Annotated in this window: 47 protein-coding genes and 3 pseudogenes; 21 read left to right on the top strand and 29 right to left on the bottom strand. The window is 61.8% G+C overall.

Going from position 1 to position 51,088, the window contains the following annotated elements; translation table 11 throughout:
* Nucleotides 1–207: 207 nt before the first annotated feature.
* A pseudogene (locus F758_RS53540) lies at nucleotides 208–896 on the top strand (hypothetical protein); the annotation flags it as partial.
* A 472-nt stretch (nucleotides 897–1,368) separates the two neighbouring features.
* On the opposite strand, the gene F758_RS0136265 reads toward F758_RS53540, so the two are convergent.
* From F758_RS0136265 to F758_RS0136285, 5 genes and pseudogenes are all read right to left on the bottom strand, one after another.
* A complete protein-coding gene (locus F758_RS0136265; protein WP_035724325.1) occupies nucleotides 1,369–2,601 on the bottom strand; it encodes a cytochrome P450 in 1,233 nt (410 codons plus the stop codon).
* Between the two features lie 824 nt (nucleotides 2,602–3,425).
* Nucleotides 3,426–3,787, bottom strand: a pseudogene (locus tag F758_RS48600) (ISAs1 family transposase); the annotation flags it as partial.
* Nucleotides 3,788–4,004: 217 nt separating this feature from the next.
* The gene (locus tag F758_RS0136275; RefSeq protein WP_024512445.1) at nucleotides 4,005–5,654 is read right to left on the bottom strand and encodes a phospholipase D-like domain-containing protein; all 1,650 of its coding nucleotides are present in this window, start codon (nucleotides 5,652–5,654) and stop codon (nucleotides 4,005–4,007) included.
* Between the two features lie 92 nt (nucleotides 5,655–5,746).
* Nucleotides 5,747–6,562, bottom strand: a complete 816-nt coding sequence (locus F758_RS0136280) for a hypothetical protein (protein WP_051387141.1) — start codon at nucleotides 6,560–6,562, stop codon at nucleotides 5,747–5,749.
* A 10-nt stretch (nucleotides 6,563–6,572) separates the two neighbouring features.
* Complete coding sequence (locus tag F758_RS0136285) at nucleotides 6,573–7,415, bottom strand: S1/P1 nuclease (RefSeq protein ID WP_024512447.1); 843 nt, start codon at nucleotides 7,413–7,415, stop codon at nucleotides 6,573–6,575.
* A gap of 155 nt (nucleotides 7,416–7,570) precedes the next feature.
* Between F758_RS0136285 and F758_RS0136290 the strand changes: the two genes are divergently transcribed.
* From F758_RS0136290 to F758_RS0136320, 5 genes are all read left to right on the top strand, one after another.
* Nucleotides 7,571–8,404, top strand: a complete 834-nt coding sequence (locus F758_RS0136290; RefSeq protein ID WP_198026646.1) for a S1/P1 nuclease — start codon at nucleotides 7,571–7,573, stop codon at nucleotides 8,402–8,404.
* Nucleotides 8,405–8,468: 64 nt separating this feature from the next.
* Complete coding sequence (locus tag F758_RS0136295) at nucleotides 8,469–8,879, top strand: hypothetical protein (RefSeq protein ID WP_024512449.1); 411 nt, start codon at nucleotides 8,469–8,471, stop codon at nucleotides 8,877–8,879.
* A gap of 246 nt (nucleotides 8,880–9,125) precedes the next feature.
* Nucleotides 9,126–9,302, top strand: a complete 177-nt coding sequence (locus F758_RS50250; RefSeq protein WP_198026647.1) for a hypothetical protein — start codon at nucleotides 9,126–9,128, stop codon at nucleotides 9,300–9,302.
* A 1,625-nt stretch (nucleotides 9,303–10,927) separates the two neighbouring features.
* Nucleotides 10,928–11,179 (top strand): helix-turn-helix domain-containing protein, encoded by a 252-nt coding sequence (locus tag F758_RS45375; protein WP_024512452.1) that lies wholly within the window; start codon nucleotides 10,928–10,930, stop codon nucleotides 11,177–11,179.
* A 238-nt stretch (nucleotides 11,180–11,417) separates the two neighbouring features.
* Entirely contained in the window at nucleotides 11,418–11,660 is a 243-nt protein-coding gene (locus tag F758_RS0136320) for a hypothetical protein (RefSeq protein ID WP_024512453.1), read from the top strand.
* Here the strand turns inward: F758_RS0136320 and F758_RS52335 are convergent.
* From F758_RS52335 to F758_RS0136330, 3 genes are read right to left on the bottom strand one after another with little or no spacing between them, the layout of a single operon-like run.
* Nucleotides 11,642–12,082 carry a restriction endonuclease gene (locus F758_RS52335; RefSeq protein WP_084305946.1) on the bottom strand — a complete coding sequence of 147 codons (441 nt, stop codon included), beginning with the start codon at nucleotides 12,080–12,082 and terminating at the stop codon, nucleotides 11,642–11,644. The genes F758_RS0136320 and F758_RS52335 overlap by 19 nt on opposite strands.
* Before the next feature lies 1 nt (nucleotide 12,083).
* On the bottom strand, nucleotides 12,084–13,307 hold the full coding sequence (locus tag F758_RS0136325; protein ID WP_024512454.1) for a type II toxin-antitoxin system HipA family toxin: 1,224 nt from the start codon (nucleotides 13,305–13,307) through the stop codon (nucleotides 12,084–12,086).
* Nucleotides 13,300–13,878, bottom strand: a complete 579-nt coding sequence (locus F758_RS0136330) for a helix-turn-helix domain-containing protein (protein WP_024512455.1) — start codon at nucleotides 13,876–13,878, stop codon at nucleotides 13,300–13,302. The genes F758_RS0136325 and F758_RS0136330 overlap by 8 nt, the downstream gene beginning before the upstream one ends.
* A 395-nt stretch (nucleotides 13,879–14,273) precedes the next feature.
* Here F758_RS0136330 and F758_RS52340 point away from each other — a divergent pair, with 395 nt between their 5' ends.
* The 3 genes from F758_RS52340 (at nucleotide 14,274) to F758_RS0136345 (ending at nucleotide 16,229) form a co-directional block, all read left to right on the top strand.
* On the top strand, nucleotides 14,274–14,492 hold the full coding sequence (locus F758_RS52340) for a DUF2130 domain-containing protein (protein WP_245286697.1): 219 nt from the start codon (nucleotides 14,274–14,276) through the stop codon (nucleotides 14,490–14,492).
* A 252-nt stretch (nucleotides 14,493–14,744) separates the two neighbouring features.
* Entirely contained in the window at nucleotides 14,745–15,089 is a 345-nt protein-coding gene (locus tag F758_RS0136340) for a hypothetical protein (protein ID WP_024512457.1), read from the top strand.
* 6 nt (nucleotides 15,090–15,095) lie between these two features.
* Nucleotides 15,096–16,229 carry a DUF4268 domain-containing protein gene (locus tag F758_RS0136345; protein ID WP_024512458.1) on the top strand — a complete coding sequence of 378 codons (1,134 nt, stop codon included), beginning with the start codon at nucleotides 15,096–15,098 and terminating at the stop codon, nucleotides 16,227–16,229.
* Nucleotides 16,230–16,637: 408 nt separating this feature from the next.
* On the opposite strand, the gene F758_RS0136350 is transcribed toward F758_RS0136345, so the two are convergent.
* On the bottom strand, nucleotides 16,638–17,771 hold the full coding sequence (locus tag F758_RS0136350) for a PIN domain-containing protein (protein WP_024512459.1): 1,134 nt from the start codon (nucleotides 17,769–17,771) through the stop codon (nucleotides 16,638–16,640).
* Nucleotides 17,772–17,809: 38 nt separating this feature from the next.
* The gene (locus F758_RS0136355) at nucleotides 17,810–18,403 is read right to left on the bottom strand and encodes a hypothetical protein (RefSeq protein WP_157450336.1); all 594 of its coding nucleotides are present in this window, start codon (nucleotides 18,401–18,403) and stop codon (nucleotides 17,810–17,812) included.
* Nucleotides 18,404–18,853: 450 nt separating this feature from the next.
* On the opposite strand from F758_RS0136355, the pseudogene F758_RS48615 reads away from it, so the two are divergent.
* Nucleotides 18,854–19,071, top strand: a pseudogene (locus tag F758_RS48615) (transposase); the annotation flags it as partial.
* A gap of 459 nt (nucleotides 19,072–19,530) precedes the next feature.
* Here F758_RS48615 and F758_RS0136365 read toward each other — a convergent pair.
* The 12 genes from F758_RS0136365 to F758_RS51185 form a co-directional block, all read right to left on the bottom strand.
* Complete coding sequence (locus F758_RS0136365) at nucleotides 19,531–20,211, bottom strand: response regulator transcription factor (RefSeq protein WP_035724321.1); 681 nt, start codon at nucleotides 20,209–20,211, stop codon at nucleotides 19,531–19,533.
* 366 nt (nucleotides 20,212–20,577) lie between these two features.
* Nucleotides 20,578–22,137: a Do family serine endopeptidase gene (locus tag F758_RS0136375; protein WP_024512462.1), complete on the bottom strand. Its 1,560-nt coding sequence runs from the start codon at nucleotides 22,135–22,137 to the stop codon at nucleotides 20,578–20,580.
* 207 nt (nucleotides 22,138–22,344) lie between these two features.
* Entirely contained in the window at nucleotides 22,345–23,688 is a 1,344-nt protein-coding gene (locus F758_RS0136380; RefSeq protein ID WP_024512463.1) for a methyl-accepting chemotaxis protein, read from the bottom strand.
* 186 nt (nucleotides 23,689–23,874) lie between these two features.
* Nucleotides 23,875–24,360 carry a cytochrome c-type biogenesis protein gene (locus tag F758_RS0136385; RefSeq protein ID WP_024512464.1) on the bottom strand — a complete coding sequence of 162 codons (486 nt, stop codon included), beginning with the start codon at nucleotides 24,358–24,360 and terminating at the stop codon, nucleotides 23,875–23,877.
* 5 nt (nucleotides 24,361–24,365) lie between these two features.
* Complete coding sequence (locus F758_RS0136390; RefSeq protein WP_024512465.1) at nucleotides 24,366–26,348, bottom strand: heme lyase CcmF/NrfE family subunit; 1,983 nt, start codon at nucleotides 26,346–26,348, stop codon at nucleotides 24,366–24,368.
* Entirely contained in the window at nucleotides 26,345–26,854 is a 510-nt protein-coding gene (ccmE, locus tag F758_RS0136395; protein ID WP_024512466.1) for a cytochrome c maturation protein CcmE, read from the bottom strand. The genes F758_RS0136390 and ccmE overlap by 4 nt, the downstream gene beginning before the upstream one ends.
* Nucleotides 26,855–26,996: 142 nt before the next feature.
* Nucleotides 26,997–28,097, bottom strand: coding sequence for a c-type cytochrome biogenesis protein CcmI (ccmI, locus tag F758_RS0136400; protein ID WP_024512467.1), 1,101 nt, complete (start codon nucleotides 28,095–28,097; stop codon nucleotides 26,997–26,999).
* A 136-nt stretch (nucleotides 28,098–28,233) separates the two neighbouring features.
* Nucleotides 28,234–28,503, bottom strand: a complete 270-nt coding sequence (locus F758_RS0136405) for a hypothetical protein (protein ID WP_024512468.1) — start codon at nucleotides 28,501–28,503, stop codon at nucleotides 28,234–28,236.
* Between the two features lie 92 nt (nucleotides 28,504–28,595).
* On the bottom strand, nucleotides 28,596–29,993 hold the full coding sequence (locus F758_RS0136410) for a hypothetical protein (RefSeq protein ID WP_024512469.1): 1,398 nt from the start codon (nucleotides 29,991–29,993) through the stop codon (nucleotides 28,596–28,598).
* A gap of 124 nt (nucleotides 29,994–30,117) precedes the next feature.
* Complete coding sequence (locus F758_RS0136415) at nucleotides 30,118–31,494, bottom strand: sensor histidine kinase (protein ID WP_024512470.1); 1,377 nt, start codon at nucleotides 31,492–31,494, stop codon at nucleotides 30,118–30,120.
* A gap of 92 nt (nucleotides 31,495–31,586) precedes the next feature.
* A complete protein-coding gene (locus F758_RS0136420; RefSeq protein ID WP_024512471.1) occupies nucleotides 31,587–32,258 on the bottom strand; it encodes a response regulator transcription factor in 672 nt (223 codons plus the stop codon).
* A 256-nt stretch (nucleotides 32,259–32,514) separates the two neighbouring features.
* A complete protein-coding gene (locus F758_RS51185) occupies nucleotides 32,515–32,670 on the bottom strand; it encodes a hypothetical protein (RefSeq protein WP_198026648.1) in 156 nt (51 codons plus the stop codon).
* A 268-nt stretch (nucleotides 32,671–32,938) separates the two neighbouring features.
* Here F758_RS51185 and ku point away from each other — a divergent pair, with 268 nt between their 5' ends.
* Complete coding sequence (gene ku / locus F758_RS0136430) at nucleotides 32,939–33,898, top strand: non-homologous end joining protein Ku (RefSeq protein ID WP_024512472.1); 960 nt, start codon at nucleotides 32,939–32,941, stop codon at nucleotides 33,896–33,898.
* A gap of 61 nt (nucleotides 33,899–33,959) precedes the next feature.
* Here ku and F758_RS0136435 read toward each other — a convergent pair whose 3' ends face one another.
* The gene (locus F758_RS0136435) at nucleotides 33,960–34,124 is read right to left on the bottom strand and encodes a Flp family type IVb pilin (RefSeq protein WP_024512473.1); all 165 of its coding nucleotides are present in this window, start codon (nucleotides 34,122–34,124) and stop codon (nucleotides 33,960–33,962) included.
* Nucleotides 34,125–34,517: 393 nt separating this feature from the next.
* On the opposite strand from F758_RS0136435, the gene F758_RS0136440 reads away from it, so the two are divergent.
* From F758_RS0136440 to F758_RS0136465, 4 genes are all read left to right on the top strand, one after another.
* The gene (locus tag F758_RS0136440) at nucleotides 34,518–36,152 is read left to right on the top strand and encodes a thiamine pyrophosphate-requiring protein (RefSeq protein WP_024512474.1); all 1,635 of its coding nucleotides are present in this window, start codon (nucleotides 34,518–34,520) and stop codon (nucleotides 36,150–36,152) included.
* 592 nt (nucleotides 36,153–36,744) lie between these two features.
* Nucleotides 36,745–37,905: a helix-turn-helix transcriptional regulator gene (locus F758_RS0136450; protein WP_035724332.1), complete on the top strand. Its 1,161-nt coding sequence runs from the start codon at nucleotides 36,745–36,747 to the stop codon at nucleotides 37,903–37,905.
* Nucleotides 37,906–38,714: 809 nt separating this feature from the next.
* Complete coding sequence (locus tag F758_RS0136460) at nucleotides 38,715–39,347, top strand: DUF1326 domain-containing protein (protein WP_024512477.1); 633 nt, start codon at nucleotides 38,715–38,717, stop codon at nucleotides 39,345–39,347.
* Between the two features lie 49 nt (nucleotides 39,348–39,396).
* Nucleotides 39,397–40,311, top strand: coding sequence for a DUF2182 domain-containing protein (locus F758_RS0136465; RefSeq protein ID WP_024512478.1), 915 nt, complete (start codon nucleotides 39,397–39,399; stop codon nucleotides 40,309–40,311).
* On the opposite strand, the gene F758_RS0136470 is transcribed toward F758_RS0136465, so the two are convergent.
* Both F758_RS0136470 and F758_RS0136475 read right to left on the bottom strand, forming a co-directional pair.
* Nucleotides 40,250–41,833, bottom strand: coding sequence for an MDR family MFS transporter (locus tag F758_RS0136470; RefSeq protein WP_024512479.1), 1,584 nt, complete (start codon nucleotides 41,831–41,833; stop codon nucleotides 40,250–40,252). The two genes, F758_RS0136465 and F758_RS0136470, sit on opposite strands and share 62 nt — an antisense overlap.
* A 182-nt stretch (nucleotides 41,834–42,015) precedes the next feature.
* Nucleotides 42,016–42,531 carry a YcgN family cysteine cluster protein gene (locus tag F758_RS0136475; RefSeq protein WP_024512480.1) on the bottom strand — a complete coding sequence of 172 codons (516 nt, stop codon included), beginning with the start codon at nucleotides 42,529–42,531 and terminating at the stop codon, nucleotides 42,016–42,018.
* A gap of 285 nt (nucleotides 42,532–42,816) precedes the next feature.
* Here F758_RS0136475 and F758_RS0136480 point away from each other — a divergent pair, with 285 nt between their 5' ends.
* Genes F758_RS0136480 through F758_RS0136490 form a run of 3 tightly spaced genes read left to right on the top strand, consistent with a single transcriptional unit; the run spans nucleotide 42,817 to nucleotide 46,268 of the window.
* Entirely contained in the window at nucleotides 42,817–45,102 is a 2,286-nt protein-coding gene (locus F758_RS0136480) for a transglycosylase domain-containing protein (protein WP_024512481.1), read from the top strand.
* A gap of 3 nt (nucleotides 45,103–45,105) precedes the next feature.
* Entirely contained in the window at nucleotides 45,106–45,684 is a 579-nt protein-coding gene (locus F758_RS0136485; RefSeq protein WP_024512482.1) for a DUF1214 domain-containing protein, read from the top strand.
* A complete protein-coding gene (locus F758_RS0136490) occupies nucleotides 45,681–46,268 on the top strand; it encodes a DUF1254 domain-containing protein (protein WP_024512483.1) in 588 nt (195 codons plus the stop codon). The genes F758_RS0136485 and F758_RS0136490 overlap by 4 nt, the downstream gene beginning before the upstream one ends.
* A gap of 191 nt (nucleotides 46,269–46,459) precedes the next feature.
* Here F758_RS0136490 and F758_RS0136495 read toward each other — a convergent pair whose 3' ends face one another.
* Nucleotides 46,460–47,287, bottom strand: coding sequence for an MBL fold metallo-hydrolase (locus F758_RS0136495; RefSeq protein WP_024512484.1), 828 nt, complete (start codon nucleotides 47,285–47,287; stop codon nucleotides 46,460–46,462).
* A 90-nt stretch (nucleotides 47,288–47,377) separates the two neighbouring features.
* Between F758_RS0136495 and F758_RS0136500 the strand changes: the two genes are divergently transcribed.
* Nucleotides 47,378–48,247: a LysR family transcriptional regulator gene (locus tag F758_RS0136500; RefSeq protein ID WP_024512485.1), complete on the top strand. Its 870-nt coding sequence runs from the start codon at nucleotides 47,378–47,380 to the stop codon at nucleotides 48,245–48,247.
* A 4-nt stretch (nucleotides 48,248–48,251) separates the two neighbouring features.
* On the opposite strand, the gene F758_RS0136505 is transcribed toward F758_RS0136500, so the two are convergent.
* Nucleotides 48,252–49,013, bottom strand: coding sequence for a hypothetical protein (locus tag F758_RS0136505; protein WP_024512486.1), 762 nt, complete (start codon nucleotides 49,011–49,013; stop codon nucleotides 48,252–48,254).
* A gap of 19 nt (nucleotides 49,014–49,032) precedes the next feature.
* Nucleotides 49,033–49,221: a hypothetical protein gene (locus F758_RS48620; protein ID WP_084305950.1), complete on the bottom strand. Its 189-nt coding sequence runs from the start codon at nucleotides 49,219–49,221 to the stop codon at nucleotides 49,033–49,035.
* A 254-nt stretch (nucleotides 49,222–49,475) separates the two neighbouring features.
* On the opposite strand from F758_RS48620, the gene F758_RS0136510 reads away from it, so the two are divergent.
* The gene (locus F758_RS0136510; protein ID WP_024512487.1) at nucleotides 49,476–50,417 is read left to right on the top strand and encodes a hypothetical protein; all 942 of its coding nucleotides are present in this window, start codon (nucleotides 49,476–49,478) and stop codon (nucleotides 50,415–50,417) included.
* Nucleotides 50,418–50,426: 9 nt separating this feature from the next.
* Here F758_RS0136510 and F758_RS0136515 read toward each other — a convergent pair whose 3' ends face one another.
* The gene (locus tag F758_RS0136515) at nucleotides 50,427–50,771 is read right to left on the bottom strand and encodes a DUF1491 family protein (RefSeq protein WP_024512488.1); all 345 of its coding nucleotides are present in this window, start codon (nucleotides 50,769–50,771) and stop codon (nucleotides 50,427–50,429) included.
* Nucleotides 50,772–50,892: 121 nt separating this feature from the next.
* Here F758_RS0136515 and F758_RS51465 point away from each other — a divergent pair.
* Nucleotides 50,893–51,088, top strand: a 196-nt coding sequence (locus F758_RS51465; protein WP_024512489.1) for a transposase, incomplete at its 3' end; no start/stop codon positions are given.

Raw genomic sequence — 51,088 nt, forward strand, 5'->3', positions numbered from 1 at the left:
TCCGCCGAAAGACGCCGCAGCAGTGCCGAGCCAACCATCCCGCGATGGCCGGCCACGAAAACCGTCTTGCCTTTCAGCTCAAAGGGCGTGTTCAACTCGCGGGCCTGCATCCTTTTCTCCAGTTGAGCCACGGCAGTGCCGCCCTTAGCACCAGCCTTGCGCGGTGTCTAACACCAAGTCGATTCAAATCGGGCGGTTTAAGCCGTGGAATTTGCTCCAGTTTTGATGCCGCGCGTCTGGGAGCAGATCGCCGCCGACGTGCGCGCCCGCATCATGGACACCTCGCCGCTCAAGCAGCGCCTCTATGACCTCGGCATGAAAGCCGGGCTTGCGGCAATCGAGCAAGGCAAGCGCTCCGCCTTCGCCGACATGCTGCTGTTCCGTGCGCTGCGCGACCGCCTCGGCTTCACGCGGCTGCGCTCGGCGGTAACGGGCGGCGCGCCGCGCTCGGGCCCGACACGTTCAAGTTCTTTCAGGCCATGGGCGTCCCCTTGCGTACGCTCTACGGCCAGACCGAGCTGCTGGGTGCCTACACGCTGCACCGAAGTGGCCAGGTCGATCTGGAGCGGCTGCGCCGCTATGGTGATTAGAGCGAATTCGTCGAACCGTCATCGCGTTCCGCCATGTTGTCCGAGCCTGATCTGTACGCAATCCCTGGCATTTGCCGCGATCGGGCTCTTGCTCACGATCCCGATACCACCGGCATCGGCATGGCTGAGGACATCGAAATCCGCATCGAGCAGCCGGACATGCACGGCGTCGGCGAGATCGTGGTGCGGCATCCCAACATGTTCTTAGGGTATTACAAGAATCCGCAAGCCTCCGTTGTCGACATGCGGGACGGCTGGCTGCATTCCGGCGATGCCGGCTATTTCAACGACAGCTCTTTACTCGTCAGCTTTTCCAAAGCCGCCTCTGAAATAGTCAACGAGACCTGAGTCGACCCTCGTTAGGGTGAGGAATGGAATATCAATCAAAGGAATCCCAAGTACTCGATCGAAGGTTACGATCTGCTGCGGCACCAAACATCAGATTCAGCTCTTGCTTTGACAGATCCCGAGATCTGGTCCTCCCCGGCACAACCACGGGCAATCTGAGAGCCCGCGCTATTCCGCAAAGCGAGCGCGGTTCAGCAGCGTTCGGGACACCATGCCTGGTGGGCCGCTTCCGCGCTCGCATAGCCCGCGTTGGACCGCCGAGCAGCGTCCCGTCGGACGCAAGGCCGCGGCCGGCATCGTAGGAATTGCAACAAAATACGCACCGGCGCTATGTCGGCAGGCCCCTCTCCCGCTTATCGGCAGCTCCGACAAGCTCACGTCCGCAAAGCGGCACCTTCGATCAACCGCTCACAAAAGGGTACCCGCGACATTAAGCTGCAATCAGCACCGGGAGAGCCGCAATGCCATGAACAAAGTTCGATTCGACCCGTTCCGGCTCGCCGACAACTCGGACGTCCAGACGCCGATTCAGCATCTCCTCCCAAAGAATCTTAAGCTGCAGCTCCGCAAGGCGCCTACCGACGCAGCGATGGATGCCGAATCCGAACGAGAGATGTTGCCGCACGTTCTTGCGATCGATGATGAAGCTCTTGGCCTGGTCGATAGCCTCATCGTCCCGGTTGCCAGAGATGTACCACATCACGACCTTATCGCCCCGCCTGATGTGCTTCCTGCCTATCATGATATCGGTTGTGGCGGTGCGGCGCATGTGCGCAATGGGCGTCTGGTACCGTATGATCTCGGACACCGCACTGGGCACGAGCCTAGGATCATCGCGCAGCTTTCGCAGCTCGGAGGGATTCTGGTTCATGAACAAGACACCTCCGCTAATCGAATTGCGCGTGGTGTCGTTCCCGCCAACGATCAACAGCATGAGGTTTCCTAGAAACTCACGCGGCTGCATATTTCGCGTAGCCGGTGAATGCGCCATCATTGAAATCAGGTCCACCCGCGGCTCGGCATTTACCCGCTCGTTCCAAAGCCGTGTGAAATAGTCCGAGCACTCGGAAAGCACTGCTCTTCGTTTTTCCCAATTGTCGATCACATGGCCTATTTTTGGAGTCAGCGCGGCCACGTCGGACCAGTACGTCAGCAGTCGCCGATCTTCAAAGGGAAAATCGAATAAGGTTGCCAACATTTGCGTGGTCAACTCGATCGACACCTTGTCGACCCAGTCAAACGTGTCGTTGCGCGGCAAGCTGTCCAGGATCTTGTTGACGCGCAGGCGGATCAAGCCCTCAAGGTGTCTCAGATTTTCGGGTGCCACTATCGGACTGATGGTGTTGCGCTGCTCCTCATGCTTAGCACCTCCCATTTTGATGAAGCTCGGAGTCCTATACTCCTCCGGCGTATCGACGATCGTGATGCCACGCTCTGACGAGAACGCCGTGTGATTCGCGTCCACTTTCATGATGTCGTGGTACTTTGTTATGGACCAATAAGGACCGTAAGGGCTATCTTTACAGTAGTGAACGGGATCTTCTCTTCGCAACCGCTCGAAGCAAGGCCAAATCGTATCATTCTGAAACCGCTTGGGCTCGCTGACATCTAGGTGGCTTAGCGCGAGATCACGATCACCCTCGCATACGCGCTCTCGTGCCATAATCGTCTCCTGCACCTTTAGGCTCCAAAGTTGCGGGCTCGCCCGAGCGCTGTTTTCGAACAAGGGATGCGCCGACCTTGATTCGCCTTAATTCAACGTCGGTCGAATTAAGTTTCTGGAGAGTTCTCACGATCTTTGAATTTCTTGTCGCTCCGCACTTCCGCTCGGCAGTAGTTGCGATTGGTCGGGTGAAGAATATTAGAAAGAAGATCGAAGGTCCCCTACCAGGATTTGGAGCAGGCGTGATGTCGAAGCGAGGGCCGTCCGACGGGTGTCGCAGTTTCAGCGGCCCGAATGCGGGCGGATCCCATGAAGTGTCCTCTTCGCCCCAGGCCGCCGCGGCGACGCGATCTGCACAACAAGGCTACTCCGGGTGACTGTACATCGTTCACAGTCCATAAGAAGGAGGAATTGCCGATAAGTGAAGCAAGTGATGATTACGAGAGAAGAACTCCATCAATTGGTGTGGTCCAAACCGATGACCAAAGTTGCCGAGCAATTCGGCGTCTCCGGCAGCTATCTGGCTCGCGTCTGCACCACGCTCAACGTCCCTCGACCCGAACGAGGCTTCTGGGCGAAATTGGCGGTGGGAAAAGCCCCACCTCCCAAGCCGCTTCCGGACGCGCGACCCGGCGATCAGCTATCCTGGGCGAAGGATGGGGAACTTCGACCTCCGTCGCCGAGAGCCCGGTTAACACCCCAACACACCCCCAAGGCGCAGATCCGTATTCCAAGAACGTATGTTCATCGGCTTATTCATCGCGCCAGAAAGCATGTCGAGAACGGCAGGCCAGTGGATGACCAAGCCTATCTCAAACCTTATAAGTAACGATGCAGCCTTCCAGACTGAGAAGGTCCAGCACCTCCAAGGCGCCCACCGTCTCGTTGCGGCCAGGCGCTTTCTGCTGAGCCAAAGCCATGCGGGTTTCCACTGCAAAGACGTTGACCAGATGCAGCGGCGTGGCTTTGCCGCCTCGCTCGTAGGCGCCACGCACCGCCTTGCCATCGACGGCCACACCCCGGTGAGCTTGAGCGCATTGGCCTTGGCAAAGGCCGACATAAAACGACGGAAAACCTTCTCGAAGGCTTGCGGCTTGAGCAGACGGAATACCGGGCTGAATGTATCGTGGCTCGGGATTCCATGCTCCAGGCGAAGGAAGAGCCGCAACAGCGCCTCCTTCGACCGTGACCCGAACCGAACAGAGTCGCCCAAGCGCCGGCACACTGCCACCCGCGTATGACCAGGGACTTATCATCCTTGTCGCCATTTTCGGTAAAGCCACTGCCGGGGAAGCTTTCGCCGGGCTTCTCCGCGTGACGGATGATCATCAGGGTCAGTGCACTCTTCACCCGATCGCCATGCTCTGCCGCTGCGCTGCGCGCGAGCCCAGTACCGGATGCGTCTACGTTCCGGCCATGGCCTGGCGGGCCTTCGTTTCAGGGGCGCCCGGCGTGAAGTACTTCTTGCTCCAAGCGGAGTTGGGGGTCAGTTTGAAGGTCTTCGGTTCCTTGTCCGACTTGATGCGCGCGCGGTAGTGCTCATAGAGACGCAGGAACTCGGCCATGTACATGCCCGCGATCCTGGGGCATTGCGTTATCTGGAGAAGGTTTTCGTCGTTGCTGTGCAAGGAATTGCCGCTGAAATTGGCGGAGCCCGTAAAGACGACCGGGTTCTCTCCTTCGGCGTCGATGACCACGAACTTGTGGTGCACGCGCACCATGATCTTCGGACTCTCGCCCGGCCACAACACGCGCTCTGGCGCGAAGTCGGTAGGCGCGGCGCCGGCATTGAAAGCCCCGAAGCCCACGATCTCGTCGCTTTTTTCCGCCCTGTCGAGGATCGCGATCTTCGCCGCAACGTCGCCCCGCGACGGATCTCCTTTCGGCTGACCGGAGGGCACCCTGTTGACGAGCGCCAGCATCATTAGCCCGGCGTCCGACGCGGCGAACACCGCATCCAACAGATCCATGTCGGTCGGATCGAAGGCGCAAAGCAGGACCGAGTGCTTGGCAGCCTTGACCGCCTCGACGATGGTGTCGATCGAGACCCGGGTCGCCTTGCCTTCCGGCGGAAAGAAGACCCGGATCGTCGCATCGCCCACTTTCATCTCATCCGACCAGCCTTCTTCATCCTTTTGCGTCGCCGACAAGCCCGGATCGCTGTCCAGCAATCGCTTGCGGTCGAGGTACAGTTTCGCCAGTTGCGGCGACTCGAAGGCATGCAGCACGTTGGCCTGCGCCGACAAGCCTTCGCTCGTGAAATTGGCCGAGCCCGTGAGGACCGCTTCCGCGTGATCCGCCGCCCCCACCCTCACCAGGAACTTGTCGTGCATGATGCTGGCGTGCGTGCGAGGGGCGAAGAGGTTCGCGGGGCGGCCGGCATCCTCCAGCTTCTTTATGGCGGCGTCGGAGGTGTGGTCCTTGCCCGTGTGATTGTACGCCAAGGAAACGGCACCGCCGTAATTTAGAAACGAGGGGATGATCCAGATATCGTCGGTCAAGTGATAGATCGCACCCTCGATGTCCTTGCCCGCAGCGCGGTCGAGAAATTGGGGTACCGCTTGCTCCATACCGTTAGCAAGCCAGGCTCTCGCAGCCTTCTGCTGGGCCGGCGTGCTGATGTTCGGGAACTGCTTCGAGAATGCCTGCGAACTAACGACGGCGCGGTTGAAGTGGGACGTGATGCCTTGCTCTTCGACGTTGGGAACGGTGACGACGATCTCCGCGGCTTGGGCGTCCGACAGTTTCAACGACGACGACTGGCCCGTCACCGGGATGACCCGGTAAGTGAACGAGTGGCCGCGGTCCTTGGTGTCGATACGCGCGTCCCACCAATAGAACTTCTGGATCGGCGCCTCATTGCTTGGGAAGTCGCTTTGGTCAGGCTCGGGTCCGTTGAAACCGATGCGGTTTGGCAACCAGCTGGATTCAGCACCGTCAAACCCCGGCGTTCGCTGGATCGCAAAACCGAGGAAGTCTTCGTGATCGTCGCCGGCGGGCCAGTCATAGGCCAGTAGAACCAGCGTAGGTGACGTATAGGACTTCACCACCACCTTTCCGTCTCCGCCGGCGTTCCTGGACTTCGTCTCGGTGGATTGACCGTGAACCGCCGATTGCCGGTGAGAATGCGTCGCTGTCTTCGTGGTCATTTCGGTTTCCCCTCTTCGTTGTCGCTCTTGCATTTGCCGACGTCGCCGGTGGCGATGGACGTTTCCAGCAGACCGGGCGCGGCCGGCTTGCCGTCGAACCAAACTCCCATCTGTCGAGCGATACCGGCCACTGCATCCGCGAGGCGACGCTTCTCGTTGATCGTCCGCACGATGTCCCACTCGTCGTGCGACCCGAGGCTATAGGCGACCGAAGCACGCAAGCCGTAGTAGTCCCTGAAGGACCGTTTATCCACGTTGAGGCCCAGGCCAGGATCGGTTTTGGCGAGATCGTCATAGGCCACGTCGAGCTTGCCGAGATCGTTCTGGCCGTCGAGACCGAAATGGATGGCAAAGTCGGACCGTCCGGTGAAGTAGACGAAGTCGAATGCGCCGAGCCCGTCTTCTCCTTCGAGTACCTGCGACCACATGAGCATGTAATCGGGGCCACCGGCGCCGCCAGGGAGAGAGAACTCCTTGGCTCCCGGGTTCAGGACCCAAACGTCGCGGACGCCGTACTGGCGCTCGATCCGTTCCTTGATCTCGGCCGCGACCTTCAAGTTCTCGTTTAGATAAGCACCCCCTACCGTCGATAGCGGAATACTGAGATAACCTATCGCCTTGCCGGCCCGCTTCTGCACGTCGATCGCCTTCCGGATATCGGTCAGCTTGCGAGCGACGGCGTCGATCAGACTTTGCTGGACACAGTAGCAAAATCCGTTCTTCGAGCATGACGTCACCCTCGCCAGCGCGGCCGAGGATTGGCCGGCCAGCCCGAGGAGGAGAAGAGCCAGAGATGCCGACAGTCGGTTCATCGGCGAGGCCTCACTGACAGGATGGAGTGGGAGCGAGTGCTTCTTGGAGCAAGCGGGCCAATCTGATTCCCGCAAGCGCAAGCTGCCGGTCGACGACGGGCTGCGCCTTCGTGAAATATCTGGCGCCTATGGCGCCGTCATCTGGTATGTCGTAGGCTACCTCGTGTGCCAATCGATGGGAGTCCGCCGCCCAGTCGGCAGGTGACCCGCCGGAAAGACCCGTCAGGTCCCGTCCAGGAAACCAGGTAGTCTCAAGCCGCACGACGTATGCGCCCCAGTCGTAGACCGTACGCATGATCAACCCGGTGTCCCATACCGCGTGCAGATTGGTCGATTGCCCGAAGAACATCACCGGGATCAGATTGCCACCCTGGTCGTCCTTACCGGTGTAGGCATCCCAGCGATCGGTCGCATGCAGCGGTTGATGCACGTCGCCGACGAAATGGACGAGAAACTTCAAGGCCTCCAGACGGTCCGCCGCTGGCTTCGAGCAGTCGGCCAGGACGGTTCTGAAGCGTGCGATCGCATCGACCACGCATGCGCCGTTCCTGCAATCGGCGTCCGGATCGTAGGTCGAACGATCGTCGGGAATGTTTACGAAATGCCACGCGGCGGTATCGGGATGGCTCGCGCGATAGTCGTCGGCCCAACTCGCGATCGAGGAAAGCGATGCCGCCGGATGATCGACCGATGGTGTTTCGGCGGCGAGAAGGACCTGGATCTTAGCGAGCGACGCCGCATCCAACCGCCGTTGGGCGATCTCGGCCACGATCGAATGGCCCTCTTCTCCCCAGGCGAGAGCTTGCGCCGGCAAGGTCAGGGCGATCAGACAGGCCAATCCAATCGTCTTCACGGGATGCCCCCGATAGATCAAGCCACTCTACTGTAGCGCGGCAACTATCCACAACACAACTGACAAGTTTTCGTGCCAAATGTGAACCAGTTCATATCGCCGACGTACTGCGGCACTCAATGTCGTTCGACGTCGAAGAGCCTGGGGCAAAGCCGATGCGAATAGCACTAGCTGCGATCGGACCGTCGCTCGCAATCGCCGATCCGCGACTTGCGCTCGCCTGGAGCGATGATGGCCATAAGACCATCGCGCTTGTCGCGGAGCAGTGTCTCATGCCTTCGGCAAAGCGCCGGATCATGGCCATGCTCGCTTCGGACACCGGCAATACTCTGACCAAACACGATTTCGCAAGCGAAGCGACGTGGGCCGACAAGTATCGGGACGAGGACGATCGGCGGCTTCATTACGAACAGACGCAAAACTGGCATTTCGTGGACATCGAACTCGACAGTCCCGACATCGCGACGGCATGTTTCGGACGCGAGCCGCTTCAAGTCGGCACGCCGGCCTCGAACGGCCCGGCCAAAGCCTGCGTCGTAGACAAGATTCAGCAGTTCGAAACGGAAATTTCGGCCAACGGCACGGACCCCGGCGAAAGCCTTATGGCGCTGAAATTCATCCTGCATTTCGTGGGTGACATGCATCAACCTCTGCACTCTTCCGACAACCACGACCGCGGCGGCAACGACGTCAAGATAGAGGTGGATGGCTTCCCTCACTCATCTAAAGATGTTCTCCACGGATTTTGGGACACGCAATTTGTCGATGCGCTCGGCTCGCCGCCCGACTCGATCGCTTCGAGCCTTCTGGCGGAAATAACACCGTCGCTCGCGAAGGAATGGACGCAGGGCACCCTCGACGACTGGGCCATGGAGGCATTCAACCTGTCGCGTTCGGATGCCTACGGGAGTCCACCGCTTTCGAAGTCCGCACTTCAACATCTTCGCTCGGAATACGTCGGGCCGGCGTCCGCCTCGCCTTTCTTTTGAATAAGGATCTGGGCCAGGAAGAAACGGATTGGGATGCGTGCCTTCCGGCGGCAGGCAAACGGCAATGAAGGAGCAACCTTTGATAGTGATCAATATGCCCGGTGGGGGAGTTCAAGATATCGACGAATCCGATCTGTTTTGGTTGAGAAAGGCATTTGACAGTGAGTGGAAGGGCGCGACGATGCTGCAGCTCGCAGCCGACCGCATTTATTCAAACGAGCCGATTGACGACCTGTCGAAGAAGTTCGAGCAGGCCAACGTGCCGTTAGCCGAGTTTTCGGCGCCGGAATCCGCCAAGACAAAGCTACTCGTCAGCGCCCAACGTGTTCGACAGGTAATTGACAGCGATCCGGTTATCTATAACGAGAAAGCCGAGTCGGTTCTCATATTTCCTACCAAACTGCGTCTTGCCGTACGCGAGACACCGGACGAGGCGCGGAAGAGGTTGAAAGATGCAGGGACGCACGTCGCCTGATGGCCGGTGCTGGCGACTGAAGACGGAGCACATCACCGCAGGCCCGATGATCGCGGTCGGGGAGACCGACGACCAAATTGCGAATTTCTTGATGATGAGTCGTAATCAAGTCCATGGGCCGAGAGATAGAACGCTAGACCTATGTTCGCGCCCTGAGGTGACGAGCGGCCCGCGCCGCGGCAAGCTACTATCGAGGGTTGCGCCGGATGAGCCGGCGCCGAGCCTCAAGCATGGGGAGCGGGCCTGATGGAGGATAGCATTTTCGTGGGGCTGGAGGTCCATAAGGCGACGACTTCGGTGCCGGTGGCTGAAGGGCTGCTCGGCGGGGAGATTCGTAACTTGGGGATTATCGCCAATCGTGCCGATCAGGTTGCGAAGCGCGACGGCAACGCTCGATACGCTCCTGTCTGGACCCGGCGGTGAAGGCCTCTCGGATTCTCCTCGAGGTTCTCCGCGTAACGGTCGCACGTCACCTGATCGATGCCAGCTACTGCCCGCCTCTTCAACGCGAGGAATGCCGCACGCAAGCAGCCGACGTAGACGTGGCGCAGGAGCGCCGTCAGTTTCTCCTTCCCTGTTCCTGTTGACGGCTTCTCGTATGCGGGCCTGCGCCCGGGACACGGTTTTCCGGCTCTGCGTCCGGACCGTGCTTTGCGGGACCGCATTCCCCTTGGTCCCACCCCTTTTCTCCATCGGCTCCGCTGCAGCATAGGCCGCGTTGTTCGCCGACTTCCTCGGTACTCTGGATGAATCCAACTGCTCCACGTCGTGCATCACGGACTTCGGCCTTCGTGCGGCCCAAGCGGCAACCCAGGCAATGCGGAGACCTCCCGGTTCCCGCGCAGAAGACGTGCGCACATGCCAGGGTCTCAGACGCCGCGAAGCCGATCGGGCACTCGCGATCGCGTGCCCAACCATATTGCCTTCTGCCGGAACGAGGGCATCGGCACTCCGGATGACTGGAATTTCGCCGCTCAATTGCTAGCCTATGCGTTTCCCTGTCAACGCTTCACGCGCCGCCTCGCAGCGACCCGTGAATGCAAGGGGCCGATGTGGATCGCTACTGCTTCACCGTGAAGGGCTTGCACCTTCTGTCTCCTGCCGGTCTCCCGGCGCACCGCTCCAATCCACCATGAGCCAATTTGATCAAGCTCCAGCCAACGCAACGCAATGAGATCAAGCTTCAAGTGTATCCGTTGCCACCTACCAAACGTGACGCCCCGTCGGAATTCTGGTGCCACAGTCGACAGATGCACTTGATAGTCTTGTTAGCCCAGTGAGCTGTCGTCAACGAAATATGATCATTGTCTCCTTCTTCGATTTTGCTGGCAGATAATGGCCCTGCAGGTATTTTAGCTATCCCAAGACGCTCCAAGCCTTCTCTGCTTTCAGTAGAGACACCATTGGCGCTGTGATTGAATAAGTGGATAGAAAAATTGGATTTCGACTTGAGGAGCGTTCGCCCCAGCATTTAAGCGGTGTCCCTAAGCAAGGCCTTGAGCCACATAACCACACGAGGCAAGACAAAGGGAGGCAAGCACAAATGTGTTGGTGGTCTTTCCTTTGTTCGGCTTTCGCATCCGATCGTACGAGGCGCAATTGACGACCGCAGCCGAGAGCAGATTCCATGAGGCCGATGCATTCGCCCTTGTCGGCCAGGCTTCCTGCTGCAAACCCGCGAGTTAGAGCCGTTCTAGCCGTAGCGACCGCCTGGCCATACGGGAGGAGCGATGAAAGGCGCCAAGTGGAACCCGTTCTACTCCGTTGAGGAGGAGACCAATCGTCCCACGATACTTGCTTTCGCCGCCCTCGATACTTCGCTCTTCCACGAACAACAGAGCTGGCTTGATCAAGCGCAGAGGCAGCTGGTTTCTGAGTTCAGCAGCGTGTCAGCTACGTCGAAACCAAATTCAGCGAAGCTGGCGTCAGATCGCGCGAGGCGGTGAGTTGCACAATGTCGCTCCGCACGAGGCCAAAGGACCTCGCGCAAGAGTGTTGGGAGCAGGCCAACGCTAGTACTAGTTCCCATGTCTTAGGAACGAAAAGGTATGAACGAATTCGCTCAGAAGGTAACGGTGCCGCTTGCCGACAGATTTGCGCTGTCGCCCGAAGAGGCTAGCGCGCTCACGGGGATCGGCATGACCTCAATCCGGCAAGCGATCAATGCTGGGAAGCTCATTGCCCACAAGCATGGGACGCGGACCATCATCTTGCCCGACGACCTTCGCGCATGGCTCAAGACGTTGCCGCGAGCCGGGAAGAGCGTCGCCAGCGGAACCAAAGAGGCCGCACGTATGTGACCAAGCACGGCGCGCTCGCGCTCGGCCACAGGACGCCGCGCGCCTTGAACGAGGAATTCTCCCTCGATTGTAAAGTCCCACAACCTGAGAAGCCCGGTGTAGTTCGGATCTTCGGGCTGATGACAGGCAAACTCCTCAAAAAGCGCATGCTTGAATTCCGGGTCGCCCACCGGAACGAAGCCGTGGAACCGCGTCTTCCGAGGCTGAAACAGCTTGCCGTTATGGAAGGTTTTCTGAAGTGCGGCACTATATTGCCCGCCGCAGTCTCAAGGCAATTGGCGAGCTCACCTGCAATAGTAAGCTCGTCGAAATAATCTCCGGCGCGCAATTTGGCGATGAGTTCGATTGCGTCGTCGCCATCGCGCCAGGAACCCAGCCCGTCCACCGGCGCGCGCGCAAGCGCAAGGGCGAGATCGGAAAATCTCTGATCACCGCTGGATTGATGCCAGGCGATCAGCAGCTCTATGCGCTGCGTGTTTGAAAGGCCCGTCGGTTGTAACGAATTCCTGTACTTGCCAGGCGTCTTGACCCATACCGGGAGGTGAAGAAAATCGGCCGCAATCTTGGCAAAGCACCTTGCCACAACTGAAAGGCTATCGGCCGGAAGCCTGATGGTTCTGCAATGCGACCAGACTGCTCTTGCAAACTCGGTTTCGGTGGCACGAGACGATCGATCGACGACCGCTCTCGTTTAATTTCCGATTTGAGCGCAGCGTGAGCGGAGCCCGCATAATGCTTGGCCTGCAAGATGATCCTGGCCCCGCCTTTGGCGTGGCGGCCATCCATACCGCCGTCCGGACCAGCCGCGAAGCCTTCGAAGCGAACGCCGAGTTCGCGCCCGACGAGCTCGCGCACAAGGTCTTCGAAATCGGCCGGCGAGAGGTTTCCAAACCCGTAAGGCATTCTAGCGCTCTTTGTAGATCGGGATGGAGGCCGCATGCGCGTCCACGATTTCGATGACCTTTTTCTCCAACGGGAGTTTTGTCTTCTGTTCGGACCAGACCTGCTTGAACCGCTGGACCGTTTCGGTCGCGGTATCGAGCACCAGCTTTTCGGAAATCTTGGCCTTCGCCGCAAGGTGCTTCAGCTCATCCCTGGAGAACTCGGCCATCTTCTTGGTGCGGGAATAGTTAAGCGCCATCTTGTCATCCGCGATGTACGGAGTGGTCGAAAGCAGATCGTAAGCGGGTGAGAGGATCGGTGTGCGCCGGTCCGGATAGATCAGGGACCAGTTTTTAAGGTGCATGTCGGTATTGCCGATCAGCGTGCTGAACACCAGCCTGCGAATGAATTCGCCGACATCGGCGTCGCCGGTCTCGATGCCGAGTACGTTCGCGATGCCTTTGTAATTGACATGTTCGTATTTCTCGTCGGGAGCGACGCCGAATACTTGCGCAAAATCTTCCATATGGACGGGGCCGTCGGGTGTCCGGTCGAACCGCTTTATGGCGAGCGCCTGGCCTCTGATTTCTCCGATACCGTCCGGCAATCCTTTGATCGCATCGACGTCGATCAATTGAAGGTCCGGCACGTCCATGCCCATCGCCTTTGCGATGGTCATCATCGAGTATTCGTTTTCGGGCACGCCTGGATATTGGGGGGACGGCAATTTGACGATCCACGAGCCGCCTACGCCCTCTGCGGGTATGGTGAGGCCTCCCCTTTTGGAATCGTTCTTGAGCGCCGAGAACTTCAACTGGACGCCCGCCAGCGAAAACCGCAGCATATTTTGTCGCTCATCCGGCGTCAGGTCCTCTTCGACCTGAGGCGGCAAAGCTTCGCCTTCCGCCGGATGGACCGAAAGGGCGCCGGGGAGATCCTGCCCGAGCATCCACAACAGGAAGAACTCGCGTTTTTCTTTGACGCCCGCGCGCTCAGCGAGGTAGCGGCGCAAAGGTCCTTCCGGCAAAAGGTTGGAAAAGAACGGCGGGAGAACCTGCCGGTACGGTTTAAACGCCGTCAGTAGATTGCCGAATTGATCTTTGAAGGAGAGGCTGAGCGTTGGACGGTCGGGATCATCAATGTAGCTTTGATTGAAAGCAAAAAGCGTCCGGTCCCCCTGCACGAGCGTCAGGGTGGCAATGGGCTTGCCATACAGGTGAACGTCGAGGACCGATACGTCAGGCATCGGTGTCCTCTTCATCAAGGGCGTAAGCCGGACGCGGCGCTTCCACGGGATGCGCGATACGGTTGCGCACCGTGCGCAGCATTCCGGCTACGTTTCCAAGCTCGGCGCGCGGGTTCGGACTCTCTTTAAGCTGACTTAGCAGCTTTATGGCCTCGGTGACGGTCGCGAGATCGTCCTTGCGAAGGCGCACCTGCTTCAGTAAACGCAAATACTCCTCAATGCGGTCGAGAGCGACGGAACGGCCCTCCAGCTTCTTCTGTCTGGCGATGAAACGCTCGCCCTTGGTGAACAGAGCGGACTGCCCATCTTCGGGAGACAAGCCGTCAGCACTCGAGCGCAGGACGCCCTGCACGGCGGGAAGAAGCTTTTTGGGCACAAGCACGACCTCTAAGTCGAGTGCCCGCGCCATTTCGATAAAGCTGGACAGGCCCGGTTCGAGACGGCCGGTTTCGATCTGGGAAATGTGGGCCTGGGTCAGTCCTGAGCGGGCGGCCAAAGCGCGCTGGCTCAGGGCCGCTTTGACGCGCTGGCCTTGTACTTCGCGGACAAGTTCCTCACTCTGGTAAGACATGATACAATATCCTGATCAAGTTCGACCTCTGATAAGGATACATATCAAAACCGGAACCATAAATCAAGCCTGTTCGATAATTATCCTTATCAAAAGACGATAATGATAAGGATTCTATGTCAACTTTGGCCTTTAACGTCTCACGACATGAGCAGACAGGAAAGAGCAGCGTTGAGAGGCCGACATCGCTCCACTGCCCTACCCAAAGGTGTGGAGACCTTCGACCTGATCGATGGCGTCTACGTCGCGCACCCGCGCTGTGCGATTCCGGTCGCCCCCCGACTCTTCGTCAAGGTCTTGTGGAGGTCGCCAGCGCGCGCACGACGCAGGCCTGACAGCAGTCCAAGGCTGAACAGGTCTATTGTTATCTTACCGGTTCAAGATTCAAACAGCGGATTGAAGCCATCGTCGAGCGCTTCAAAGACATGCGAGACGACATCGATAAAGAGCGCAAATTCATGCTGAAAGCCTGGGCCAAACGCGAAGCCCAAGTCAGCTCGATGATCGAGTCCACTGTTGGCGTGGTAGGCGACCTGCACGGCATTATGGGGCAAGCATTGCCGGAGATTTCGGCAATCGAAGAGCCGCCGATGCTCGAAGGGAAAGCCGCTTAAACTCTCCTGCGCGCTAGACACGGCCTCGGCCAACAGGGTCGTGACGATAGCGGCATCGCTGGACGGCTCAGTTGATAACACAGACAGCAGGGGCCAACGCAAGCACTGGATCAAGATCAAAAAAGTGCCGTCATCCTCGCGACGAGCTGGGATTTTTGAGATGGCTTGCGACGAAGTGACCGTTTACATGTCGGTTGTATCCGTGACAGATCAACTTTGGAGAAGCATTCCCGGCATTACCCGACGAGAGCAATGATCGATAACAGCGACCGCATCAGCCCGCGCTTCAAGAGCAAGCTACCAAGAATAATGAACGAGATTTGCAACGGTCTCCTTGTGATCGAACCGGCCATCAAGGAAATGGCCGTCCCTTTGAGGGACTTGCTCGATTTCTTGGACTTCGAAATCCAGAAGGTTGAAGTGCAGATTTCTCATGCGCCGCTCAATCGAGCTGACGCTCGCAAGTTGCCTCAGTTGAACGCTTGGCTCTCGGAGCTGACATCCTTACGCAAGGACTTCGATGTCGCGTTAGTGGTTTCTCCAATTCAGTTCGTGCGAGAGATGGTCAAACGTGTAGACCAAACGTTCGGAGTTTAGGTTCTTATGTTCAAAATCAACAAGGAAGAAAATTCGATTGAGCCTCTCAGGTCGCAGACCTTCGCTGACCTTGGGTTCAGAGAACGGCAGCATCTGCAGGAGTGGATTGCAAAGACTCCGGCCTGCCTCGGCGAAGAACTGCTAATCATACAAAAGGAGTTCGCCGGTTTCGCCGACACGCAGGAGCGCCTCGACTTGTTGGCCTTGGATAAACAAGGCTCGTTAGTCCTGATAGAAAATAAGCTTGACGACACCGGACGCGACGTTACGTGGCAGGCCCTGAAATACGCCTCGTACTGCTCTAGCCTGTCTAAGGATAACATACGCAGCATCTTTCAAGAGTATCTCGATAAAAGCGGTTCTGGCGGAGACGCTAAGGGGGCCCTTGTCGAGTTTCTCGACGCTGAGGACTACGACGAGATTGTCCTCAATAAGGGCTCCACCCAGCGGATCATGCTCATTGCGGCAAATTTTCGCAAAGAGGTCACATCGACCATTCTCTGGCTGCTGAACTTCAAGCTGCGTATTCAGTGCTTCCGGGTGAGGCCATGGTGCGCTGGGGATAGCATCTTTCTGGACGTCGACCAGATAATTCCGACGAAGGATGTTGAGGAATTCATGATCGGACTTGCTTCTAAGTCCTTGGATGAGGTTGAAGCAGCAGCCGAAGAGAAGAAACGCTATAAAGTTAGACGACAATTCTGGACCGAACTGCTTCGAGCAGCAGGTCCAAAGATACCGCGCTTCGCGAATATCTCGCCGAATCACTTTCACTACGTATCGGCGGGCTCAGGGCTCCGCGGAGTGCCGTACAACTTTGTTGCAAGTAAATCATTCGGACGAGTCGAGCTCTATATCGACCGGGGTGACAAGGACGAGAATAAATCGATCTTCGACGAGCTATTCTCGCAAAGAACAACAATCGAAAATACCTTTGGAGCAGCCCTTACTTGGGAGCGACTGGAGGATAAGCGCGCGTCTCGGATTAAGTCAGAAGTGGACGGCGATTGTTTTGATGAGTCTGAACGACCAGCGATGATCTCGACCATGGTAGATGCGATGACGCGGTTGGAGGGCAGCCTTAAGGAGCCTCTCGCTCAGATACAGCGGAGGCTCAAGGCCAGGTCACAAGAAGAGTAGTGCCCGCGTATTTTCGAATGAGCGGCAAGCTGCCGCGAATGGACGAAAGCCGATCTAGGAACAAGGACATTCACCAGCACGAATGCCAGTATTGAAGATATCAAAGCTCACCAAGCGCTCTGTCCAGAGCCCTCCCCAGAAAGCGTTGCACCCGGGGACAGGACTCGGCCACGGACGATAGCTACTGATGTACCGCGCGGTATGACGAAAAGAAAATGCGCGCGGCGGGGATGGATTTGCCCCTGATGTGAACTGTCAGCTTTCGGTGAAAAGCTGATCGTAACGAGAGGAGCGATTTGCCGGGCTCATCTAGATCGCTAGCCTGTAGGAGCTTTTGTTTTCAAAAGTTTACCTGGCGGCTTAGACTCTATTCGGCGGACGCGCACGCTTACATTGGCGTTCGGCGAGTTACCGGATCTTGAAGTTCAAGTGACCCGCGAAAAGCTCAATGGTTTCTACGCACCCGATAGTGATTCTGGCCTGAAAGCCACGGGGGTCGGATTCAAAGCGCACCAAAAACGGCCGCAGCTCCCAGGTCCGATTGTGGACGACCGACGGTATGTTCCATCGCACCGTACGTGAAGTCGCATCAATTATCGGCTGAAGTGGCGAGGGCCTCTCCGGCACATGGGCGAGTAGCTCGCCCGGGTCAAAGTGTGTCACAGCCAGATCGATTGGGTGACGGGGCGGTTTGGGCCTCTTTGCCCCGCTCTTCAGTGGAACAACTCCCTCGGGGAAGCTTATGTCCATGGAAACATTCGTCGCTTCAGCACTGCCCGTGTTGCGCAACACTAGTTGGCAAAGGAACTGACGCTGCTCACGTGAACGCCACAGTTGAAATTCTGCGAGATAGGCTTGGTACTCCTTGTCATACTCACTAATCGCCTCCTCCGAGTGACCGAAGTACCATGCAGTTCGGACCTTGGGCGCTGGTTCTTCCTGGATGTCCGGCAGCTCGACAACCAGGAAGTTTGTATGGTCTTCAAAACTCAGTTGCAGATGAGGCAGGCGACTTTGAAGGCGTTGAAGCTCTTTCCGTGTCCTCTCCAGCTCGATTTCCGTTTCGTCCGGCTCGTCTGCAAGCCTATCCTCATCTCGCGGCTTGATGGCTGGAATCGACCGACTGCGCAGCTTCATCCTGAGCCCGGTGTCGTTGGTGAATAGCGTAACGTCTACGTTCATCTGCTCTCGGAATTGCAGAGTCGTCGCAATGAGAATGTCGTCGGGCACGGCATCCGACAGCCGATGGGCAGCGAAATTGATCCTCGGTGATTCATCATAAAAATGTAGACGGACGCGCTCTGAGACGTAAATCGGCTCCGCCTTTTCAAGGTAGCCATTGAGCCATTGGATAATTTCATTCGCTCGCCGTCTTAGCCGCGCTGATCTGTTCGCCAGCTTTTGTTGCTCCAGCTCGTGAATTAGAGGAGGAGTTATGACGAGAATAACCTCCTCACCTGCAAAGTAAGCCCCCCATTCCAGCCTATCGGGCCGCCGGTAATGCAGAAGTGTATTGGTATCGAGAACGACGTACTTTGTCATGGCCGGCTGTACAATCTTGGGGCGCGCTTTCGCCAGCTCTATGCCGGGTCGACTACGTCCCAAATCGTTCCGAATCCGAAACCAATGACAAGACCTATTGGGTAGAACCAAACCCCTTGCAGGTCAGGCGCACCATAGCGCAACAGCGCTAGCACACCTGCGCCCGTTAGTACCGCAACTGAAGAGGTCATTGCTGATCGCGTCCACTCTTCTGCTTCCTGTGCAAAGAACGCGACCAGCATTCCAATGATGAAGCCAAGCAGCGCAGCGCCAACAGGCGCACCGGCGTCCTTGTTCACGGATGCGACGGCTAGGCCGCACAGCCCGATCAACACTAGGCCCAGCCCGAACCAAAGCGGACGCTTTCCCGTTGTTTTCTTCGTCATGCTGCCCCCATGATGCGAACCACCCGCATCAGTCCTGAACCGTAGAACGCTTTCCAGTTTGCTTTTTGCTGCGGCCCGCTCACCGCCGTAGCGGCGCAAAGTGTTTGATACCGCGAGAAGCGCGGTGCTGGCAGCCATTGGATCGATTTTCCACAGGCTGACAAGCCGAACCGCGAACGGTTCATTCAGCGCAAATGCGCGCATCCGGGCTGCAAGATCGCGGAACGTGTCTTCTGCCTCGCCCAATCTGGCTAGCTCTTCGTCGTCTAAGTCCACAGGCTCAAGAGTACCATTGTCCTTCGCGTTCTGCGCTGCTCTGACGTTGTCGTAATGTACACTCTTGTGGATCGCTTCAGTACGCAGGTCAACGAAGCGCCTGAACGGCTGACCGACAAACGACCGTTACGATCCAGCCGCCCCCTAGGGCAAAGGTGCCAATCGCACTCCAAACGTCACTCATCACCTCCTGTCAGACACATGACGGGAGCCGCGGGCGACACGACCACTACGGATTGGCGCTCTCGGCGCAACCGGGCGAGTCGCAGAGGCGGCCAGCTACTAACTCGGGCTCTCGGCTCATCGTGTGTATCGGCCTGCCCGCACTTCGTGCTCCCAGTCCTCTGTCCCGATCGTCGCACCATACGCCACGATGTAGAACACCGCAGCGGAACGTTGGCACCGAGAAATCCCATACCGGTTACCAATCCGATCGAACGCCTCAACGGCGAGATCAAGCGGCGCACTGAGGTGGTCGGCCTCTTCCCCAATGAGGATGCCATCGTTCGCCTCATCGGCGCGATCCTGCTCGAGCAGACGACGAGTGGGCGGTCCAGCGCGGCCGCTACATGACACTGGAAACCATCGCCCCGTTGGGCGATGATCCCGCCGTCAGCTTCCCGGCAATCGCCAGCTGACCAGTCCGGCTCTCGCCGGCGAACGCGGTGTCCCACCGCCAATTACACCATGCTCAGGGACACGATCTGATCAAGCGCAGAGGCAGCTGGCTTCTGAGTTCAGCAGCGTGTCAGCTACGTCGAAACCAGATTCAGCGAAGCTGGCCGTCAGATCGCGCGAGGCGGTGAGCTGCACAATGTCGCTTCGCACGAGGCGAAAGGATCTCGCGCAGACCAACGCTAGTACTAGGCTGGGAGGCTGATTGCCCACAAACATGGGACGCGGACCATCATCTTGCCCGACGACCTTCGCGCATGGCTCAAGACGTTGCCGCGAGCCGGGAAGAGAGTCGCGAGCGGAACCAAAGAGGCCGCACCAGCGTGAGGGCGGATTTTATCCTTCAGCGCCCCACAAAATCGGTAATATTTCGGTAAGCCAAAAGGGATACAGAAACACTAAATCGCTTATTTTATAGGACTTCAACGCAGTCCGTCACGGATCATGTATCCCGCGCCGCGAATGGTGTGGAGCAGCGGCCGGTCGAACCCCTTGTCGATCTTGGAACGCAGCCGCGAAATGTGCACGTCGATCACGTTGGTCTGCGGATCGAAATGATAGTCCCAGACATTTTCCAAGAGCATGGTACGCGTCACCACCTGCCCGGCATGCTTCATCAGATATTCCAACAACCGGAATTCGCGCGGCTGCAGCGTCAATTCGTCCTTGCCGCGGGAGACCCGGTGCGACAGGCGGTCGAGCTCGAGATCGCCGACGCGGTAGGTGGTCTCCTCGGCCGGGCCGACGTTGCGGCGCGACAACACTTCCACTCGCGCCAGGAGCTCGGCGAATGAATAGGGTTTTGGCAGGTAATCGTCGCCGCCGGCGCGCAAGCCCTTGATGCGGTCGTCTACCTGTCCGAGTGCGGAGAGAATCAGGACGGGCGTCCGATTGCCCTTTTCTCGCAAGGCGCCGATCAGCGAGAGGCCGTCGCGCTTGGGCAGCATGCGGTCGACCACCAGGACGTCGTAGTCGCCGTTCTCGGCCATGACCAAGCCCTCCTCGCCGTCGCCTGCGAGATCGGCGATATGACCGACCTCGCGGAACGCTTTGACGAGGTAGTCCGCGGACTCGCGATCGTCTTCGATGATCAACAGGCGCATATGCTTGTCGGACGTACTCAAGTGGATCGACTTTCCTTCAAAATGGCGCGAGCGACAGTTTGATGCAAGGCGCGCTCGCGCCACGAGGTTGATCGAAAAAGTGGGCGGTGAAGCTGGGGGACTTCACCGCCCTGAGACCCTTCCGACGGAGGGGGGCGTTTTCCACCGGAAGGAGGAAGCGGGAGCGGGCTTGCGCCCGCTCCCTGGAAAGAGCCGTCGGCGGGGGCGACAGATGCCGGCGACACCCTCCAACTCGTAAACTCAATCGGGCATGGTCCGGATCATGCCTCCTTGCTTGAGCATGACCTCTCCGGAGAACCGGCTTCCGCTTTGCGCGAATGCGGCCCTCCGGATCGCGATCATGCTCTACCCTTTGGCCAGGGGCACTGCGACAAAGCGCGACTGGCCGCCGGTCTTCACCCGCATCAGAACGCTATTCTTGTTGTCGTTGCGTGCCGCGTTGATCGCCTCGCGCACATCGCCGGCGTTGGCGACCGTCTTGCCCGCGACCTCGAGAATGACATCGCCTTCCTTGAAGCCGCGATCGGCCGCCGCGCTCTTCGGGTCGACGTCGGTGACGACGACACCTTCCTTGCCGGCGCCGGCGACGCTGCCAGCGGGCGCGACCGTCAGACCGAGCTTCGGCACGTCGGTGCCGCGCGGGGAGGTGTTGCCGTTGTCGCTTTCTTCGGCCTTGGCTTCCACCTGGTTAGGAAGCTGACCGAGCGTCAGGTTGACGACCTTGTCCTCACCCTTGTGCAGCACATCGAGCTTGACCGCCGTCCCCGGGGCCAAGCCACCAATCGTGCGCGCAAGCTCGCGGGCATCCTTGACCGTCTCGCCATTGACCTTGGTGATGACGTCACCCGACTCGATGCCGGCCTTGGAGGCCGGGCCGTCCTTCTGGGGTTCGGCCACCAGCGCGCCTTCCGCCTTCTTCAGGCCGAGGCTGTCGGCGATGTCCTGCGTCACCGGCTGAATCTGGACCCCGATCCAGCCGCGGCTGACGGATCCCTTGTCCTTGAGCTGGGCGACCACGCTCTTGACGGTGGCAGACGGGATCGAGAAAGCGATACCGACGCTGCCGCCCGAGGGCGAGTAGATCGCGGTGTTGACGCCGACCACGTCGCCCGCGGTGTTGAAGGCCGGACCGCCCGAATTGCCCTTGTTCACGGGCGCATCGATCTGGATGAAATCATCATAGGGACCGTTGCCGATGTCGCGGCCCATGGCCGAGACGATGCCGGCGGTCACGGTGCCGCCGAGGCCGAAGGGATTGCCGACCGCGAGCACCCAGTCGCCGATGCGCGGCTTGCCGTCGGCAAGCTTGGCGAACGGGAAGTTCGAACCACCCTCCACCTTGATCAGGGCGAGATCGGTGCGTGCGTCGGTTCCGATCACCTTGGCCTTATAAATCTTGCCATCGTCGGCGGTGACCTCGACCTTGCTGGCGCCGTCCACGACGTGGTTGTTGGTGACGGCGTAGCCGTCGGCCGAAATGAAGAAGCCAGAGCCCTGGCCGGTGATCACCCGGTGGCCGCCGCGCGGAAAATCAGGCCCGCCGAAGCGGCGGAAGAACCGCTCCATCGGCGAACCCGGCTGGAACGGAAGATCATCGTCGCCATCATCCTTGGCGACCTTCTCATTGATGTTGACCTTGACCGAAATCACCGAGGGCTTCACGCGCTCGACAATGTCGGCGAAACCGATCGGCTGCTGGACCTTGCTGACCTCGTTATTGACCTGTGCGTGCGCCGGCGTCGAAAACACATTCGCCGGCCCGCCCGAGGGTCCGAAGCCGTAAACGGCCACGCCCAGGCCAGCCACGACCGACGCCATCAGCGCAAATTTGCGCGCAGACAACAGCGAGCGGCGACCCGGCCGGAAGGATGGGAACGACGAGAGATCGGTCGGACGATCGGTCATAAAGCTTTCTCCAGGAACCTGAGCTGAAAATCTTCGGTGCAGATGTAGACACCGCTCGGAGACGAAGATGGGGACGGACGCCTTACAGCGCGCTGGCGGCGGAGTTAAACTTTTGTAATAAAGGCCGTTGCCGAATGCGGCAGTTTATCGCAGGAGGACTTAAGTCCCTGCGGCGGCAAGAAATTACCTCGCCCGCCCCTGCGGCCGTCAGCTCGCCTTGACGCTTAAGATGAAGTCGTCGACTTCGCGTTTCAAGGTCTCGGCCTGTTGCGACAGATCGGCGGCCGCGTCGCGGGCTTCGCTTGCCATCCGTCCGGTTTCGGCCGAGGTCAGCGTGATCTGGCCGATGTGGTTGGAGACCTCCAGCGTGCCGTGGGCGGCGACCTGGACGCTCCTGGAGATATCCTCGGTCGAGTTCCGCTGCTGGGCGGTATCGACCTCGATGCCCGACATGATCGCGCTGATCTCCGATAGCGTATTCGAGATGTCGTCGATCGCGCTACGCGTCTCGGCGGTGATGCCCTGAATACTGGTGACCTGGGCGGAAATCTCCTCGGTCGCCTTGCTGGTCTGGTGCGCGAGATTCTTGACCTCGGAGGCGACCACCGCAAATCCCTTGCCGGCCTCCCCTGCCCGCGCCGCCTCGATGGTGGCGTTGAGCGCGAGCAGATTGGTCTGCGAAGCGATGGCCTGAACGAGCTGCACCACGGTGCCGATCTTCTCGGCCGCTCCGGAAAGCGTGTGAATGGTATCGCGGCTCTTCTCGGCCTGCGAGGCGGCGCCTTCGGCGCGCTGGGTGGCGTCGCTGACGCGCCGGCTGATGGTGCCGATGGACGTGGTCATCTGCTCGGTCGAGCCTGCCACCGTCTGCACGCTGGCGCTCGCCTGGCTTGCGGCCGTCGCGACCGCATTGGCCTTGCTGCTGGTTTCGTTGGCGACCCGGGAGAGCGTCTCCGCATTGCTCTTGAGGTGGACGGCGGAGGACGCAACGCTCGAGACGACGCTTGCCACCAGGCTGTTGAAGTTTTCGATCCTGCCGTCGAGATATTGGCTGCGCTCGCCCTGGCGCCTCGCTTCCAATAATTTCTGCTCGGTCAGACGCTGTCGCTCGATGCCGTTGGTCTTGAAGACCTCGAGCGCACCCGCCAACAGGCCGACTTCATTGGAGCCGCCCAATCCGGGAATCGGCGTGTCGTATTTCTGGTCGGCCACCTCCCGCATCGCATGCACGATGGCCGCGAGCGGCCGCATGATGCCGTTGCGAATGATGAAATAGGTCGTCAGACACACCGCGCCCGCCACGATCGAGATGGCGACGCAGGCCGTCAGGAAATAGGAAAACGCCGCCTGCGCCTGCTGGTAGATCTGCAGCGCGTGGTCGCGGCCCGGCCCGCTCAGCGCGTTGAATTCCGAAGAAAGCGAGGTGATCTCGTTGTTCAGATAGAGGACGGCAATGAAGCCGGAGCCGCCACCGATCGCGAGCAGGAACAGAAGGGAAGCAACGACCGCGCCGACCAGGAAGCGGATCGTCAACTTGCTATCGGAAGACATGAGGCAGCTCGGCAGGCATTCCAAAAACTGCCGCGAAACCTTTCAGACAGAAGTCAAAATTGCATGAAGGCCACGCCGCGGCGGATCATCCGGTTCAAGCCGCAGGCCTCCGTATGATTACGTAGGTGCCGACATCGAGCCGCGGGCGTGCTTGTTGCGAAGGAAAGCCACTCGCACCGGCTGACTTCACGACTTCTCGGCCGGCGCCTCGCCCGACATCAGCGCCGCAAGTCTCGCCTCTTCTTCCGCCGTCAGCGAAGCATTGGGCTGCGGCGCGGCCTTGGGCCGCCGTCTCGCGTTCATCCATAGTGCGAGACCGCCACCGAGAAACACCAGTGGCGGCACCAGCCAGAGCAGCAGGGTCTGCGGCTCGAAGCGCGGTTTCAAAAGGACGAACTCGCCATAGCGCGCCACCAGAAAATCGATCACCTGCGAATCGCTGTCCCCGGCCGCGATGCGCTCGCGGACCAGCAAACGGAGGTCGCGCGCGAGCGGCGCCTCCGAATCATCGATCGACTGGTTCTGGCAGACCATGCAGCGCAACTCGCGCGATAAGTTGCGCGCGCGCGCCTCCTTGGCCGGATCGGACATGACCTCGTCCGGCAACACCGCGTGCGCCGCCGACAAGCCGATCGCGGCGAACATGCAGAGGATGGCAAGGAGACGTCGCATCCAGTTCACTCCGCGGGCTGCAGGCCGCGCAGCGCCTTGGCCGGTTTGGGCACGCCAACGCGCAGCCGCCGGTCGGACAGCGACAACAGGCCGCCCAAGGCCATCAGCACGGGGCCGAACCAGATCAGAAGCACCAGCGGCTTGTGATAGATGCGTACGACGATGCCGCCGTCGGGCGTGGTGTCCCCGAGCGAGATGTAGAGCTGGCTGAGACCGCGCGAGAGCAGCGCGGCTTCCGTCGTCGACATGCCCCGCGTGGTGAAGTTCCGCTTCGATGGCGCCATCAGGCTGAGCGGCCTGCCGTTCGCGGCCACGCTGAACACGGCCGCCAGCTCGTGGTAGTTCGGCCCCTGCCGCTGCGTCAGGCCGTCGAGCGTGAACTGGTAGCCGGCCAGCGGGATGCTGTCGTGCGGCTTCATCGTGCCGATATATTCGCTGTTCCAGGTGGTCTCGCAGACGATGCCCATCAGGGCGATGCCGATGCCGGCATGGGCAAAGGCCGTGCCCCAGGCCGAGCGCGGCAATCCGCGGGCGCGTCGCACCGCGTTGGCAAGCGGCACGCGAAACAGGCCAATGCGTTCGGCGATATCGCTCGCCGCGCCGGCAATCACGAACACCGCAAGTCCGATCGCAAGCGGCGCCAGCGCACTGCCGCCGCGCGCCCAGGCCCAGGCGAACGCGACGCCCAAGACCGCGACGATGCCGGCGGCCATCAGCCGCTGCATGGCGCCAAACAGATCACCCCGCTTCCAGGCGAGCATTGGCCCGAAGGGCACCGCGATCATCAAGGGCACGAACAACGGCGCGAAGGTCAGGTTGAAAAACGGCGCGCCGACCGAAATCTTGTCGCCGGTCAGAACTTCCAGCGCTAACGGATAGAGCGTGCCGACAAAGACCGTGGCGCAGGCCGTGGTGAGAAACAGGTTGTTGAGGACCAGCGCGCCCTCGCGCGAGATCGGCGCAAACAGGCCGCCCTGCTTCAGCGAAGATGCCCGCCCCGCGAACAGCGTCAGGCTGCCGCCGATGAAGATGCAGAGGATCAGCAGGATGAACACGCCGCGGGTCGGATCGGTGGCAAACGCATGCACCGAGGTGAGCACGCCAGAGCGCACCAGGAAGGTGCCGAGCAGCGACAGCGAGAAGGTGAGGATCGACAGCAGGATCGTCCAGACCTTCAGCGCATTGCGCTTTTCCATCACCAGCGCCGAGTGCAAAAGCGCCGTGCCGGCGAGCCAGGGCATCAGGGAGGCGTTCTCGACCGGGTCCCAGAACCACCAGCCGCCCCAACCTAGCTCGTAGTAGGCCCAGTACGAGCCCATGGCGATGCCGAGCGTCAGGAATATCCAGGCGACCAGCGTCCAAGGCCGCACCCAGCGTGCCCAGGCCGCATCGATGCGACCTTCCAGCAGCGCGGCGATCGCGAACGAAAACGAGATCGAGAAACCGACATAGCCGAGATAGAGCATCGGCGGATGCAGCGCGAGCCCAATGTCCTGCAACACCGGATTGAGATCGCGTCCCTCCATCGGCGGATTGGGGATGCGCAGGAAGGGGTTCGAAGTGGTCAGAATGAACAGATAGAAAGCGCCGGCGATCCAGGCCTGCACGGCCAGCACGTGCGCGCGCAGCGAGAGCGGCAGGTTGTTGCCGAAAGCCGCGACCAGGCCGCCGAACAGCGCCAGAATCGAGACCCACAGCAGCATCGAGCCCTCGTGACTGCCCCACACGCCCGTGATCTTGTAGAGCAGTGGCTTTGCCGAATGCGAATTCTCATACACGTTGAGAACGGAGAAATCCGAGGTGACGTGTAACGTCACCAGCGCCGCGAACGCCAGGCCCGCGAACAGGAGCTGCGCCAGCGCGGTGGAGCGCGCGACGTTCATCAGCGCGGGATCGCGCCAGCGGGCGCCGAGCAGCGGCACGGTGGACTGGATGAGTGCAAGCCCGAGCGCCAGGACCAGCGCGTAATGTCCAGCTTCCGCGATCATCGCGTGGCCCCCTGTCCGGTTTGCACGTTCGCTTCGGAGGCCACCGCGCCCGCGGACTTGCCATAATCGCTATAGTCGTCCTTCCAATGGCCCTGCTTTTTCAGTGCATCCGCGACTTCCTTGGGCATGTATCGCTCGTCGTGCTTGGCAAGCACGGTATCGGCGCGGAAGACCCCGGAGCGATCAAGCGAGCCTTCGGCGACGACGCCCTGCCCCTCGCGGAACAGATCGGGGAGGATTCCCTTATATGTGACCGGCAACTTGTCCTTGCCGTCGGCCACCTCGAAGCGGACCGACAGATTATCACCGCGCATCAGCGAGCCCGGCTGCACCAATCCGCCGAGCCGGAACCGCCGGCCGGGAGCGATATGCTGTTCGGCGACCATGCTTGGCGTCGAGAAGAACACGATGGAGTCGCGCAGCGCATTGAGCACCAGCGCCGCGGCGATGCCGAGCACCGCGAGCGAACATCCGATAATGGTCAAACGCCGTTGCTTGCGCGTCATGCCTGATTTCTTTCACTCAGCGTGATGTTGCCCGAAGCCGGTTGCACATTTTTTCCTTCGGCATCACAGGTCTTTGTTGGCGCATGATGTGTTGGCGCATGATGTTGTCCGAAAACCGTTGCACATTTTTCGGCATCATGCGCTAGCCCTCGAGCCCGAGGTTCTTCAGGCCTTCGTTGAGCTGCCGCAATCTTTCGGCATCCTTGCCAACGGCTTGACGGGCATCCGTGAGCGCGCTTTTCGCCTTCTCGCGATCGCCCATCACCACATAGGCACGCACCAGCCGCAGCCAACCGTCGACGTCCTCGCCATTCTGCTTCAGCCGCGTTGCCAGCCGCTCGACCATGCCGCGGATCATCGTCTCGCGATCGGCTTCGCTCATGTTTTGCCCGGCAGCAGCCGCCTGGTCCGAGAGTGCGGGCGCAACCGGCTGGCCGACGCGCGCCAGCGCCTGCTGCACCAATGGACGCCAGGGGGCGTCGGCGGACGCCTTGTCCAGCATTGCGCGCCAGATCGAGGCGGCATCCGCCTTGCGGCCGTCCTGCTCCGCGGCAAGGCCAAGGAAATAATTCGCCTTCGGCTCGTCGGCATTCAGCGCATGCGCGCGCTCGAACTCGGCTTTTGCCTGGTCGGTGACCACGCCGCTGGCGGCGGCGGTCATTGCCTCGCCGAGATCGGCCCTGCGGTCCGCGCTCTCGCCATTATAGGTGATGGAGTTTCGGAACGCGCGGACCGCATCCTCATAGCGTCCGGTCCGCAACAGCACCGGCGCGAGAACGCTCCAGCCGCGGCCGTCAGTGGGGCTTTTCTCCAGGTGCCGCTCGACTTGCGCGACCAGACCATCAAGCGACTGAGCATCGGGCGCGTGGCTGCGCGCGGCCAACGGAAAATCGGGCAGTCGGGGCGAGCCCAGCGGCAGATAGACCGCGAACGCGACGGCCGGGAGCCCGACCAGGGCCAGCACGGCCGCCGCCCGGCGCAGCTTGTGGCTTGACTGCAGGGGCGCGTGGTCGGCCTGATCGGCGGCCGCCAGCAGGCGCCGTCCTATTTCCGTGCGCGCGGCATCGGCCTCGGCGGCAACGATGAGGCCTGCGGCGAGGTCCCGATCGATCTCGGCAAGCTGGTCCTTGTAAACGAAGGTCTCGCTGCCCTGGACCTGCGCGCGGCTGCGCAGGCCGAGCGGCAACAGCACGGCGAAGATCGCCGCGGCTGTCATGAGCGCGAACACAAACCACAGGGTCATCGAAGCGGGTTCCGGCAGGCGCAGCTCTTCGTGCACCATTGTGCCGCTTTACACCACGCCTCCAGAGGCCCGCAATTGACAATTATCAATTCGGCGTCACCGCGACTGAAGCCAAAAATCCAGCGGCGCTAGACGGTTAGCCAATATGAAACTCGGCGCTCCGGGCCGCGTCCTGACCGTGGGCGTTCAATGCCTTCAGATAATAGGTTCCCGGCCTGATCGTACCAGGCAGCTTGATCCTGAGCGCACCCGCCGGGACCGGCGACGATATCGTGGTCACCGGATAGGCCAACGCCGCCCCGCTTGCCTGCTCGACCAGCACCACTTTCGCTTTGATCATCAGGTTCCGGTAGGTCGCCGAGATCACGCCGTTCTCAAGGGCGACGAAATTGATGACTGGATGCATCTGCAAATTCGGCACTTCGCTTCGCGCGTGGACCGTACGTGTCCTTCCTCGCGCCGTCAACCTGAAATTGTAAATCTCGTTTAATACGACCTTTAGCTCGCCCGCGACGATTTCCGTTCCCCGGTCAGCGCACTTTCCGCCGCCCGGCTCATCAGCGCCGCATAGTCTTGGCCGAACAGGACCTCGCAGAATCTGATCGCCGCCGAAAACTGCATCTGCCGGTAGGCGCGCGCCCTGGCGTCGCCGCCGCGCAGGGATTGCACCAGGGCTCCAGTGGCCTGCTCGACATATTGCTGCAGGTCGGAATAGGTCCGCAACGTGACCTCGTTGATCGCAAGCTCGCTGGCATAGGTGCGGCAGACCGCGACGAAATCAATCAGGGCCGCGACCTCTTCGACCTCGGTGGCGTCGATCCGCGCACCGGCCACGATGTCCTTGTCCGCGCGCTGGCGCAGGATGCGCCGGACGCGGCCCGGCACGCTGTCAATTTCCGATTGCAGTGCGTTGGAAATATCGGTCCGGATCGAAGTGAGCTGTTTGCCCCAATTCGAATCGCTGCGCAGGTCCAGTTCCGTACGCAAGCCCCGCACCCCGTCATGCAGCGTTTTGAGATTCTCCCCCACATTGGCGAAATGGCCGCGCCGGATATCCGCGCGCAAGCCGGCCGCCAGGCAGGACAGATCATGCAGCGCGATGGTGACGGCCACGCCGTAGGGGGTCGCGGCGACCCTGATTTCATCGTCGGAGGCGGCCATCTTGATCGCGAGCCGGATGATCTGCCAGGGCGCGCTCAGGCGCAGCATCACCAGCGACAGCGCGAACGGCAACAGCAGCGGTGTCTGCAGCGAGGGGACATTGAGGGCTGAGGTCACCGCCGCGATTTGGGACTCTCCGAAGGCACGCAAATAGCCGGGCAGCCGTCCGTTGAGCGTATCCAGCGCATCACGGGCCTGCAGCGCCGCAGCCATCGGCAGCAGGTCTTCGATGACATTGGGCGGCCCGACCCGGCTCAACGCGCGTTGCTTGTCCCCGCCGGCCGCGGGTCCCGTGATCTTGAAGATGGCATCCGCGGCGGCAAGCTGAAGCTTGCGGACGGCGGTTTCCATGTGGGGCGAGCTTCGCCCGTCCCCGGTGCGGGCCAGCGCCGCCTCGAGTTCGCGGGCCTGCTCGGGCGCGCCCTCGCGGTGCAACCATTGCCACACCGGCGCAAGCGAGGTGCGGCGAATCTGGCCGGGGCGTACCGGCGCGCTGCCATCGGTCAGAAACGGCTCCAGGCAGCGGAACAGCAGCCGCGCCGGATCGTCGGTGCGGGGCTGCGTATCGTCGCCCTCGCGCACGATCTTGCGCAATTCTCCGAGCACAAAGCTGGCGACGACGGTATCCTCGCCGCGCTCCAGCGCACGCTCGAATTCGCGCATCAGCAGCGCCTGCGACCGCGGCGGAAGCTGCGCGAGATAATCCCTCAACCGTTCGTGTGATGTCTGGCTCATACGGGCGGGTCAGCACGTTCTGTCGCGCGGACGGTACGCGCGTCCGCCGCCCACCATAAGGGTCGCGGTGTTAAGAAGTCCTTTAGGATGAGAATTTGCACGGTGACGAAATCGTCAGAAGTGCTCACAGGCCGGGCAGCAACAGTTCAGCCCGCAAGCCGCCAATTGGCGCGGCGCCGAGGGATAGGCTGCCGCCATAAAGGGCGGCAAGATCCGTCACGATCGACAGCCCCAGTCCGGACCCCGGCTTGGACTCGTCAAGCCGCTGCCCGCGGCGGGAGACCTGGGCGCGCTCCGCGGCCGACAGGCCGCGCCCGTCGTCGTCGACGATGATCCGCAGCATGGGACCTGCGCCGGGCGCGGCCGGCCGCTCGACGATCACCTCGATGAAGACGCGTGAGGATGCCCATTTGCAGGCATTGTCGACGAGGTTGCCGGCCATCTCCTCGAGATCCTGCCGCTCGCCGCGAAACCTGGCTTGCGGATCGGCTTTGACCTCGATCGCAATGTCGCGGTCTCGATGGATCTTCTCCATCGTCCGCCGCAGCGCCTCGATCGTGGGCGCAACCTCGGTGACCGTCCCGACGATGGTGACGCGCGCGGCAATCCGGGCGCGCTCCAGGTGATGGGCGACCTGGTTGCGCATCACCTCGGCCTGCTCCAGGACCTTGCTCGCGAACGGGTCCGAGCCATGCGAGGACGCTTCGTTGACGATCACCGACAGCGGCGTCTTGATCGCGTGCGCGAGATTGCCGACATGGGTGCGGGCGCGTTCGACGATGCCGCGATTGGCGTCGATCAGCGCGTTGGTCTCGCGTGCGAGCGGCGCTATTTCCACCGGAAAATCGCCCTCCAGCCGCTCGGCGCGCCCGGAACGGATAGCGGCAATCGCCTCCGAGATGCGCTTGAGCGGCGCAAGCCCGAAGCGGACCTGGAAGATCGTGGTGAGCAGCAGCACGATGCCAAGCGCCGCGAAGGTGCCGCCGAGATAGTAATCGAAGCTGCGGGTCTCATCGAAAATCTCGCTGGCATCCCCTGCCACCGCAACCAGAAACTTGCCGTCGGCACCGAGATCGACCGGCCGTTCCACGATACGCAGCGTCTGGCCTTCCGGGCCGTCGACATAGCCGATGCGGATTCCGGCCGGTGTCAACTCGATGCCCTGGTCTTCGAGCTTGGGCAGTTTCTTGTCCCAGAGCGAGCGGGAGGCGCGCACCTCGGGCTTTTCGGAATCGGTGCGGGTGATCTGCCAATACCAGCCCGACAGCGGCAATTCGAACAGCGGCTCGCCCAAGGACTGGAACTGATGGTCCGGCGGCTCGTCCGGGGTTGCGACTTCCGCGATCAGCGTACGCAGATAAAGATTGAGCCGGCGGTCGAAGGCGCGCTCGGTGGCGTCTCTGTAGACGGAAGAGAGAATGAATCCGGTGATGATCAGGATCACCACCACCCAGGCGGTCGCGGAAAGAAACAGCCTGGTCGCGAGCGAACTGCGGCGCATGAGTCACAATAGCGAAAAGCGTGCCCGCAGGCCATGGCGGCGGTTGGGGATATCCGGCAGCATAGGACTGCCGCCGGACCTGCGCCACCCCGTCAGGCTCCGTTCGGCGGCGGCGCCAGCAGATAACCCAGCCCGCGGACGGTCTGGATGATGTCGACGTCCAGCTTCTTGCGGATGCGGCCCACGAACACCTCGATGGTGTTGGAGTCGCGATCAAAGTCCTGATCATAGAGATGCTCGACCAGCTCGGTGCGCGACACCACGCGCCCCGCATGGTGCATCAGATATTGCAGCAGGCGGTATTCATGCGAGGTCATCTTCACCGGATTGCCTGACACCGTGACCTTGCCGGTGCGGGTGTCGAGCGTGACCGGGCCGCAGGTGAGTTCGCTCTGCGCATGGCCGGTGGCGCGACGCAGCAGCGCGCGGATCCGTGCCAGCACCTCCTCGAGGTGAAAGGGCTTTGCCACATAGTCGTCAGCGCCCGCGTCGAAACCCTGCACCTTGTCACTCCAGCGGTCGCGGGCGGTCAGGATCAGGACCGGCATCGCGCGTCCGTTGCGGCGCCACGCCTCCAGCACCGAGATGCCATCCATCTTCGGCAAGCCGATGTCGAGCACCACCGCATCGTAGGGTTCGCTATCACCGAGGAAATGTCCCTCCTCGCCATCGAACGCGCGATCGACCACGTAGCCGGCGTCACTCAACGCGGTGGTGAGTTGACGGTTGAGATCCGGATCGTCCTCCACAACGAGCAGGCGCACGCTTGCCTCCAAAGGTGAACTGCACGGTTATGACATCAAGATGAACCTTGATGGCGTGAACCGTCCATGAACAGGCCAAGCCTGGCAACCTTACTTTTTCGTCATGAAAAGGGCGCGTCGGTGAGTTGTTTGACGCGCCCGGCCGCATGCCCTGCCTTCAACGCGGTAGTTAAACCGCGCAAGCGCGCATGGGAAGCCCCTGGTATGGCGGTACGCGTGTCGCGCCGCGACGCCTGCTCGGCCGGAGCACGATCGACTAGGTGCGGAAGAAGACGAACCAGACTACCGCAAGGATCAGAATCGCGAGCCCCAGCGACACCGCAAGCAAGGCGGCAACCGACGGGCCAGGCTCGCCCTGACGTGCCTCCGTCGGCGTTTCGACGATCTGACGTTGGTCTCGTGTCCTTGCCATCGCGCCCTCGATTCCGCGTTTGGGCTTCGCCCAAAGGCAGGATCAGCAATCCTTGCCGCCTGCCATGGGCAACGCCAGATGGCTGACGATGTTCCGCTTCTGCGGCGCGGCGATACGACGCCTGATGGCCCGTGGGCGATATTCCCAAAGCCCGCTGCAACGCACCCCGGGTTAACGTCGTTAGGAGATTGTTGGGTTCATTTGCTTGTTTCCCCGCCCCCCGGTGTTATCCTCACAGGTTGTCGTCCTGTGCGTTTTGGAGTGTGCCATGGCCCCCCGCGCCAACTGGAAGGGTTTTTTGCGGCTTTCTCTGGTGACCTGCCCGGTTGCGCTGTATCCGGCGACGTCGGACGCGGAGAAGGTCTCTTTCAACCAGATCAACAAGAAGACCGGCCACCGCATCAAATACACCAAGGTCGATGCCGATACGGGCGAGGAAGTCGCCAACGAGGACATCGTCAAGGGCTACAAGGTCGACACCGACACCTATATCGAGGTGACCAAGGAAGAGCTCGAGGATATCGCACTGGAATCGACGCACACCATCGAGATCGATGAGTTCGTGCCGAGGGCCGAGATCGACAGCCGCTATTTGATCCGCCCCTACTACCTCGTGCCCGACGGCAAGGTCGGCCATGATGCATTCGCGGTGATCCGCGAAACCGTGCGCAGCATGAACAAGGTAGCGATCGGCCGCGTGGTCCTGACCAACCGCGAGCACATCATCGCGCTGGAGCCGCTCGGCAAGGGCCTGATGGGCACGCTGTTGCGCTATCCTTACGAGGTGCGCGACGAGAAGGAATATTTCGACGACATCCAGGACGTCAAAGTCACCAAGGACATGCTGGATCTCGCCAAGCATATCGTCGAGAAGAAGTCCGCCGCGTTCGAGCCGGAGAATTTCGAGGACCATTACGAGGCGGCGCTGGTCGATCTCATCAACAAGAAACGCGCCGGCGTACGCATCCCGGCCAAGGCCGCGCCGAAGACCGGCGGCAACGTCATCAACCTGATGGACGCGCTCAAACGGAGCCTGGCGAGCACGGGCGAGAGCGCGCCTGCGGCCAAGCCGAAGGGCGGCAAGCGGGCGAAAAAACGCGTCGAAGGCCAGCGCGAAATGCTGCTGCCGATCAGCGGCAAGAAGCCCAAAGAAGAAGCGAAGAAGGAAGAGCCGAGGAAGGCCGAGAAGCCTGCGCGCGCCCCTGCCCGCTCAAGGAAGGCGGGCTGAGCCTTTTGGAACGAGTTCGCGCTCAGCGCCATCGTCGCGCGGCTCGCCGCGACGGGGCTGATCATTGAAGCGCGGTGTTTACATCACCGTATTTGGTGTTGAGCTGGCTACCGATGCCGCTGATGACGACCACAATGACGATGCTGATGCCGGCCGCGATCAGGCAATATTCGATGGCCGTCGCGCCGGATTGATCCGCCAGGAATTTCGCAATCAGCCTTCGCACATGAAACTCCTGCCACGTTTGCTGGCGGGATTCTCCCGCATCGGTCACGGCGGCGCAATCTAGAGTTGGAGAGATTTCCCCGAGGTTGAAAAACAGCCTCAACAGTCCGTTAATCTCGGCATCGGACTTTCGCAGAGGAACCGCATGCCTGGATGCTCCGCGAAACCATCGTTTGCAGCACTACGGGCCGCTTGGCGCTCTTCGGAGCGGATCGTTCCGGATGCAGGAATTACGAGGTCGACCGGCGCACCCGAATTTCCGATCGGCACCCGGGATGCATAGCAGGGCTTCGCAGTGAAAGCGCCGCCGCGCTTTACCGATCGCGAAAATCCTGTTCCTACTAGTCCTTCGAGAGGCCGAGCCGACAATCGGCCAGTTCTGGGAGAGACGGGCATGAAACTTGGCACCGCAATCGCGGAAATCCTCAAGCGCGAAGGCATCGAGATTCTCTGCGGCTATCCGGTCAACCATCTGATCGAATATGCCGCCAATGCCGACATCCGCCCGATCATGGTGCGTCAGGAACGCGTCGGGCTGCATATGGCGGACGCGATCTCGCGCGTTACTTCGGGTGAGAAGATCGGCGCCTTCTGCATGCAGCACGGCCCCGGCGCGGAAAACGCCATGGGCGGCGTCGCGCAATGCTTTGGCGAGTCCGTCCCGGTCCTGGTGCTGCCGATGGGCTATGCGCGCCGGCTTGCGAATGTCGAGCCGAACTTCAACTCCAGCCAGGCCATGAAGGCGTTCTCGAAATCCTCCGAAGCAATCTTCCTGGCGAGCGAAGTCGGCAACATCTTCCGCCGCGCTTTCACGAAGCTGAAGAACGGCCGCGGCGGACCTGTCATCGTCGAAATCCCCTCCGACATGTGGAATGAGGAGGTGCCCGAGCCTTTGAACTACACGCCGGTGCTGCGCACGCGCTACGGCGCCGACCCCGCCCACATCAAGGAGGCCGCCGCGCTGCTGATCAATGCGAAGCGCCCGGTGATCTACGCCGGCCAGGGCGTGCACTACGCGCGCGCCTGGCCGCAGCTCCGCCGGCTCGCCGAGCGGCTCGCCATTCCCGTGACCACGAGCTTGGGCGGGAAATCGTCCTTCCCCGAGACCCATCCGCTCTCGCTCGGCTCCGGCGGACTCGCCGTGCCGCGCGCCGTGCCGAAATTCCTGGGCGAAGCCGACGTGATCTTCGGCATCGGCTGCTCGTTCACCGAAACCAATTTCGGCATCGCCATGCCTAAGGGCAAGACGATCATTCATTCGACGCTCGATCCCAACCATCTCAACAAGGATGTGGAAGCCAAGATCGGCCTGGTCGGCGATGCCGGCCTCGTGCTCGATGCGCTGCTCGACGAGATCGGCAAGACCGTGACCGCAGATCGCGACCCGAGCGGCGTCGCCGCCGAGATCGCCGCCTCGCATCGGGAGTGGCTGGCGAAATGGATGCCCAAGCTCACCTCCAACGACGCGCCGCTCAATCCCTATCGCGTGCTCTGGGATCTGCAGCGCACGGTCGACGTGAAAAACACCATCATCACGCACGACGCCGGCAGTCCGCGCGACCAGCTCTCGCCGTTCTGGAAAGCGGTCGAGCCGCTCTCCTATCTCGGCTGGGGCAAGACCACCCAGCTCGGCTACGGCCTCGGCCTTGCCATGGGCGCCAAGCTGGCAAAACCGGACAAGCTCTGCATCAATATCTGGGGCGATGCCGCGATCGGTTTTACGGGAATGGATTTCGAGACCGCGGTGCGCGAGCGGATCCCGATCATGTCGATCCTGCTGAACAACTTTTCCATGGCGATCGAGCTGAAGGTGATGCCGATCTCGACCGAGAAATACCGCTCGACCGACATCTCCGGCGACTATGCCGCGATGGCGCGCGCCTTCGGCGGCTACGGCGAGCGCGTCACCCGCCCCGAAGAAATCGTCCCCGCGATCAAGCGAGGCATCGAGAAGACGCAAGCCGGCATTCCCGTGCTGCTCGAGTTCATCACCAGCAAGGAGACCGAGGTCGCGCGGCCGGGGACGTGAGGGTCGAGTTCGCCGGTCGAAGACGCGGCGAACTCGCATTCGCACACTTTTCTAGTCCGGTTTTCAAGCAGCCACTCCGCTGTCATCGTCCGGATTGCCGCCTCCGCCAAAGCTCCGGCGCCCCCTGGACTCGTGAGCCTCCTCGAAGCCTTTGGGGAAGACGGGATCGGACGATCCAGCATTCCAGAAACTTCGGTGTTCAACAGAGAAGCCGCAGCGTACTGGATGCCCGCTTTCGCCGGCATGACGAAAGGTATGACTGCGCATCCTCGCGGGGCATTGTCCGCCGAGCTTTGCATCGACCTCTACATGGGTGCCAAATGGAGGCCCGTAGCGAACCGGCGCGCTCGCACTGATCCGCTCTGAGGCCTTTTTCATCACCCGATCGGGTGATGTTTTCTAGACGTAAAAAATTCGTCACGATTGTCGCGTCATGATATGCAGACGCTTGGAGCCGCTCGCGCGACGAGCAATGCCTGGCGTCAGCAAGAATGCGCTCGGGCTGATGTCCGGACCGGCTTCCGCTTGTGATGCTCAGTACAACTCGGCTGCGGCCGATGACGGTCCGCGGCGTGTGATAGGCCGTCGATCCATGCCATGCCCTGGCTATACCGACGTTGTCACTGCCATCTATCAGGCGGCGCTACGGCCGGAACTCTGGGCCGGAGTGCTGGAGCTTGTCGCCGACTACCTTGAGGTTGACAGCGGGATGGTGCTGCACCTCTGCGCATCGCGGAACGGCAACTTCATCGTCCACCGGCGCCTGCGTGAGGACCTGAACGAGCTCTTTCTGCAGCAGCACACCGCGAATGCCTATGGCTTCGCCTTCGCGCGCGCTCCGATCGGCAAGGCGCTCGTGACGGCAGCGCTCATCGACAAAGAGGTCCTGCACCGCAGCGCCTTCTACGCCGACATTCTCGCGCCACAAGGAATCGTGGAGATCATCGCCGCAAGGCATTCCGATCTATCTCGGGAGGGCGCCGGCGGCATCCTGTTCAATGTTTCGAAGCCGCGGGCGGACAACGTCGAGCGCGCGGCGACACGTCTCGACGATCTGATCTCACATCTGTTCCGCGCCATCGATCTCACGCTGCTGACGAGCCGATTGAATGCCAGCCAGTTACAGGTCGATCGCCTGCTCGCCAGCATCGGGAATGCCATCGTTCTTTTGGACGGCGACGGCAGCATTCTGGGGATGACAGCGGCGGCCGAGACGCTGCTCGGTGAGCGCGACGGGCTCGTGATTATCAAGCGTGGCCAGCTCACTCTCGGCGCGCAGTCGCGCCAGCATTCCGCAGCGCTCGCGAGCAGCATCAAGCAGGCGCTTGCGGTGGCCCGCGGCGAGCCGCAGAATCTCGCGGGCATATTGCAGATCAAGCGTCCGTCCGGCCGAAGTGCGCTGCTGGTGCAGGTGACGCCTTTACCGGCTCCGGCCCTGGCGCCATGGAGCGCGATCGACGGCAGCGCGCGCGTGATGGTCCAGATCGTCGACCCGCAGGCCTCTATTCATGCTCAGGCAGAACGGCTGCGCGTGCTGGTGGGACTGACCCCCGCCGAGACGCGCGTTGCCGCGCTGTTAGGGAGCGGCCTCGGCCTCACCGAAACTGCAACCGCGCTCGGCGTGTCATTGAACACAGTGAAAACGCACGCCCGTCAGGTGTTCGCCAAAGCCGGCGTACGCTCCTCCGCCGCCCTGGCAAGGCTCGTGGCATCGATCCCGGTCGGGCCGACGCCCATCTCCAAGAGCTCGTAGCTTCGAAAGCCGGGCTCGGTTCGACTCTTTGCGCTGCGTCGGGAGACGACGCATTCGCCCTCCTCGCCATGAGGGTTTACTGACGCAGTAAGATCAGGACGGCGAATATCCATGTCGTCACCCGTTGGGGTGATGACGGACGGAACGCCTCCGCTCATCCTGGCGACGATTAATCGCCCGCCTTTTCGAACAAGGGACGTCTGCCGTGCGGTGGGTAGATTTCGCCGGTTATTTGCCTCGTCGCTCGTTTTCTTGACCTTTTACATGAAGGACATGGTCGCGCTTCGGTTGATCGCGCTTTGCAGCAACGTCGCGTTCCTTATCTATGCAGGGCTGCTTCATCTGGCGCCGATTTTGATCCTACACAGCCTCTTGATCCCGATCAATGCGCGCAGACTGCTATGCGCGTGGCGGGACCAGCAGGCCGGACCGAGCCAGCGTGCGCGGCGGGTCTAGCTGCCGCCTCTTCGGCTGCAGAAATCAATCCTGGCTGATGGATGCCGATTGACTGTTTGCAAGCCTGAGATCTCTCCAGGCGAAAGCCGAACCACGTCTTGGCCGGAACCGGTTGATCCGCAGGCCGGACGTTACCCCGGCGGCTATCCACCCTGGCCAGCCGGCGCGCGTCGCCGGGCGATCGTTGGCGTGACTTCAGAGTAGCTTCACCAGGAGCGGAGACGCTCCTCTGCGGACCAATCAATCTAGCACAGGGGAATCGGCTTCCGGCACTTTCCCGAACAGTGTACAATCTCTGCACGTATGGCTCATCCGAGCGCAACCGGTCGGCTTCAGACCAGCAGGAGAGAGCAATGACGGATCAGGTCCAATGGCACCTTTCCGGTGACTATTTCGAGAATTGTAGCTGCAGCGTCGTGTGTCCCTGCCTCGTGTCGGCAGCCGCCCCCCTGACCGCGCAACCGACCGAGGGCTTCTGCAATGTGCCGCTGCTTTTCCACATCGACAGCGGCCGCTATGGCGACATCGCGCTCGACGACCTCAATGTGGCGGTCATGCTCCACGCGCCCGGGGTGATGGCGGACGGAAATTGGTCGGTGGCCGCCTATATCGATGAGCGCGCCGACGACAAGCAGACCAAGGCCCTGGGTGCGATCTTTACTGGCGCGGCCGGGGGACCCATGGCTGCGTTCACACCGCTGATCAGCACGAACCTGGGCGTGCGGAAGGTCCCAATCACATTCCGGATCGACGGCAAGACCCGCTCCGCCGAAATCCCGGGCATTTTGCACATGTCCGTCGATCCGCTGCCGACCATGCATCCCAGTGGGGAGATGTGGGCGAACATCGGCCATCCGGTCAGCCCTGATAGGATGGCGATGGCCGTCGGAGCCAGCGGCAACACGTACAACGATCACGGCATGCGCTGGGATAATTCCGGCAAGAACGGCCTCTACGCTTCCATCCGCTGGTCGAACCAGTCGTGAAGCATGTTGCGGCACGGTCCGTCGGCCGGACCGGTGAGATTCACAGCATATGACCGACGGCACCCTGGAAACGGTGCTGCGGCGGGATCGCCTCATCGTTGCGGGCGCCCTCGCGGCGATCGTTGCGCTTGCGTGGACCTATGTGCTCTGGCTCGCCAACGACATGGACATGGGCGGCATGGACATGACCGGGTTCCGCATGATCCCGGCCGGGATTGGCATCATGTTGCCGGCCAACGAGCCATGGCGAGCGATCGAGTTCGGCTATGTGTTTGCCATGTGGGCGGTGATGATGGTCGGCATGATGGCGCCGTCCGCGGCGCCGATGATCCTCATCTACGCCCGCGTCGGCCGGCAGGGAAAGATCGCGGGCAAGCCGCTTGCCGCGACCGGCTGGTTCGCCGCCGGCTACTTCCTGGCCTGGATCGGCTTTTCCCTGGCGGCAACGCTGGTCCAATGGATGCTGGAACGCGAGGCCCTGCTCGATCCCCGCATGGCAAGCGCCAGCAATTGGCTCGGCGCCGTCGTGCTGATCGCGGCGGGCGTCTACCAGTGGACGCCGCTCAAGGACGTTTGCCTCGCCCAATGCCGGACCCCATTCGGATTCCTGATGCGCCACGGCGGCTTTCGCGGCGATGTGCCGGGATGCCTGTGGCTGGGGCTGCGCCACGGAGCCTATTGCGTCGGCTGCTGCTGGGTCCTGATGGCGCTCCTGTTCGTGGTCGGCGTGATGAACGTGCTCTGGATCGCGCTCCTGGCGCTGCTTGTGCTTCTGGAGAAGCTTACGCCATGGGGACGGTGGGTCGCGCGCGCCGCCGGCGTTGCCTGTGTCGCCGCGGGAGTGTGGATGGCGTCTTCGGCGCCGGCAGCAGCGGCCTCCGCAGGCGAACGCGCCTCTGCCCCTACTCTGCCATCTCCACTGGCGCTCGCGTCGCAGGGCCGGCCAGCGGCCGCTCCTCCATAGCGATCATGCAGACCGCCGCGATGGCAAGCATGATGGTGGCCGCGGCGTAGACGTAGCGGAAGGCCATGACCATGTCGCCGGCCGAGATCGAACCGACGAAACCCTGGTGCTCGCCGGCGAGCGAAATATCCGACCCCAGCGCCATCAACAGGATCGCCGAGAACACTGCCACTGTGAAGGACGACATCATGGCGCGGAAGAAGTTCATTGCGCCGGTGATGGTGCCGACCTGCGAGCGCGGCACCGCGTTTTGCAACGCAACCACGGTGATCGGAAACACGGTGCCGAGGCCGACGCCGAAGACCGAGAGCAACACCAAAAGAAGCCACAGCGGGAGCGTGGTCAGCGTCATCACCGCGCCGGCCAAGGTGGCGATGATCGCGCCTGCGATCGCCACCCGCTTGTAGTGCTTGACCCGCGCCATGGTGCGCCCGGCGGTCGCCGCGCCCAATGTCGAGATCGCCGCCAGCGGAATGAGCCCAAGCCCGGCCTCGCTGGCGCTCAAATGATAGACCACCTCGTAATAGAGCGGCAGATGGACGGTCAACCCGATCATCGCACCGAGCGCACAGCCGCTGGTGACCAATCCGTAAGGCACGACCGAGCCGCCGATCAGCGACAACGGCAGGAACGGCTCGTCGGTCCGCCCCGCCTGCCAGACAAAGGCCAGCGCGAGCGCCACCCCCGCCCCGACCATCGCCAGGATCGCCGGGGAGAGCCACTGGTAGCGGTTGCCGCCCCAGGTCAGCACCAGCATGAAGGCCACGGCCGAGGCCATCAGCAGCACGCCGCCGAGCCAGTCGACCTTGCGCAGCCGGTGATAGACCGGAATCTTGCCCATCTTCGGCAACAGCAGCGCAAGGGCGGCAAGCGCCAGCGGCACGTTGATCCAGAAGATCATCGACCAGTGCAGATGGTCGGCGAAAATGCCCCCCAGAACCGGCCCGCTGAGGCCGGCGATCATCCAGACCGCACTGAAATAGGCCTGGTATTGGCCGCGCTCCCTCGGGCTCACCACGTCGGAGATCACCGTCTGCACCACCGGCATGATGCCGCCGCCACCAAGCCCCTGCAGCCCACGGGCGAGGATCAGGATGGGCATGTTCGCCGCCAACGCACACAGCACCGAGCCGGCCACGAACAGGCTCAAGGACACGATGATCATGACGCGCCGGCCATAGATGTCGCTCAGCGTACCGAACACCGGCGCGACCGCGGTCGAGGCCAGAAGATAGGCGGTGATCACCCAGGATAGGCTGGAGACATCCTGGAACTGGCGGCCGATGGTCGGCAGCGCGGTGGCGACGATGGTCTGGTCCAGCGCGGCCAGGAACATCGTCAGCAAGAGGCTCATCAGGATGGTGCGCACCTCGCGCTGCGTCAGCGGGGCGCGCGGCGCGATCGACGGGGCGTCGGCAACAGCCATCACCCGGTGCGGGAGTTCCGGCAGCTCGGCCGCGATGTCGGCAGGCAAGGAAGCGAAGGCGGCAGGTTGATGTCCCCGCCGGTCAAACTTGTTCATCTCGGAATATTTTATTCGGAAGCGCCAGAGGAACGGCGCGGAATCGCTAACTCGCCGCCAATTTAGGAACTAAACCCAGCGCGAGGCAGCGCCTTATGCGCATGGGAGGGTCCCACCTGAAACCCTTCGCGAGCAAGTGATCGCAGGACTGCGGCGGCCGTTCAGCTACGGTTCAGCTCTTGTCAGCTCTTCGGCCGCTTCTTCAGCCGGGCACGCTTGGGCAGCAGCGCCGGCCAGCTCACGATGTGATCTTCGAGATCGGCGTCGGGGATCTCCTCCTCGGTGCCCTCCACCCGTCCGCGCACCGAAACCCCGGCTTCATGCACCGTGTTGGGGTCGCCGGAGATCAGCGGATGCCACCAATAGAGATCGCGCCCCTCGGCCACCAGCCGGTAACCACAGCTCGGCGGCAGCCAATTGAGGGTGCGCACATTCTCAGGCGTTAAGCGAACGCAATCCGGAACCCGTTTGGAACGGTTTGCGTAATCCTTGCAAGTGCATAGGCCGGCATCCAGAAGTTTGCAGGAAACATGCGTGAAATAGATCCGCCCGGTGTCTTCATCCTCCAGTTTCTCCAGGCAGCAGCGCGCGCAGCCGTCGCAGAGGCTTTCCCATTCGGCCGCAGACATCTCCTCCAACGTCTTGGTTTTCCAGAAAAATCCCTCTTGGGCCGAGGAGCGTTTGGGCGGCGCAGTCATGCGAAGCGGTTCCGGCGTAACGTGAAAGAGTTGGCGGCTCACCTGAGGTCGTCAGACCAGGCCGCGGGCGCGGGCTTATCACCCGCACGGCAGCTTGAATGGCATTATCTCTTAAGGAATCAAAATCGTGAGCCGGGCCATTGGTTTATAGTCCACGCTCGGCTAGATAGAGGCGAGTCCCTCAAGGTGCAACAAGCGCCTTGGGTTTGCCGCAACACTGCAGCAAGACGTCTCGTCGGCGCCCGGGTGGGTGCGTGAACGCCTTCGAACCGATAGAAGATCCACGTGCGCCAGATCCTACCGCCCGACTGGAAAACCAAGCTCCGGCACCGGCTGCTGGACCTGGATGCGCGGCTCGATTCGACGCTGTTCTCCTCCGCCAAGGGCTTAAGGGAGCTCTACGAGCGCTACTCGACCTTCATGGACCGCTTCTATGTCGGCCGCTGGCAGCGCTGGGTCTTCATCGAGCCGCTGTCGGAGGCGGCAACGCTCGGACTCGGCGGGCTGATCGTGCTGCTGGCGCTGGCGATCCCCGCCTTCCGCGAAACCTCCGATGAGGATTGGCTGAAGAAGTCCGATCTCGCGGTGACCTTCCTCGACCGCTACGGCAATCCGATCGGCAGCCGCGGCATCAAGCACAACGATTCGATCCCGCTGGAGGACTTTCCGGACAATCTGATCAAGGCGACGCTCGCCACCGAAGACCGCCGCTTCTACGACCATTTCGGCATTGACGTCGCCGGCACGCTGCGCGCGCTCGTCACCAACGCCCAAGCCGGTGGCGTGCGCCAGGGTGGCTCCTCGATCACGCAGCAGCTCGCCAAGAACCTGTTCCTGTCCAACGAGCGCACCATCGAGCGCAAGATCAACGAGGCGTTCCTCGCCATCTGGCTGGAGTGGCGGCTGAGCAAGAACGAGATCCTAAAGCTCTATCTCGACCGCGCCTATATGGGCGGCGGCACTTTCGGCGTCGACGGCGCGGCCCATTTCTATTTCAACAAGTCGGTGCGCGACATCAATCTCGCGGAAGCGGCGATGCTGGCGGGCCTGTTCAAGGCGCCGACCAAGTTCGCGCCGCATATCAACTTGCCGGCCGCGCGTGCCCGCGCCAACGTCGTTCTGGACAATCTGGTCGACGCCGGCTTCATGACCGAAGGCCAGGTGTTCGGCGCCCGGCGCAATCCGGCCTCGGTGGTCGACCGGCGCGAAGAGAATTCGCCGAACTACTATCTCGACTATGCCTTCGACGAGGTTCGCAAGCTGGTCGACACGTTCCCGAAATCCTACAACGAGCGCGTCTTCGTGGTCCGCACCGCGATCGACATGAACGTGCAACACACGGCCGATGAGACCATCGAGAACGAGCTGCGCCAGTTCGGGCGCGATTATCACGCGACCCAGGCGGCCACGGTGGTCGCCGATCTCGACGGCGGCATCCGCGCCATGGTCGGCGGCCGCGACTATGGCGCGAGCCAGTTCAACCGCGCGACCGACGCCTATCGCCAGCCCGGCTCCTCGTTCAAGCCTTATGTCTACACCACCGCCCTGCTCAACGGCTTTACGCCGGATTCGGTCATGGTCGATGGTCCGGTGTGCATCGGTAATTGGTGCCCGCAAAACTATGGCCACTCTTATTCCGGCCGGGTGACATTGACGCAGGCGATCACCCGCTCGATCAACGTCATTCCCGTCAAGCTCTCGATCGCGCTCGGCGGCAAGGGCGGGCCCAAGGCCGGTCGCGCCAAGATCGTGGAAGTGGCGCGCCGCTTCGGCATCACGGCGCCGCTGCCGGACACGCCGTCGCTGCCGATCGGCGCCGACGAGGTCACGGTGCTCGAGCACGCGGTGGCCTACGCCACCTTCCCGAACAAAGGCAGGGCCGTCACGCCGCATGCGGTGCTGGAGATCCGCACCGGCGGCGGCGATCTCGTGTGGCGCTGGGATCGTGACGGCCCGAAGCCGCGGCAGGCTATCCCTCCGAACATTGCCGAGGAGATGGCGGGGATGATGAGCCACGTGGTCAGCGAAGGCACGGCGCGACGCGCGGCGCTCGACGGCATCCCCACCGCCGGCAAGACCGGCACCACCAACAATTACCGCGATGCCTGGTTCGTCGGGTATACCGGCAACTTCGTCTGCGCGGTCTGGTACGGCAACGACGACTACTCGCCGACCAATCGCATGACCGGCGGCTCGCTGCCGGCGCAGACCTGGCACGACATCATGACGGTGGCGCATCAGGGTATCGAGATCAGGGAGCTGCCTGGCGTCAGCACCGCCCAGAAGCTGCCCAAGCAAGCTGAAAAGCTGACCATGACCGAGGCGCGCGCCGCGCCGAAGGCTCCGGAGATCAAGCCGGGACCGCCCCCCGTGCTGACCAGGCGTGGTGCGGATATTCTGGTCCAGGTGGAGAAGATGCTCGACGACGCGGCCAAAGCCGCCGACAAGACCTCGGCGACCGAGCCCTCCAAGCCGGTCAAACCCGTCTCATCGAGCGAACTGCCCTTCCCCGACAGTCTGGCGGCGGCGACGCCGAGCGACCAGGTCGCGCCGGCCTCGCGCAAGAACTGACCCGTGCGGCTGCTCTTCTCGACCCTGCTGGCGTTATGCATTGCCGCCGTCGTCGGCGTCGGCGCCACCTGGATGGCGACGACCCGCGGCACCGAATTCGGTACGCTGACCATCGGCGCCTGGACCGCCCGCCCCAAGATCGGCACCGCCGACATCGACCCCTATTCGCGCGCGACCGTGATCCGCAATGGCGAATTGCCGATCGGCACCGGCGACGGCATCGCCTTCACCGCAAGACGGGACGACCGCAAGAGGCCGCTCGACGGGCGCTGTGACGTGGTGGTGAGCGGCGTCACACCGCCTGCCCGGTTCTGGACACTCACGCTGTATGACAGCAAGGGCCACCTCGTCGCCAACTCGCTGCAACGCTACAGCTTCACCAGCCAGGAGATCGTGCGCAGCGCCGACGGCTCGTTCGAAATCCACATCGCCTCGCGCTCACGCGCCGGAAACTGGCTGCCCACCGGCGGCATCGAACGCTATACGCTGATGCTCAGGCTTTACGACACACCGGTCGGGGTCGCGACGCGCAGCTCGCGCGATGCGCCGATGCCCGCGATTGCCACAGTGGGGTGCCCGTGATCCGGCTCGTCTTCACCATCCTCGCGGGTGTGCTGCTCGGCGGTGTCGTGCATCTCGTCAGCGTGCTGGCGCTGCCGCGGATCGCGAGCCAGGACGCTTATTCGCGCCTGACGCCTCTCACCAAGCTCAACGCCGTCACGCAGCTTCCGCCGGCCGATCCGGGCAACACGCTGATGCCCTATATGGACCCGGCGTTCGCGGTCGCGGTCTGCCGCTACGATCTGTCGAGCGGGCCGATCAAGCTGAAGGTCCCGGTCAGCCAAGCCTACACCTCCGTGTCGTTCTATACCCGCAACGAGCTCGCCTACTACGCCATCAACGACCGTTCGGCCGGCAAGAAGGTGATCGAGCTCGATCTGATGACGGAAGCGCAGCACAATGACCTGCCGGAGGACGAAGACATCACCGCGGCCGACCGCCTGATCATCGACTCCCCGACCACGACCGGCCTGATCGTGCTGAAGGCATTGGCGCCGGAGCCCGGCCTGATGCCGCAGGCACAGGCCTCGCTCGCCGCCTCAAGCTGCAGTGTGCAGGCCGACCAGCCCGCAAAGCAGGCCGAAGCTCCCCAGGCGCGGCGGTAGAGCGCGATTGCGTTAACTCGAAACGAGCCCCTAACTAGTCCCGTCGTCATGCGGCGCGAGCGAAGGATGAACAGCTCCGCGGCGAAAGTCGGGCCGTCGCCTTCGACGCCGCCGCTTCGCGTCGGCGCCTTGGGAAGGACTCCAGGTGCGCTTGCTCGCGACCGGATTTGAGCATCCATCAAGATCACTGCTCAATGGCCGCCACAGCGGCAATTCTCGTAATGCACGGGATCGTGGCTGTTGATGATCTCGACTTCCGCCCCGTGAGCTGCCTGCAGGGCGCGCAGTCGCTCCTGGTTGGCGACGCGCACCGCCTGGTCCATGTCGACGCGGCGCTGGAAATAGCCGAGCACCAACGGCATCCGAACCCTCTCCCGCAATTGGCCATGAAAGAAATAGGCGTCGCCCGCATGCAATATCCATTTATCCTTGCCGCGGACCGCAACGCCGCAATGACCAAGCGTGTGGCCGGGTAGCGGGATCAACAAAATATCCGCCTCGCGATCGCCGAGCGCGCGAACGGCCTTGAAGCCGAACCAATCTTCCCCGCCCCCGTCATAGAGCGCCCAGTCGGGTCCGTGCTTCCATTGCTCGATCACATAGCGCCCCTTTGGTGCGGCAGGCTTGCCCAGCACCGCCATCTCGTACTCGCGCCGGTGCACATGCACCTTGGCCTTGGGAAAGTCAGGCATTCCGCCGGCATGATCACGGTCCAGATGCGTGAGCAGAAGATGGCGCACGTCGCTCGCCGCATAGCCGAGCGCCTTGACCTGGTGCACGGCCGCCTCGGCCGGATTAAGCCGCGGCGAGGTTTGCCGCACCCACCTTCGCCCGAGCCGCATCGGGTTTGCGATATCGTCAAGCCCGATTCCGGTGTCGACCAGGGCGAGACCGTCCTGCGTTTCGAGCAGCAGGCAATGGCAGACCATCCGAGCTCGCTGAAAGATGCTGCCGGTGCCATTCACCAGGCGTCGACCGATCGGGCACATGGTGCCGGTGTTGAGATGATGGATATGCATGGCAGACCTCGTTCAAAGCCTCCACCTCCTTGCCACCCCCCACATCATAGGTAAAATATTGATATTTGATGCTATCAATAGGAACAGCCTATGGATATCCGCGAGCTCCGCTATTTCGCCGCCGTTTTCGAGGAGCGCAACCTGACGGCTGCCGCCAAGCGCTGTTTCATCTCACAGCCTTCGATCTCCACCGCCATCACCAATCTCGAAGCAGAGCTTGGCACGACGTTGTTCGTCCGGCACAAGAAAGGTGTCGCGCCGACAGCCTCCGCCGAACAATTTCATGCGATTGCCCGGCGCATCATCGATGAGACGGACGCGGCCAAAAATCTGTTCAGGACATCGCCGTCGCGGCATGGCTTGACGCTCGGCCTGATGCGCACGCTTGATCGGCCCCGCATCATCAGCCTGCTGCGGCCGCTCACCGGCGATCCCGACATCGCGCTCCGCCTTGTCGGCGCGGACGAGCAAGCGGACGCGAGGATCATTTCCAAAAGCATGATGGAGGCCGGTGAGCACTTCGTGCCGCTCTGGAGCGAACGCTATGTCGCGGCGCTGCCGCCCTCCCATCCCCTCACTTTGAAGGAGCGGCTGCGGCCAGTGGATTTCGAAGGTGTTGCGATGATCGACCGCTGCCATTGCGAGCAAAACGAATTTTTCCGACGTCACGCCAAACCGCGCAGACCTGCAGCCATTGCGGAATCCGAGGACTGGGCGATGGCGCTGGTGGCCGCCGGCGTCGGTGTAGCGATCGTCCCCGAAGGCGTTGCTCGCGCTCATCCGGATGTCGTCGTCCGCGATATCGAGGTGCGGCTCAAACGCGACGTCGGCCTTGCCTATGATGCTAGGCGGCCCGTATCTGATGTGCTGAAGAGCTTTATTGCGAGGCTGCAGAAGCGAGGCCCTCGAGAGGGCCGCAACAAGGGTGTTGCCGAGCCGACCCGGATCTCAAGACGCTGACGGTCTACCCCCGCGTCGTCAGCGGCCGGCCGATCACCGGCGGACTCGCCGCGACCGGCGGGTTTGCCGTTTGCGCGGCGAGTTCGCCGATCAAGCGATCGGCATCGGCCGCCATGGGGTCCGGGGCCTGCAGTACCAGCCGTTCCAACGCCCAGCGATAGGACGAGACGCGGCGCTCCAGGCACTGTTGCACCCATTGGACGATCAGCGAGTTCTCCTGCATGCGCGCGACCGCATCGGCGCGCTCGCGCGGCGACAGCTCCGACATATGCGCCATGGTGGCGTTGCGCTTGCGATCCATGTCGATGACATGCACGGCCGTCGAATAGAACTGTTCGAAGCGGGTGATGTCGTCGCGCACATCGTCGATCAACTGCGCATAGCGCGAGGAATGCGTACGGTGCGGCTCGTCGATCAGCGTGCGCCCGTAGGCGGTGCGGTCGAAGGGCGGCGCCTGCCGCCAGGGCGATGCGATCGGCGTGTAGTCGCCGAACACGCTCTTCCACGCCGGGCGCGAATGCGGCGGCTCGATCAGCGGATAGGCATAATCGCGGAGCTGGCGCTCGCTTTCGGTGAGCTGGAATTGGGACGGGCGGACGCCGACGCTGGCGGTGGCCTCGCGCCCGATCCAGCTATGCATGTCGTCGTTGCGCATGTCATCGCGCGTGCGCCAGAAGTCGCCGCCGCTGCAACCCGCAAGCGCGAGCGTGGCCAGCAGCATCGATAGCGGCAAAACGAACCTGATCGGCGAAGAGGACTCCGGCATGTCGAGCGATCCGGCCCGCTCAGCGCCGACGGCGCCGTCGACCCGTCGCGGTGCCTTGTTGTGGCCCGCTACCCCCGCTTGTCTCCTCAGTCTGTCGCTCGATGCGAATGACGGGAAGGATCACCACGGTGCCGGCCGTCTCGCGCGGGGCGAATTCCGCAGGCGAGCCCGGCCGCCGCGACGCCGGAAATTCAATGATGGTCCCCATGTCAGCTCTCTCTGACCTCAGCCCCCGGACTTCTTACCCGGCGGTTACCGAGGCCATTAAGATCAGGACGTGGTTAATGGCATCTTAATGGGGCGTCGCGACGATCGGGCGGTAACGGCAAAGAAGGCTCGCGTGGCAACGCCACAACACCGCAAAATGACCGTTTCTTTTCACCGCCCGTCATCCTTAACGAGCTGTTAAAGCAAGCTGCTTAGGCTCTGCACGAAGTTGATACAGTTTCGCGTACAGCCGCCATGACCAGACTTCCGCTATTTCAGGGCTTCGACGGGTTGATGACGCTCTCCCGTCGCGAGGGCGTCGATATCAGGCCCACCCTGCTGCGCGTGCTGACCGATCTCTATGTTCAGACCAGCGCTCACTCCTCCGATGAAGCGCGCCAATTTGTCGAACTGACCTCGCGCCTGATCGATGAAGTCGATGATGCCACGCGCACCGCCGTGCGTGCGCGGCTCGAGGCCTATCCGGGCACGCCGCCGGAAGTCCTGCGCAAGCTCGGCATCAAGTCCGCTCACGCCGACGAATCCATTCCGCTCGTCGCCCAGCTCGCCTCCCTGCCGGATCCGGCGGAGGCGCAGATGCGCAGCCTATCGATGCAGCCGAAGGACGCAGCCGAGCTCTGCGAAATGTTTTTTCAGGCGAACGGCAGCGAGCGCATCTCGATTTTGCATAGCCTCGCCGGCACACCATTGAAGGCCGCGTCACGCGTTCCGGAGGCGCGCGCCAAACGCGCCATCGAAACCCTGGAGATGGCGGCTTTTGCCGCCGACCTCGAAAATTTCACGCTGGAGCTCGGCGAGAGCCTGATGCTGCCGGCGCGGATTGCTTCACAGATTGCCGATGACGCAAGCGGCGAGCCGCTGGCGACCGCGATGCGAGCGCTCGCAATGCCAGGCCCGGTGTTTCAACGCGTGCTGTTGTTTCTCAAGCCGGCGTTCGGCAGCTCCGTGCATTGGGTGTTTCGCCTGTCGCGGCTCTACGACCATCTGAACGAACGATCGGCACTGATCATGCTCGCGGCCTGGCGCGGCGCGACGGCGGCAAGCAGCCGCGCGAAATTCCGCCCGAGCCTCTATGACGACGAACGCCAGCGCGCGCGCTTCGCCGCGGCGACGGCAAAGGAGACGGTACAGCCCGGCTCCAACAGGATCGTGCGCACCGGCACGGATGATTCATAAAGTTGCTGATCACGCCGGCGCGAGATCGAGGAAGTGCCGGCCGGCCTTGTCTTCGGTCTCGACGATCCATGCGTCCGGATCGAAGCGGATCTCCTTGATCAGGCGGTCCTCCACGGCGCGCTCCGGCAACGCCTCCGCAGCGACCGGAACAAAGAAGCGCTCGATCGGCCGGCTGTCGTCATAGACGGCCTGCGGCGCCGGCACATACAGCATGGCATTGCCGTCGAGCGTCGCAACCTTGACGAACACAGCGCCGGCCTCTTCTGCCCCACGCCGTCGCACCGCGCCGAACACGCCCGCGCTCTGGCAGCGGCGCAAATAGGCCGCCACCCAAATACTGGTCTTTAATCGCATGGGCTGGACGATAGGCGAGCGCAGCAGCGGAAGCTAGTTCTACTGAGTCAGAAAGTCACAGTGTTGGCCCGCAATGAATCCGGTATTTGGGGGAGGTTGCGATCAGCGGAAGGGACTGAGGATGGCTCGCGGGGGGTTGAAGAGCAGCGAATCGCGATTTGCCGCTTATGTCGATGGCCTGGTGAGCGTGATTGGGCACAAGGATCGAGCGCAGCCGCTTCGGGACTATTGCGCGGGGCTGATGCTGCCTTGTGAGCGCAAGAGCGTCGAGCCGATTGCAGCCGTGACGGCGCCTGGGCGGGTGGCGGCTCAGCATC

Origin of the sequence: Bradyrhizobium sp. ARR65 (assembly GCF_000472385.1) — a bacterium.
GTDB lineage: Bacteria > Pseudomonadota > Alphaproteobacteria > Rhizobiales > Xanthobacteraceae > Bradyrhizobium.

Bases quoted from the DNA above. Each gene is read 5' to 3' on its own strand.
- F758_RS0136405 (WP_024512468.1), bottom strand. From the start codon at position 28,503: ATGCATCCAGTCATCAATTTCGTCGCCCTTGAGAACGGCGTGATCTCG.
- F758_RS0136505 (WP_024512486.1), bottom strand. From the start codon at position 49,013: ATGCCGGAGTCCTCTTCGCCGATCAGGTTCGTTTTGCCGCTATCGATG.
- F758_RS0136495 (WP_024512484.1), bottom strand. From the start codon at position 47,287: ATGCATATCCATCATCTCAACACCGGCACCATGTGCCCGATCGGTCGA.
- ku (WP_024512472.1), top strand. From the start codon at position 32,939: ATGGCCCCCCGCGCCAACTGGAAGGGTTTTTTGCGGCTTTCTCTGGTG.
- F758_RS45375 (WP_024512452.1), top strand. From the start codon at position 10,928: ATGAACGAATTCGCTCAGAAGGTAACGGTGCCGCTTGCCGACAGATTT.
- F758_RS0136380 (WP_024512463.1), bottom strand. From the start codon at position 23,688: ATGTCTTCCGATAGCAAGTTGACGATCCGCTTCCTGGTCGGCGCGGTC.
- F758_RS0136510 (WP_024512487.1), top strand. From the start codon at position 49,476: ATGACCAGACTTCCGCTATTTCAGGGCTTCGACGGGTTGATGACGCTC.
- F758_RS0136515 (WP_024512488.1), bottom strand. From the start codon at position 50,771: ATGCGATTAAAGACCAGTATTTGGGTGGCGGCCTATTTGCGCCGCTGC.
- F758_RS0136390 (WP_024512465.1), bottom strand. From the start codon at position 26,348: ATGATCGCGGAAGCTGGACATTACGCGCTGGTCCTGGCGCTCGGGCTT.
- F758_RS51185 (WP_198026648.1), bottom strand. From the start codon at position 32,670: ATGGCAAGGACACGAGACCAACGTCAGATCGTCGAAACGCCGACGGAG.
- F758_RS48620 (WP_084305950.1), bottom strand. From the start codon at position 49,221: ATGGGGACCATCATTGAATTTCCGGCGTCGCGGCGGCCGGGCTCGCCT.
- F758_RS0136340 (WP_024512457.1), top strand. From the start codon at position 14,745: ATGATCGATAACAGCGACCGCATCAGCCCGCGCTTCAAGAGCAAGCTA.
- F758_RS50250 (WP_198026647.1), top strand. From the start codon at position 9,126: ATGGAGGATAGCATTTTCGTGGGGCTGGAGGTCCATAAGGCGACGACT.
- F758_RS0136265 (WP_035724325.1), bottom strand. From the start codon at position 2,601: ATGGCACGAGAGCGCGTATGCGAGGGTGATCGTGATCTCGCGCTAAGC.
- F758_RS0136345 (WP_024512458.1), top strand. From the start codon at position 15,096: ATGTTCAAAATCAACAAGGAAGAAAATTCGATTGAGCCTCTCAGGTCG.
- F758_RS0136295 (WP_024512449.1), top strand. From the start codon at position 8,469: ATGAAGGAGCAACCTTTGATAGTGATCAATATGCCCGGTGGGGGAGTT.
- F758_RS0136375 (WP_024512462.1), bottom strand. From the start codon at position 22,137: ATGACCGATCGTCCGACCGATCTCTCGTCGTTCCCATCCTTCCGGCCG.
- F758_RS0136290 (WP_198026646.1), top strand. From the start codon at position 7,571: ATGCGAATAGCACTAGCTGCGATCGGACCGTCGCTCGCAATCGCCGAT.
- F758_RS0136280 (WP_051387141.1), bottom strand. From the start codon at position 6,562: ATGAACCGACTGTCGGCATCTCTGGCTCTTCTCCTCCTCGGGCTGGCC.
- F758_RS0136410 (WP_024512469.1), bottom strand. From the start codon at position 29,993: ATGAGCCAGACATCACACGAACGGTTGAGGGATTATCTCGCGCAGCTT.
- F758_RS0136325 (WP_024512454.1), bottom strand. From the start codon at position 13,307: ATGCCTGACGTATCGGTCCTCGACGTTCACCTGTATGGCAAGCCCATT.
- F758_RS0136500 (WP_024512485.1), top strand. From the start codon at position 47,378: ATGGATATCCGCGAGCTCCGCTATTTCGCCGCCGTTTTCGAGGAGCGC.
- F758_RS52335 (WP_084305946.1), bottom strand. From the start codon at position 12,082: ATGCCTTACGGGTTTGGAAACCTCTCGCCGGCCGATTTCGAAGACCTT.
- F758_RS0136465 (WP_024512478.1), top strand. From the start codon at position 39,397: ATGACCGACGGCACCCTGGAAACGGTGCTGCGGCGGGATCGCCTCATC.
- F758_RS0136470 (WP_024512479.1), bottom strand. From the start codon at position 41,833: ATGAACAAGTTTGACCGGCGGGGACATCAACCTGCCGCCTTCGCTTCC.
- F758_RS0136475 (WP_024512480.1), bottom strand. From the start codon at position 42,531: ATGACTGCGCCGCCCAAACGCTCCTCGGCCCAAGAGGGATTTTTCTGG.
- F758_RS0136385 (WP_024512464.1), bottom strand. From the start codon at position 24,360: ATGCGACGTCTCCTTGCCATCCTCTGCATGTTCGCCGCGATCGGCTTG.
- ccmI (WP_024512467.1), bottom strand. From the start codon at position 28,097: ATGACCCTGTGGTTTGTGTTCGCGCTCATGACAGCCGCGGCGATCTTC.
- F758_RS0136450 (WP_035724332.1), top strand. From the start codon at position 36,745: ATGCCATGCCCTGGCTATACCGACGTTGTCACTGCCATCTATCAGGCG.
- F758_RS0136440 (WP_024512474.1), top strand. From the start codon at position 34,518: ATGAAACTTGGCACCGCAATCGCGGAAATCCTCAAGCGCGAAGGCATC.
- F758_RS0136415 (WP_024512470.1), bottom strand. From the start codon at position 31,494: ATGCGCCGCAGTTCGCTCGCGACCAGGCTGTTTCTTTCCGCGACCGCC.
- F758_RS0136350 (WP_024512459.1), bottom strand. From the start codon at position 17,771: ATGACAAAGTACGTCGTTCTCGATACCAATACACTTCTGCATTACCGG.
- F758_RS0136330 (WP_024512455.1), bottom strand. From the start codon at position 13,878: ATGTCTTACCAGAGTGAGGAACTTGTCCGCGAAGTACAAGGCCAGCGC.
- F758_RS0136365 (WP_035724321.1), bottom strand. From the start codon at position 20,211: ATGCGCCTGTTGATCATCGAAGACGATCGCGAGTCCGCGGACTACCTC.
- ccmE (WP_024512466.1), bottom strand. From the start codon at position 26,854: ATGACGCGCAAGCAACGGCGTTTGACCATTATCGGATGTTCGCTCGCG.
- F758_RS0136460 (WP_024512477.1), top strand. From the start codon at position 38,715: ATGACGGATCAGGTCCAATGGCACCTTTCCGGTGACTATTTCGAGAAT.